Origin of the sequence: Clostridium sp. (genome assembly GCF_036569345.1) — a bacterium.
Classification (GTDB): domain Bacteria; phylum Bacillota; class Clostridia; order Clostridiales; family Clostridiaceae; genus Clostridium_AD.
In genome coordinates this window covers 1-57671 of the sequence record NZ_DATCQT010000134.1, presented here as the reverse complement: position 1 = coordinate 57671, position 57671 = coordinate 1, and the positions used below count along the sequence as shown (strand labels likewise).

41 protein-coding genes, 1 tRNA gene and 1 pseudogene (1 of these 43 running past the window's edge) are annotated in these 57671 nt (G+C 30.7%); 8 read left to right on the top strand and 35 right to left on the bottom strand.

What is annotated here, in order from left to right:
* The 5 genes and pseudogenes from rhaB to VIM70_RS12965 all read right to left on the bottom strand — a co-directional run.
* Positions 1–742 carry the 5' portion of a rhamnulokinase gene (rhaB, locus tag VIM70_RS12990; protein WP_331946189.1) on the bottom strand. 668 nt of this gene lie to the left of the window's left edge, so only the first 742 of its 1410 coding nucleotides appear in the window; its start codon is at positions 740–742; its stop codon lies beyond the left edge, outside the window.
* A 150-nt stretch (positions 743–892) separates the two neighbouring features.
* A complete protein-coding gene (locus tag VIM70_RS12985) occupies positions 893–1891 on the bottom strand; it encodes an AraC family transcriptional regulator (RefSeq protein WP_331946188.1) in 999 nt (332 codons plus the stop codon).
* 120 nt (positions 1892–2011) lie between these two features.
* Positions 2012–3162, bottom strand: a pseudogene (locus VIM70_RS12980) (MFS transporter).
* A 184-nt stretch (positions 3163–3346) separates the two neighbouring features.
* Positions 3347–3661 carry an L-rhamnose mutarotase gene (rhaM, locus tag VIM70_RS12970; RefSeq protein WP_331946185.1) on the bottom strand — a complete coding sequence of 105 codons (315 nt, stop codon included), beginning with the start codon at positions 3659–3661 and terminating at the stop codon, positions 3347–3349.
* 315 nt (positions 3662–3976) lie between these two features.
* Complete coding sequence (locus VIM70_RS12965; protein ID WP_331946184.1) at positions 3977–5368, bottom strand: amino acid permease; 1392 nt, start codon at positions 5366–5368, stop codon at positions 3977–3979.
* 393 nt (positions 5369–5761) lie between these two features.
* Between VIM70_RS12965 and VIM70_RS12960 the strand changes: the two genes are divergently transcribed.
* Positions 5762–5938, top strand: coding sequence for a hypothetical protein (locus VIM70_RS12960; RefSeq protein WP_331946183.1), 177 nt, complete (start codon positions 5762–5764; stop codon positions 5936–5938).
* Positions 5939–6010: 72 nt separating this feature from the next.
* Here the strand turns inward: VIM70_RS12960 and VIM70_RS12955 are convergent, their stop codons facing one another.
* The 10 genes from VIM70_RS12955 to VIM70_RS12910 all read right to left on the bottom strand — a co-directional run bounded on the left by VIM70_RS12955 (position 6011) and on the right by VIM70_RS12910 (position 19662).
* The gene (locus VIM70_RS12955) at positions 6011–6556 is read right to left on the bottom strand and encodes a GNAT family protein (protein ID WP_331946182.1); all 546 of its coding nucleotides are present in this window, start codon (positions 6554–6556) and stop codon (positions 6011–6013) included.
* A gap of 80 nt (positions 6557–6636) precedes the next feature.
* Positions 6637–7551 (bottom strand): DUF2156 domain-containing protein, encoded by a 915-nt coding sequence (locus tag VIM70_RS12950; RefSeq protein ID WP_331946181.1) that lies wholly within the window; start codon positions 7549–7551, stop codon positions 6637–6639.
* 783 nt (positions 7552–8334) lie between these two features.
* A complete protein-coding gene (locus tag VIM70_RS12945) occupies positions 8335–8709 on the bottom strand; it encodes a DUF956 family protein (RefSeq protein ID WP_331946180.1) in 375 nt (124 codons plus the stop codon).
* A 491-nt stretch (positions 8710–9200) separates the two neighbouring features.
* On the bottom strand, positions 9201–10112 hold the full coding sequence (locus VIM70_RS12940) for a PTS system mannose/fructose/sorbose family transporter subunit IID (protein WP_331946179.1): 912 nt from the start codon (positions 10110–10112) through the stop codon (positions 9201–9203).
* 20 nt (positions 10113–10132) lie between these two features.
* A complete protein-coding gene (locus tag VIM70_RS12935) occupies positions 10133–10939 on the bottom strand; it encodes a PTS mannose/fructose/sorbose transporter subunit IIC (RefSeq protein ID WP_331946178.1) in 807 nt (268 codons plus the stop codon).
* Between the two features lie 36 nt (positions 10940–10975).
* Positions 10976–11953, bottom strand: a complete 978-nt coding sequence (locus tag VIM70_RS12930) for a mannose/fructose/sorbose PTS transporter subunit IIA (RefSeq protein ID WP_331946177.1) — start codon at positions 11951–11953, stop codon at positions 10976–10978.
* A 247-nt stretch (positions 11954–12200) separates the two neighbouring features.
* A complete protein-coding gene (locus tag VIM70_RS12925) occupies positions 12201–12674 on the bottom strand; it encodes a mannose/fructose/sorbose PTS transporter subunit IIB (RefSeq protein ID WP_331946176.1) in 474 nt (157 codons plus the stop codon).
* 245 nt (positions 12675–12919) lie between these two features.
* Positions 12920–14263: a PRD domain-containing protein gene (locus VIM70_RS12920; protein WP_331946175.1), complete on the bottom strand. Its 1344-nt coding sequence runs from the start codon at positions 14261–14263 to the stop codon at positions 12920–12922.
* A gap of 12 nt (positions 14264–14275) precedes the next feature.
* Positions 14276–15715, bottom strand: a complete 1440-nt coding sequence (locus VIM70_RS12915; RefSeq protein ID WP_331946174.1) for a sigma-54-dependent transcriptional regulator — start codon at positions 15713–15715, stop codon at positions 14276–14278.
* A gap of 542 nt (positions 15716–16257) precedes the next feature.
* Positions 16258–19662 (bottom strand): ATP-binding protein, encoded by a 3405-nt coding sequence (locus VIM70_RS12910; RefSeq protein WP_331946173.1) that lies wholly within the window; start codon positions 19660–19662, stop codon positions 16258–16260.
* A gap of 225 nt (positions 19663–19887) precedes the next feature.
* Here VIM70_RS12910 and VIM70_RS12905 point away from each other — a divergent pair, with 225 nt between their 5' ends.
* On the top strand, positions 19888–21132 hold the full coding sequence (locus VIM70_RS12905; protein WP_331946172.1) for a hemolysin family protein: 1245 nt from the start codon (positions 19888–19890) through the stop codon (positions 21130–21132).
* A 53-nt stretch (positions 21133–21185) separates the two neighbouring features.
* Here VIM70_RS12905 and VIM70_RS12900 read toward each other — a convergent pair whose 3' ends face one another.
* Both VIM70_RS12900 and VIM70_RS12895 read right to left on the bottom strand, forming a co-directional pair.
* Positions 21186–22295: a DEAD/DEAH box helicase gene (locus tag VIM70_RS12900; RefSeq protein ID WP_331946171.1), complete on the bottom strand. Its 1110-nt coding sequence runs from the start codon at positions 22293–22295 to the stop codon at positions 21186–21188.
* Between the two features lie 222 nt (positions 22296–22517).
* Positions 22518–23117: a hypothetical protein gene (locus VIM70_RS12895; protein ID WP_331946170.1), complete on the bottom strand. Its 600-nt coding sequence runs from the start codon at positions 23115–23117 to the stop codon at positions 22518–22520.
* A 358-nt stretch (positions 23118–23475) separates the two neighbouring features.
* On the opposite strand from VIM70_RS12895, the gene namA reads away from it, so the two are divergent.
* Positions 23476–24519, top strand: coding sequence for an NADPH dehydrogenase NamA (gene namA / locus VIM70_RS12890; RefSeq protein WP_331946213.1), 1044 nt, complete (start codon positions 23476–23478; stop codon positions 24517–24519).
* A gap of 129 nt (positions 24520–24648) precedes the next feature.
* Positions 24649–25356 carry a tetratricopeptide repeat protein gene (locus tag VIM70_RS12885; RefSeq protein WP_331946169.1) on the top strand — a complete coding sequence of 236 codons (708 nt, stop codon included), beginning with the start codon at positions 24649–24651 and terminating at the stop codon, positions 25354–25356.
* Between the two features lie 33 nt (positions 25357–25389).
* On the opposite strand, the gene VIM70_RS12880 is transcribed toward VIM70_RS12885, so the two are convergent.
* The 6 genes from VIM70_RS12880 to VIM70_RS12855 form a co-directional block, all read right to left on the bottom strand.
* Positions 25390–25836, bottom strand: a complete 447-nt coding sequence (locus tag VIM70_RS12880; protein ID WP_331946168.1) for a DUF2383 domain-containing protein — start codon at positions 25834–25836, stop codon at positions 25390–25392.
* 105 nt (positions 25837–25941) lie between these two features.
* Complete coding sequence (locus tag VIM70_RS12875; RefSeq protein WP_331946167.1) at positions 25942–29193, bottom strand: DEAD/DEAH box helicase; 3252 nt, start codon at positions 29191–29193, stop codon at positions 25942–25944.
* Positions 29194–29288: 95 nt separating this feature from the next.
* The gene (locus tag VIM70_RS12870; RefSeq protein ID WP_331946166.1) at positions 29289–34727 is read right to left on the bottom strand and encodes a diguanylate cyclase; all 5439 of its coding nucleotides are present in this window, start codon (positions 34725–34727) and stop codon (positions 29289–29291) included.
* Between the two features lie 183 nt (positions 34728–34910).
* Positions 34911–37991, bottom strand: a complete 3081-nt coding sequence (locus VIM70_RS12865) for an insulinase family protein (protein ID WP_331946165.1) — start codon at positions 37989–37991, stop codon at positions 34911–34913.
* A 247-nt stretch (positions 37992–38238) separates the two neighbouring features.
* Positions 38239–39171 (bottom strand): vgrg protein, encoded by a 933-nt coding sequence (locus VIM70_RS12860; RefSeq protein WP_331946164.1) that lies wholly within the window; start codon positions 39169–39171, stop codon positions 38239–38241.
* Between the two features lie 120 nt (positions 39172–39291).
* On the bottom strand, positions 39292–39648 hold the full coding sequence (locus tag VIM70_RS12855; protein ID WP_331946163.1) for a hypothetical protein: 357 nt from the start codon (positions 39646–39648) through the stop codon (positions 39292–39294).
* A gap of 397 nt (positions 39649–40045) precedes the next feature.
* On the opposite strand from VIM70_RS12855, the gene VIM70_RS12850 reads away from it, so the two are divergent.
* A complete protein-coding gene (locus VIM70_RS12850) occupies positions 40046–40624 on the top strand; it encodes an NUDIX hydrolase (RefSeq protein ID WP_331946162.1) in 579 nt (192 codons plus the stop codon).
* A gap of 88 nt (positions 40625–40712) precedes the next feature.
* On the opposite strand, the gene VIM70_RS12845 is transcribed toward VIM70_RS12850, so the two are convergent.
* Positions 40713–42944 (bottom strand): SPFH domain-containing protein, encoded by a 2232-nt coding sequence (locus tag VIM70_RS12845; RefSeq protein WP_331946161.1) that lies wholly within the window; start codon positions 42942–42944, stop codon positions 40713–40715.
* A 284-nt stretch (positions 42945–43228) separates the two neighbouring features.
* Between VIM70_RS12845 and VIM70_RS12840 the strand changes: the two genes are divergently transcribed.
* Both VIM70_RS12840 and VIM70_RS12835 read left to right on the top strand, forming a co-directional pair.
* Complete coding sequence (locus VIM70_RS12840) at positions 43229–44188, top strand: NAD(P)-dependent oxidoreductase (protein WP_331946160.1); 960 nt, start codon at positions 43229–43231, stop codon at positions 44186–44188.
* A 269-nt stretch (positions 44189–44457) separates the two neighbouring features.
* Entirely contained in the window at positions 44458–46122 is a 1665-nt protein-coding gene (locus tag VIM70_RS12835; RefSeq protein ID WP_331946159.1) for a S8 family serine peptidase, read from the top strand.
* A 96-nt stretch (positions 46123–46218) separates the two neighbouring features.
* Here VIM70_RS12835 and VIM70_RS12830 read toward each other — a convergent pair.
* Together VIM70_RS12830 and VIM70_RS12825 are read right to left on the bottom strand one after the other, a co-directional pair.
* A tRNA-Lys gene (locus tag VIM70_RS12830) sits at positions 46219–46295 on the bottom strand.
* Between the two features lie 120 nt (positions 46296–46415).
* Complete coding sequence (locus tag VIM70_RS12825; RefSeq protein ID WP_331946158.1) at positions 46416–46976, bottom strand: nitroreductase family protein; 561 nt, start codon at positions 46974–46976, stop codon at positions 46416–46418.
* Positions 46977–47211: 235 nt separating this feature from the next.
* On the opposite strand from VIM70_RS12825, the gene VIM70_RS12820 reads away from it, so the two are divergent.
* Positions 47212–48855 (top strand): HEAT repeat domain-containing protein, encoded by a 1644-nt coding sequence (locus VIM70_RS12820; RefSeq protein ID WP_331946157.1) that lies wholly within the window; start codon positions 47212–47214, stop codon positions 48853–48855.
* Between the two features lie 91 nt (positions 48856–48946).
* Here the strand turns inward: VIM70_RS12820 and rnfB are convergent, their stop codons facing one another.
* The 9 genes from rnfB to amrA form a co-directional block, all read right to left on the bottom strand.
* On the bottom strand, positions 48947–49774 hold the full coding sequence (rnfB, locus tag VIM70_RS12815) for an RnfABCDGE type electron transport complex subunit B (protein ID WP_331946212.1): 828 nt from the start codon (positions 49772–49774) through the stop codon (positions 48947–48949).
* A 29-nt stretch (positions 49775–49803) separates the two neighbouring features.
* On the bottom strand, positions 49804–50385 hold the full coding sequence (locus VIM70_RS12810; RefSeq protein WP_331946156.1) for an electron transport complex protein RnfA: 582 nt from the start codon (positions 50383–50385) through the stop codon (positions 49804–49806).
* Positions 50385–51023, bottom strand: coding sequence for an electron transport complex subunit E (locus VIM70_RS12805; RefSeq protein ID WP_331946155.1), 639 nt, complete (start codon positions 51021–51023; stop codon positions 50385–50387). Before VIM70_RS12805 ends, VIM70_RS12810 begins: the two co-directional genes overlap by 1 nt.
* Before the next feature lies 1 nt (position 51024).
* A complete protein-coding gene (locus tag VIM70_RS12800; protein WP_331946154.1) occupies positions 51025–51609 on the bottom strand; it encodes an FMN-binding protein in 585 nt (194 codons plus the stop codon).
* Positions 51610–51615: 6 nt separating this feature from the next.
* Positions 51616–52605, bottom strand: coding sequence for an RnfABCDGE type electron transport complex subunit D (locus tag VIM70_RS12795; protein ID WP_331946153.1), 990 nt, complete (start codon positions 52603–52605; stop codon positions 51616–51618).
* Positions 52602–53939 (bottom strand): electron transport complex subunit RsxC, encoded by a 1338-nt coding sequence (gene rsxC, locus VIM70_RS12790; protein WP_331946152.1) that lies wholly within the window; start codon positions 53937–53939, stop codon positions 52602–52604. Before rsxC ends, VIM70_RS12795 begins: the two co-directional genes overlap by 4 nt.
* Positions 53940–54012: 73 nt before the next feature.
* A complete protein-coding gene (locus VIM70_RS12785; RefSeq protein ID WP_331946151.1) occupies positions 54013–54432 on the bottom strand; it encodes a SoxR reducing system RseC family protein in 420 nt (139 codons plus the stop codon).
* 603 nt (positions 54433–55035) lie between these two features.
* Positions 55036–56022 (bottom strand): AmmeMemoRadiSam system radical SAM enzyme, encoded by a 987-nt coding sequence (gene amrS / locus VIM70_RS12780; RefSeq protein ID WP_331946150.1) that lies wholly within the window; start codon positions 56020–56022, stop codon positions 55036–55038.
* Positions 56015–57430, bottom strand: coding sequence for an AmmeMemoRadiSam system protein A (gene amrA / locus VIM70_RS12775; protein ID WP_331946149.1), 1416 nt, complete (start codon positions 57428–57430; stop codon positions 56015–56017). Before amrA ends, amrS begins: the two co-directional genes overlap by 8 nt.
* Positions 57431–57671 lie beyond the last annotated feature (241 nt).

The following is a 57671-nucleotide window of genomic DNA, read 5'->3' as shown; positions in this document are numbered from 1 at the left end:
TACATACTGATGATATAAATGCGGAACCAGTATCATGAGTCGCAGGAAGTATAACTTCTATGTCAAATCCAAACTCTTTAACTAATTCGTATCGAAGACAGCCAAGATTAGTTTTAGGCAATTTTATTTCCTGGAAAATGTCCTTTTTAATTCCTAAATCATCTAAAATTTTTGGGTCCCATGTTCTATCAAAAGAATTTACTAATTGGGTTGTTGTTGCATTAGTATACTCATTAACTTTTTCTCCTGTAAGCAAGAAATTTAGATAATCAGGAATCATTAAGAAAGTCTTTGCTTTATCTAAAATCTCTGGATTTTTTTTCTTAATGGCTAGTAATTGATATATAGTATTGAATCTTTGGAACTGAATTCCTGTATAAAAATACATCATATCTTTTGGAATAATCTTAAATACTTCTTCCATCATTCCTTCTGTTCTATCATCTCTATAAGATACAGCATTACCCAAAATATCATCATTTTCATCAAGTAGCACAAAATCTACTGCCCAAGTATCTATTCCTATACTTCTCGGAATTTTTCCTAACTGGGCGCATTTTTTTATTCCTATTTTTATATTTTCAAATAACAAATCAATATTCCAACAATATTCATCTGCTACTTTACTAATTCCATTTTCAAATCTATATATCTCTTCTAATTTTAATTTCCCATTTTCCACAGAGCCTAATATATGCCTTCCACTAGAAGCACCAATATCAATGGCTAAATAGTATTCCATAGCTTACCTCCCATTCTTTTGCAAACGTCTACTATTCTTTTCATAAGAATGTCTATAACCCATATTGTAATTTAATAGCCTGATAACTTCTAGGTCCTATAACGACAATCACACTGTCCTAATATGCAAATGTATCCTTTAAGATATTTATTATTTTCTTCTGTACTCATCAGGCGTGATCCCCACCTGCTCTTTAAATTGCCTATAAAAATAACTCACATTGGAATAGCCTATTTCAGTAATCACATCGATTACTGTCATCTTTGTATTTTGTAATAAATATTCTGCTTGCTTTATTTTCTTTTCTTTTACAAGTTCCGTTAATGTTTTTCCTATAATCTTCTTAACTAATTTACCTATATAATCAGGATTATAACTAAAATGATCTGCCATACCCTTGAGTGTTATATCCTTATAATTACTATTAATATAATTTAGAATTTCCGTAGATATTGTAGACTCAATTTTAGAAACCATCTCACTAGATAAATATTTTTTATAATCCCGTAACAATTCATTAAATAGGAGCATTATATAAGCCCGAATAGCCGTTTCCATACCATTTTTTTTATCATAATATTCCATAAGTATTTGTATCATAAAATTACAAACTTTATCATTTTCAGATGTTTTAAAATGAATATATTGCTTAAACTCATTTTTCCCATATATTGCTTCAACAATAAAATTAGATATTAGATCATTATCAGCAATTTGACTCATAAAAACCCAATCAAAGAATTCTTTCTTTATTAATACATTAATGGCGATATCATTAACACTTGCCATCTCTATACTATGTTCCACATTCATATCTAATAATAAAATTTCTCCTTTATTTATTACTAATTTTTCACCTTCTATTTCTTGTTTTATACTTCCTGAATAAACAAACATCATTTCTAAATAATCATGTTTGTGTTTGTCAAATCTTATAAATCTATCATGTTTGTGAATAGATATAACTTCTGATGTATTCATCAATTTCTTATTGTTAATTACCCACAATTTATCTATTGCTTTACTAGAAAAATGTTCCTTAAGTTTAATATTGTTATCTTTGCTTTTTTCAGTGTTATATAAAATATATGTTTCCTTTTCTATATCATTTAATTGTTTTAATTTTTCATCAAGTTCTTTAATATTCATATTATCACCATCACTTTTTATTTTATAATCCTTTATTTATTATAGCCATAGAAATTTATTATAGCCTTATAACTTTAGTCTTACAATTTATATGTGATGGTGTTTAAAGTTTTACATCAGTTATGCAGATAAATCACCATAACGTTCTTTCTCAATTGCATCAAGTGTCCTCCCTGAAGTATTGGGAGCAAATACAACACCAATTACTGCACTAATTATTAGGAACCCTACCATGAATGCCGCCGCCAATTGGAAACCAAACTTGCTCATAATGCTTGGGATAATAAAACTCCATATACCAAGTGCGATACGTACTACAAAGAACATTACACCTTGAGCAGTAGCTCTATATTTTGTTGGAAAAAGTTCGCTAGCCCATAGTTGATAAAATGGTTGTGCACCAAATCCAAAAGAAAGTCCATTTACAATAACAAATATTACAAGCATGCTTGGTTTCATACTTGAAGCTGGTAATAAGAATATTGACCATGCACCAATTGCCATTATAGCTGCTGCTGCATATAATCCTTTACGGCTTACTTTATCTCCAAGTTTCATGAAAATGAAATAAGTACCGATAGCTGTAAAGCCGAATAATACTGCTTGAAGTAAATTGGCTGTTTGTGCTGAAACCCCACCAACTGTTTGATAAATTAATGGCATGAAAAATCCCATTGTACCTGCTGCCAAGTTCCAAAATAAATATACACCAAGCAAAAACAATATTGATTTGAAATTTACTGGTTTTAATATATCTTTTATAGTTACTTTCTGAAATTGTCCTTTTGATGCAAGTTGTTTTTCTTTTTCTTTTTGTACGAGCCATGACTCAGATTCTGGCAATGTTCTTCTTATTAACCAAGTGATTAGAGCCACTATAAATAAATGTGCAAAAACTATACGACTACCAAGTAATCCTAGATTTCCGAGTGCTACTGATAAAATCAAAACAATAATTGGACAGCTGACCATGCAAGTTGCGCTGTACCACAATGCTTCGCCCTTTCTTTTGCAGGAGCCCCTTCAGCAATAGTAGTCCAAGAAGCTGGAATGTCAGCACCAACTGATAATCCTACGATTATATATCCAGTTAACATCATTCCAAAATTCTGTGAAAAGATAATAAATAACATACCGAACATATAAAATAACATAGAGCAATTATAAACCAATTTACGACCATATTTATCGCAGATATAACCACCAATTAACGCACCAATGGCTGCGGAAACAGCATTCGAACTTAAAGCACTTAATAATCCAAGTTTCATATCAGTCATATGAAGATATTTCGTCCAAAGTGATAAACCTGCAGCTCCAGCAACTATAGAACCTGCATCAATGTAATTTGCCATAGATGCTGAAATAGTTGTTTTCCAAGTTAATTTGTTTTTATCCTTAACACTCATTTGCTTTTCATCTTTATTACACATTTGTTTTATTCCTCCTTTTCTTTTACTCTAAATGGAATAGTTCTTTTAACTCAATTGAAACTGGACTATTATCTTCATTTGTTTCCATAACATCCTTCATATATTCCCACCATTTTTTACATATCTCTGTTTCGGAACTTTCACTCCATAATTTCTCATCTTCAATTTCTAAATATACAATTAGACTATTTGTTTCTGCTTCCAAGTAAATAGAATAGTTTTTTGCACCATATTGATTTAACATCTCCACCATTTCAGGCCAAATTTCATCATGACGTTTTTTGTACTCATCATGTACACCGCTAAATACTTTCATAACAATACATTTACGAATCATTTCGTATTCCTCCTTTGTATATCTTGTATGTACTTTATATATATTTTTTTATACGTTTACATAAATAGTATATTTTTTTGTATACGGTTGCTGTATACGTTTGTAATTGATTATATTCATATTATACCTGCTTATATAGAAACATTCATTAACCTTAAAAGTGTTGTTAACTATCAAAATCAGTTTTTAGGGATGAACAAATGCTAGCTAATTCTGTCTTTAATCCTTATATATAATATAAAAACGCCTTTGTAATTTCATCAATTACAAAGACGTTTTTGTTTAATTATTATTTATCATAATACTTTAACTCATCTATTCCAGCATTCTTTTTCTCAAATCATCAACCTTTTTGTCTTCCCTATTATTTTGAAGCATCATGTATAAATAAATTGGGATACCTACGAGCATTAGTATAAAACCATACATTACAACATTTGCACCAGTTCCGTATATTGCATAAATAGTATATCCAAAAGCAAGCAATGCAACAAATGAATTCTTAAGGAAATTCCAAATATTAAAATTTTCAGAATGTTGTTTTAAGAGCACTATGTCTGCTGCCGCTGAAAAAGCATAAGCAGGTAAGAATGCCAATGTAGCAAGTAATAGCATAAAATTAAATGCTGCATTTAATGAACCTACGTAATTTAATATAAGAAGTAAATTAGCTGCAACACCACTTATTACAAGTGACGCTACAGGAGTTTTGTATTTGGGATGTATTTTTCCAAATACTTTTGGAAATAATTTATCTTGAGCAGCACCATATGAACTTCTAGCAGTTGTTAATATCCAGCCAGCTGTTGCTCCTAGTGTTGATATTATAGCACCAATAGCTATAAAGTTTCCACCCCAAGTTCCACCAGTTGCTGCATTGATTATATCTGCAAGTGGAGCCTTTGAGTTAGCTAATGTTGCTTGATCTAAAACACCCATAGCAACTATTGAAACAATTAAATATATAGCTGCTGAAATTAAAGTACCATATATAGTACTCTTTCTAATGTTTTTTTCTGGATCTTTAATTTCTCCTGCAGGTACTGTTGCACTTTCGATTCCTACGAAAGCCCACAGCGCAATTGCAATTGCTGCCGGTAGAGTACTAAATCCCGAAACCTTAGCACTTGAAACAGTACTAAGCATTAAGGGGTTAAAATGAATACCTGCAATTACTACAAATACTACTAATGCACCTACTTTTAGTACCGTTGTTACAATTGTAATCATACCTGCTCCTTTTACGCCAAGAATATTTATAATGGTAAAAAACCACAATACGCCTGAAGTAATTAAGAACGCAGACATTGGATCCGCTGCACCAGGGAAAAAATAAGTGAAATAAAGCATAAATGCAGTAATAATAGCAGCGTTTCCAACCCAAGCGCCTACCCAATAGGTCCATGCAATTAGAAATCCTGCAAAATCACCAAAGGCTGCTCTAGTATACACAATAGGACCACCCGTTAGTGGCATAGCAGTTCCTAAACTTGCAAAACTTAATGCAATAAGAAGTGATCCAATAGCTGTAATTACCCAAGCAATTATAGCAGTTTTAGGATTTGATGCAGAAGCTAGCGACGCAGCCGAGGTGAAAATACCTGAACCTATACAGTTACCTACGACTATTGCAGTTGCTGCGGCAAGGCCAAGTTCCCTTTTAAGCTCAATTTTACCAGGCTCCTTAATGTTATTGACTTGATTCATAAAACAATACCTCCTCAATTGTTGATCTTAAAACATTTTATTATTGCGGTGAAAACAAAACGTCAATTAAAAAATTGTCAACCTAGAATAATTTTTTAATTGTTTTTAATTTTACATTATATCTTAACTATTCTATTACAACGATGTATTTATAATTATAAATATATCATAAAATTTCTGTAAAAACGATGTTTTTATTTAACACTAACCAATATAATGAATAATTGTTCTTTCCAATCTAGTAAGAATCTGCAAATGTATTTAATCATGTTATTAAGTATATATAAATAAATCTAAAATAAATAATAATTAATACCTTTATATTTTTCAATGAAATGGGCAAACTATTTTCAATATATATAAAAAAATCTCTTTATTCGGAAGGAGGTTATTATGAATAACCACAATGTTGAAAATGAAAAGGATTTTTTAAATTATCCTATAAACAGCGATTTAGTGAACATACCTATCACGACCCAAATGGATAATGTCCGCAGTACTCCTGATATAGCTGATAATGATAAATTTAATAAAAGAAATGAGAAAAAGAGATCCCACAATAAAAAATAATTACCAGCTAATAATTAAAATATTAAAACACAGTAAATTTTTATTTTATCTACTGTGTTTTTTTATGTATTTTTATAGCGAATCTTCCCACTCAGGTCTTAACAAACCATACAAATACATATCATAACGTTTGCCATCCCGATGTATGAATTCCCTGTAAATCCCTTCTCTTTTAAACCCTATTTTCTCGTATAACTTTATAGCAGGTTCGTTGTATTCAAGTACAGTAAGATATATTCTATGAAAGTTCAGTTCCTCAAATCCAAACTCCATTGTTAATTTAAAAGCTTCCGTGCCGTACCCTTGTCCCCTACTTTTTTCTTCTCCAATTCCTATATATATTAAAGCAGTTCCATTATTCCAAGATATATTTTCAAATCCTGTAACTCCAATTAATTTCTGCTCTTTAAGTTCTTTCACACCAAAAATATACGCTGTATTGCTTTTTCTTATATCACTAATTACATCTTTTATATCTTCCATATTTTTAGGAATTGCGCTTACTACATCATAATTACGCATGAAAGATACATCATTGTGCCACTTTTCGATTTCCGAAATATCTTCTTCATTTATAGAAGTAAGATTTATTTTTTCTCCACGCAAAAGATTTTTCATTCTATCACCTTTCCCATTTTTATTTTAAAACAAAGAATAAGACCCTTTCGGATAAATAGACTAGCAAAATGCTAGTCTATTTATTTGATATCATTAATATTATTAAAACCAAAGATATATTTTTTTTCTAATTTAAATGGATGATAAGATAATTTTGATTTCCTTAGACCTGCTATTCCAAGATCCTGCTCTCTATTGATTATCTTAACATCACTAAAATTTCTATCGACGAAAGTTTTATTGATAAAACTATATACTCCACTGTACTTCACATCTGCTTTTTCTATATGGATTACTGCCAAATTATCATTTAGTTTTTCACCTAAACTAAATGCTACTATTTTTCCATCTACGTAAACAGCTATTCCTTTTGTATTTACAATTTCCATATTTTTCAGAACATCTTTTATTCCCTGCAATTCGCAATTAAGTATATAATCAGCTTTATTGCTTTCATACCATTTTTCTGCTGCTACTATAACATCTCTTATTACTTCAACTTCCTTAATGTCTTTAATCTCATAATTGTAATTTTTCACAAAAGAGTTATAATGGTTTTTTTTACCATGAAGTTTCTTTCCGGAAAGTTTTATAAGTTTTTCGGTTTCATATAAATAATCAAAATTATCTCTATCTTCCTTTATACAGATACCATGAGTTTCACCATAAATTTTCTTTATTTTTTCCATAAAATCCTCATCTAGGTCCTTAAACAAGAAGTCCATATTATCTTTTGTTTTATATTCCATTAGTGCATCTATTATTTCTTTAAGATTTTCATTGCTGTAACCCAAAGGTTGCATAAAATAATATCTTCCCTCAAAATCTTTTTTCTTTATTATTAGAGCACCTTTATGAATAGTAAAACAAATATCACAAGCTTCTCTCCATATATATAAAGTTGTAAAAGAATATTCACAACTTAGAAATTTATATGGATATATAAATTCTTCAAGTAAATTTTTATCTTCAATCATAAGTCTTTTAAAAATCATAATCTCAACCTTTCCCTTTAAGATATACCATAAATATCATCTTTTCTTTCTCTCATGTATCATTTTAGACCGTTAACATATTTTTTGCAAGTAGATACCTTTTTGAACTTTAGTTACCAACTAGATACTTTATATTAGTAATATAATAATACGATACATTATTATACATCAAAGTCGTAAAATAGTTAACTTAAATTAGTTTTATTTATATTGTTCTATGATCGAATTGTGATAATGTCTTATTATACCGAATTTGATTATGTCCCAAAAAGAATATAGTATAATAAAACCTCATGACTAACGTTAAATAGCTATTACCATGTACTTGAGCAAATATTGAAAACCTACGGTATTCCTTATATGTTTTACATTTATAATTTATATTATCCCTATTGGACTTATTTTTAATTAAATTCATAATTTTCATTACACTCAAAATAAAGTAGTAGTAATTTTAAATTTTATTTACTAAGAAATTCCCCGAATTCCTCCTTATTTTGAAATTTTCCAATAAAAAAAGTACTATATAAATAATATCATATATAGTACTTTTCCCACAATATAAATCCTTATAACGATATATTTATAAAAATATCTTCAATTTCTCTTTCAATTTCTGACCCTTCAAGCAAAAGCTCGCAAACTGTTATAACCTATTATAAATTCTCTAATTGGATACAATCCTTTTGTACATAGGTTGTAAGAAAATCTATATATACTATTTTCTCAGGTGTGTTTTTATCATTTATCATTATTTATACACATGATAAGTTCTTTAGTTAATCAACTCTTCTTAAATCTCGATTGCACCGCTCGCTTTACAACATCAAAAAAACTTAACGAATGAAGCATATGCTTTGGCTCAACATATTTTCGAATAGCACGAAGTACTTTTTTGGGTTCTTTAGAAGAAAAAATATAGTTACCATTTTTCTTCGTTTGGATCGCATATCGTGGAATCCACTTTCCTTTTAGCAATACGGACGCAATAACATTGTCAACGTCTTCCCATGGAATTTGAATATATTTGCGAGAATCACGAGAATTATAAAACTCAAAACCTTTGTCGCCGATCATAATTTTTCCATAATCTGTAAGACCTGTAAGCGCTGTTGCATCAATTACTAGATCCACCTTTGTATTGAGTGATTGAACCATATGATCTACCTCTTTTCTATTATACACACATTTGTTTCTATTATATGCTTTTTATTTGTTTCTATTAATTAATAGCTATCTTTAAATCATCTCCTGCGGAGCTGCAATATTAACGACTTCAGAAGGAGATTTATACTCCCACTGAAGTTTTCTATTTGCTAGGGTGTGTAACTCCCACTAATAGAAGTGGGAGCCTTTCCTTCTGAAATGTCGTTAATACTTCGCGGGAATTTTTGAATACCTTCAAAATATTTACCACGCTCTCAATGCATAAACTACCTTGCTTCTGCTAAATTAATAAATCATTGTACTTCTTGACTATAGTATATAATATACCTTCTTAAAATGAAATAATCAAGTGCAGCAAGGCACAACCGTCAAAAACAGTTATACTAGACATAAAATTAAATCATCTCCTGGGTCGATGCAATATTAACATAGAAGGTAATAAAAAAAACCCAGGCCAAAAAGCCCAGGTTGAGTAAAAAATATTACATTAAACCGATTAAGTGGAAAACAATTCCGACTGCGAACAGCCCAAAAATAATTGTAATTGGAGATACTTTCTTCTTAAGCAACCACATACAAAGTAATGTCAATGCTAATCCTGCAAGTCCAGGAATCAAAGAATCCAAGTTATTTTGCAATGTTGTAACCTTAACATTAGTTAGTGACAAACCACTTGATTGTTGTAACAGAGCTTCTTTAATACCGTTCGCTCCAGCAGGAATGTTGTTCCAATCAATGTAGGCACCGTTAGCTAACTTAACGTTTGATACTACTGGTGCAAATTTAACGGATACCCATCGGTTAACTAATGATCCCAAAATGAACATACCAAGGATAGATGCTCCTTTTGTAACATCTTGTAGTAAACCACCTGATACATCATCGGTAATATGAGAACCTGCTTTGTAACCAAACTCTTGTGTATACCACATAAATGCCATACGGATGATATTCCAAGCGAAGAAAAAGATAATTGGTCCAAGGATGTTACCAGCCATAGCAAGAGAAGCAGCTAAAGCCCCTAAAATTGGTCTAACAGTAAACCAGAAAACTGGATCACCAATACCAGCTAAAGGTCCCATCATACCAACTTTAACACCTTGAATAGTTATGTCGTCGATTGGTAAACCATTTGCACGGTCTTCTTCTAAGGCTAATGTTACACCAATGACTGGTGAAGCTACATATGGGTGAGTGTTAAAGAACTCCAAGTGACGTTTCAATGCAGCTGCACGATCTTCTTTAGTCTTGTATAATTTTTTGATTGCGGGTATCAATGCAAATGCCCAACCACCGTTTTGCATTCTTTCGTAGTTCCAAGAACCTTGAAGGAAAAATGAACGGAACCAAACAGAAATACGATCTTTTCTCGTTAATTTTATTTTATTTGCCATTTTCGTGTTCTCCCCCTTTCTTAGTAAGTATCAATAATATCGCCTAATGGATCACCAATATTTGAGTTTCCACCATTACCTGAGCCGCCTTGTTTAGTAAGCTTTAAATAAACAAGAGCCACACATACACCGATTGCACCTAGTCCGATAAGTGTAATTTCTGAAATGGTTGCTAACACAAAACCAATTGCAAAGAATGGCCATACTTCTTTTGTAGCCATCATATTGATTACCATTGCATAACCGACAGCTACGACCATTCCACCACCGATTGCTAAACCACCTGTTAACCAAGTAGGCATAGCTTCAAGTAATGAACGAATCGGAGCAGCACCAATTGCTAAAATCAAGCCTGCTGGAATTGCAATACGTACACCCTGCAAACAAATAGCAATGATCTGCCACATTTCAACTTTTCTGATATTTCCTTCTTTAGCAGCAGCATCCATGAAATGTACAAACGCTGTAGCAATGGTACGACAAATAATTGTTAATAATAACCCTGCAACTGCTAGCGGAACAGCAATAGCGATAGCTGAAGGAACTCCTGCTGTACCTTGGCCACCAAGAACTAAAATAATTGCAGATGCAACAGATGCAAGCGCTGCATCTGGTGCTACAGCAGCACCGATATTTGCCCACCCTAAAGCAATCATTTGAAGAGTACCACCTAAGATTAGGCATGGTATTAAGTTACCTGTAACTAAGCCGATTAACGTACAAGCAATTACTGGTTGGTGGAATTGAAATTGATCCAAGATACCTTCCATACCAGCTAGAAATGCCACGATAACGACTAATATCACTTGGACAATATTTATATCCATGATTATTAATCCTCCTTTTTCATTTAAATTTTTAGATTATTTTAGTTTATTTAATTCACCTTGTGCTTTTTTAAGGATTTCGGCCATATTTCCTTTTGAATCATTTGGGACTTTACGAACATCAAAAGTAAGTCCAGCTTGTTTAAGCTTATTGAAGGTATCAATATCGTCTTGATTGAAAGCAAGTACTTTGTTTGGTTGAACTTTACCGGTCGAGTGAGCCATAGAGCCAATATTGATTGTCTTCAAAGGTACTCCACCTTCTACCGCTCTAAGTACATCTTGTGGATTTTCAAAAAGAAGCAATGCACGTTGTCCGCCGAAAGACTGATCATTTTTTGCAAGTTTAATCATTTGATTAACTGGAACAACATGAGCTTTAACACCCGGAGGAGCAGCCTGTGTGATCAATTTCGTACGAAGCTCATCTTTGGCTACTGCATCTGACACGACAATAATTCGTGTAGGTAGCACATCTTTTGTCCAAGCAGTCGCTATTTGTCCATGAAGTAAACGAGAGTCAATACGAGCTAAAACATATTCGAATGATCCAGGTGCACCTGCATTAGATGGCCCAGCGGTCGTTGCAGAAGCTTTACCATTATCTGCTGGTTCTAATTCTTCAGGCTTAACTTTAATTCCTTCTTTAGCTGTTTTTAAAATATAAGCCGCAATTTCCTGTGCGGATTCCATTGAAGAACGTGAAGCATAAGCTTCAATCACCATTGGTAGATTCATACCAGCTACGATTGCCCATTTATCTTTGTGTTCTTCAAATAGACTATTTGCTTGGTTGAATGGTGTACCACCCCAAAGATCAACTAAGATTAAAACCTCATCTTGGTTGTCAAAGGATGCGATTGCGTCTTTCATTTTTGCTTTAAGATCATCAGGGCCTTCACTAGGCATCAACGTAACAGCTTGTGCGTTTTCTTGTTCTCCGAAAATCATCGCACCAGATTGCAAGATGCCTTTAGCAAATTCTCCGTGACTAGCAAGAATAATTCCTACCATCTTTATACCTCCTATTTTTTATTTGTTACAGTAAAATTTATATAAAAGTTTAAAAAAACCTGTAACCAAAATTAGTAATTATGATATTTTTCAATTAATTTAAGAATTGTAATGACATTTGATTTCACTCCAGGTGGAGATGCTTGTTTTAACAATTTTTTTTGGAACTCATCACAAGCAAACATAACGATTACAAGTAAAACCCATTCAATCTTAGTTGCTTTGACAGAATTTAATATGGTGAATCTTATAGTTTTGACATTAAATCTACTTTTGAATCTGAAGAAATTTTTCTTATTTCTAGTTCAATGCCTTTTTCATTTAATTTTTTGAAAGCTTCAATATCTGTATCATCTACCGATACTACACTAGTTATTTGTTTCTTTCCTTCTTTAAATGACATACCACCAATATTTACACTCTTTATGGCTACTCCACCTTCAACCATTCTTACAACATCGGTTGGATTAGTGAAAAGAAATAGCACTCTATCATCTTGGTATTTTGGATTCTTATAAACTCTTATTGCCTCATCAATTCCTACAACACTTGATTTAATTCCTGGAGGTGCAACTTGCTCCAAAAGTGTCTTTCTAATTAAGTCCTTTTTTACATCATCATTACATACAATTATTCTTTGACATTTTGTGTCTTTTGACCAAATTGTTGCTACTTGACCATGTATTAATCTGTCATCAATTCTTGCTAACACTATATTCATTATAAATCATTCTCCTCATCAGCACTTTCACCTAAGTTGTCACACTATTATATATAGCAATTGTCGTGCCAAAATAGTGTATTGTTTTTTATATTTGTGTTAAATCTTTTAAAATAGCCATTTTTTATTTTAAATTTTTTTTATTTTTTTTATATTGATACACTTATTCTATAGTTTCAATACTAATTTTAATTTTTCGCTGATAAAAAGTGTTTCAAAAAAGAAGTGTATCAGTATATTATCTTCTATTCTATCATTTCTGCTAAAAACAATATTTCATCTTCAGTTAAACTTATGTTTATTGCGTTTTTAAATACTTTATTTGCCTCTGTAATAATCTCTACCAAGTGTGAATTTAGCTTAGCTTTTTCCCTCTTGTACTTTAACCCATCCTTTATTATCATTCTCTCTAGTGCACAACCTACATGCACCATTATTCTTATTTTGGTTGCATTGTTAAAGCTTATTTTTGTGTTTTCTTCTAAAATATTTACAAATTGATACAATAAACTTATTATTTTAGAAGGATTTAAATAAGTTAAAAATTGATTTAAACTGTCTTTGCATAAATCCTTAACTACTGTATTTTCATGGCCTTTTTCAATTTTAAAGTTTTTTCTCTGTATTATACTCATTAAAATATTTTCACCATTACCACTAATTAACTCTTCAAGGGAGATAAAGGTCGCTTCAATTTTAGGATTTAAAATACCAACAGAAGCTATAATACTATAGTTATTTTTTATTTTTATTATTTCCCTTTTTATGTCTTTTATACTTATTGGTAAAATTTCAATTTCTTTTTCATCTGTACTTCTAACAATGTTCTCCACAAGTTCTTTTAGCTTTACTGCAGTCCCCTCACCTGTGGAGCATATTGTTATTATTGCCTTTTTCTTATTTGCATCGTCTTCATTAATAACTTTCTCTTCTTCCTCAATCTTTGAATATCCTCTAAATTGCTTTAGAGAATTATATAAGGCATCTAAATTCATATTTAAAATAGTTGCTTTCCTTATGGCTTCTAATACTAATGAGGTGGTAACCATATCTAGTGTCTTAACCTTTATATCTGTTTTTTCCATTATTATAGACTCAAAGTTAACAAGTGAACCCATATCCACAAGCAATAGAACCCCCTTACCCATGTCTATTCCCCTAACCTTTTCAATAATTTCATCTAAAGTTTGATTGGGACTAACTTCTAATGGCATATCTATTGCTTCGATTACACCCTCCCCTAGAAGCTGCTTTGCCACATTAACCATACTACTTGCTGTGCTGCTTCCATGTGCCGCTACAATTATTGCCACATGCTGATTTGTTTGTTCCTCCGTAATAGAACTGATTAACAATGTAAGATATATAACTTCAATCTTTGGAACAACCACATTATATTTTTTTTCAACCATTCCCTTTACGTCTACTGCAATATTTAATTCTGTGCGTTTATCATCTATTATACCTTCTATATTTTTATACTTAAGATTTTGATGATTACTTAATCTGTTTAAAAATGAACTTAAATGTAGACTTAATGCATATAAAAATCTATCAGTTAGTGTTTTATCAAGCTTTTTTTCAATCATGTCCATTATTTCTTATGAAAATTTAAGAATATCTTCATCTACTATTTTTAATATTTTACTTCTACCATCCTCATCATTTTTAACCTTGTTATAAAAGGATTTAATATGCACATTGATATCAGTTGTAATAAAATTGTTTATATACTCCTCATCTGCACCTCCTTTTTTCAAAATTGCTGCCTTATCTTCTATTATTTTGTATAAATTAAAAGGTGGATCATAAGGATCTTTTTCAATTAATACACTGTGACCTTCTGAAGTAACTATTAGTTGCGAATCTAAATAGCCAGATATTTCTTCCATTTCTTTACGTTTGCCACTTAGATAAAATAATCCGCTTTTAATTTCTGAAGGCAACGAATTAAAATCTATTTCTATAAAATCCTTATTATTGATACTATTTAAAAAACCCTTAGCGCAAATAAGTTGAATATTTGATTTCATCTGACCAATATTTCCATAAGATGTGCTTCCAATAATTGCCTTTACTGCTTCATCTTCAATTTTTATTACTTTGTTTACTCTATGTGCCTCATTGGCTAATAAAAATTTGATAAAATCAACTTTATCACTGGCTGTCCTTTTATCAAAGTTAGGAATAGTTATAATTATTGGTATTCTTCTTACAAATGTCTTTAGTAGTGATGAATTGGGCTCCTCCGTAGTGGCTCCAATTATTAAAACGCAAGATTTTCTGTTTCTCTCTGTCTCTCCTAATCTATTAAACATACCTGTATCCATAAAATAAAACAACATTTCCTGTCCTTCTGGTGGTAATCTGTGTATTTCATCTAGAAATAATATACCGGTATCTGCTTTTTCAACAATTCCAGCCTTTTCGCTATCAGCACCGGTGTATGCTCCTTTAATATGTCCAAACAGTTGTGAGGTTAAAAGTTGAGGATTATTATAATAATCAGCACAATTAAATACTATAAATGGTGAGTTTTCATCTAATTTTTTCCAATACTTTGCTTGCTTGTACATCATATTTGCAAACAAGGTTTTACCAACTCCTGTTTGACCAACAATTAATGTGTGCAAACCATTTGGAGGATAAAGTATTGCAGCTTTTGCCTGTTCAATTTGATTTTTAAGACTAGTTTGTGCTCCAATAAGTTTATCAAAAGGACATTCTTCCTGGCTAGTTTCATTTTTTTCCAAGAAAAACTCATTTAAATTTTTTACTTCTATTGGCCCAACTGGCAACTTTTTATTCAAAATTCTTTCTAAACAAGCATTATCAACGTATAACACAGGTCTAGATTTTATTTTTATTATTCTATCCTGTCTAAGCAATTCATTTAATTCCATACTTACGTTATTTCTTAAAATATCTAAACTCTGAGATATTTCAGCTGCGCTAAAACCGATTTTTTCCACTAAGTTTTCACGATTAAATTTATCTGTTTTTTCAGCAATATACTCATAGATTTTTTCGCTTCTCTTCAAATTATCACTCCCAAAGATTAATACACTTAATACACTTAATACACTTAATACACTTCCTTTATTATAAACTGTATTGAAATAAATATTCAAGTTTTAAGTGTAAAAAAAAAGCTTCTTAGCATCAATATTTTAATTCATCATAGATTTAAGAAATAGATATTTTGTAATAACATATATATGTCTACTGGAGCTAATTATACTGTTATGAGTATTTAAATTTAACTTTAATTTATCTTTATTGCAAACCTCTATAATTTTCAATACCTAATTCATTTTTATAAATAACTTTGTCTGTTAACTTTTCTTTTATAATAGCCCCATTTGATGCTATTACTGGTGACTTTACACCTATTAAATTTGAATAAAAAGCTGCATTGCTTTAAACTCTTCCAGTAGCAACAACAAAGCACCAGCTATTGCTGGTGCTAATAATTAAAACTTTTTGGGACATTTTCAAATTCAGTTGACACTTAAATTAGTTTTATTTATATTGTTCCCACATAGTTACCTTATAAAACTATATTTCTATAGAAACATAAAATCTATTTATATATATCGGAAAATTCTATTGATAGATTTTGTTCATAATTTTTTTCAAAGACCTCTTTATTATTAAGATTATTTTCCTCCTCTTCTCTATCAACTGTTTTAACTGGTAGAGTTATTATGAATTCGCTTCCTTCTCCCTCGACACTATACGCACTAATTTTACCTCCATGCATTTCTACAAGGGATTTTACTAATGCGAGTCCTATGCCACTCCCCTCATTTTGTCTTGATGTAGATTTATCAATTTGTGCAAAACGTTCAAAAATAAAATCTAACTTACCTTTTGGAATTCCTATACCTGTGTCTTTTATAGATATTTCAATAAACCCTACATCATCAGAAATATTAACTAGAATGCTTCCATTTCTCTTAGTAAATTTAACTGCATTGGATAATAAATTCAACATAATTCTTTCAATTTTTTCTTCATCAAATGCAATTATTTTTTCCTCTACATCAGTATCAAATATAAGGGTTATACCATGACTTTTTATATACTCAGCTACAGATTGCGATATTTCTTCAACAACATATACTATATCGCCATTTTTAAGATTAAGGCTTATATAATCTGCATCAATTTTAGTTGTATCTATTATGTTATTAATAAGTCTAAGTAACCTTAGAGAATTTTGATTCATTATATTAATATAATATTTAATTTTTTCTTCACCTAATTTTTTTGATCCGTCCAAGGATTTTAACAACTGTACTGTACTACAAATTACATTTAGAGGAGTTCTAAGTTCATGTGACATATTAGTTAAAAAATCCGTTTTCACCTTGTCATATGCTATAAGCTCTTCTACCCGCCTAGTGGCTTCTGCATTTTGCACGCTAAGAGTTTCAACTTGATTTTTAGCTATTCCAAGCTCATGTACTAATGATAGGGCTTTTTTTACTGAGTGCTTTAATGTTATCAAAGTATTTATTCTACAGAGCAGTTCATGCATATTAAAAGGTTTATTTAAATAATCATTTGCACCACACTCAAATGCCAAAACTAAATGTTCTACGCTACTATCTGCAGTCATAATTAACACTGGAAGTTCAAAAATGGATTGTTTTTCCCTAATAATCACACACACATCATTCCCTGAAATATCAGGCATCATCAAATCAAGAATTACCAAATCTAAATCTACATTTTCATCGATTACTCTCAATGCGTCAGTGCCTGATGATGCTTCTAAGATTTCAAAAGTTCCATTTGATAGATAATTCTTTAATACCTTAAGATTTACATACTCATCATCAACTATTAAAATCTTGTACTTATCTTTACTACTTGAATCTATATTTTCATTAATAATTTTTCTAACATTCTCCATAGATACACTTACTACGTTAGGTTTTATCTCTAGATGTTTTGAATATGTTGCTAGCATTTCTGCGGTCTCTTCATTATCTTTATTATAGAGATTTTCATGAAGATTACTCTTTAGCTCTTCCTCAGTGCATAATGGAAGAGTAAAAATAAATTTACTCCCACCCCCTATAACCGAAGAAACCTTAATGGTACCACCCTGTATTTGAATAAGCTCTTTAGTTACATAAAGCCCTACCCCAGTACCACCATATTTCTCTGAAATTCCATCCACCTGCTCATATCTATTAAAAATTTTATGAATTTCATGCTCTGGAATTCCTATTCCGGTGTCTGCAACACAAATTTCAACAAAAGGTTTTTTTACGACATAAGATAATATTATTTCCCCTTCATGTGTAAATTTTATAGAATTACTCAATAAATTATATAAAATTTGCTGAATTCTATCCTCATCTCCAAACACATAAGGTGTATCTTTGTTTATAAAATTTTTAAAAACAACATTTTTATTGTTTATTGATATTTCACTAAATTTTATTACCATATCTACCACATTGCTTATATTAATAGATTTGGTATGCAAAACAATTTGATTATTTTTAAGCTTAGAGAATATCATCATATCATTAACCAAGTTAGATAATCTTTTAGCACTAGAATTCACCAAAAACAGTTCCTCCCTGAGCTCTGTATCTATATTAGCATATTTATTATTTACTATTCCTTCAGTTAATCCAATAATCCCATTTAATGGAGTCTTTAACTCATGAGAAGTTACAGCAAGAAAATCATCTTTTAAGTCATTTAAAGATCTAAGTTTAGCACTATTATTCTCAACTCTTGAAAGTTCATTAGCTTGCCTTTTTGCTAAAACATAATAATTCACAATAATAAATAATAATATACCTTGTGATGCAAATGAATCCGTAAATATGATACTGTATTCATACAAGATATCGTTAATTCTTGTGATAAATAATGCAAACAGCCCTACCACAACTATAAAATCAGTTTGTTGCCTCTGTATATATTTTTCAGAAATTGTATACATCATATAAAATATCAATGTTAAAGCTAATGCTTCAAAAGGTGCTATATAGTATAAATAATACTGAACTGGAATGAAAATTACAATCAAGGTAAATACCAAAGCTAAATAATTAGATATTTTCACTAATTTACGTGACATAATTTTTTTGTAAGAATTATCTATAAACAACATAATGAATGGAATGTATGCATAAAATGTCCAAAGTTTTAATTTTGCAGCTAAAGTATAATTAAGGTCAGGTAATAGTGGGGTTAGAAATCCTTTACCAATAAATAATGTCCTAATGGCAATTATTACGCAAACAATTGCAAAATATAATTGACCCTTGTCTTTTCTTCTATTAACAAATACTCCAAAGCTGAATATAGCAGCCATAATGGTACATCCAAAAATAAATAAACTCAGTGCTAATTTATTCTCTCTTATAGTTGTAATCTTTTCTGAATTTCCAAGTACTAACGTATCTATATGTCCATATTTATTATAAAAATTACTAACTCTAAGGACTAAATAGATTTCACCATTTTTCACATAAAAAGAGTCTATAGTTGGGTCCTTTTGCGGAATCATTTCATTTTTAGTTTTGCCAACTTGTCCTACAGAGTTTATTAATTTATCGTCAGCCCAAAGTTCATACGCACTTTGGATAAAACCTATCTTTACTGAATAAAGCTCCTCCTTATTATTCATAAGCAGCTTCAATCTATATGTACAATATTCCTGTTGCTTTAAAACATCCGGTAGATGTCTATAACTACTAGTTCCCAAAGGAGTATTCGCAAAATTTTGAGGTAAAAGCAATTTATTATCATAAAACTCCCATCCACCATTAAGTTTAATCATACCATCCTTTTTAAAATCCCAATTTCTTAAATCTAATACCCCCTTTTCTGCTATGGGTATTTTCTTTTTTGTGTGGCTAATTTCACTACTTCCTTTAATTATTGTAACAAACACAATTAAAGTTATTGATAGTAAAATAAATAGTTTTATTCTATGAGTCTTAATTACTACCATAAATTAACTCCTTCTTCACTGTATTAGAGTACCATTTTAAAAAAATGCACACAATATATAATACCATATTAAATACTACTTTTCATTATAGTTTCATCTTCATATTAACTAAGTATATACAATGAAATACAGTTATTTAAAGCGTAAATGATAAATTTATTTAACTATCTTTCATTTTATGATATAATTTTCGTATGTTCTATTCTTAAGGAGTGTGAAAATATTATGGACCCCGATGGTACGTGGCAAATTATATCTTTAGTGATTTTATTACTATTTTCGGCCTTTTTCTCTGCCTCTGAAACTTCTCTAATGACTTTGAGCAAAATTAGATTAAGACATATGGTAGATTCAGAAATTAAAGGTGCTGACTTAATTAATAAATTACTTAAAACCCCAAGTAAACTCTTAACCGGTATTTTGGTAGGAAATAACGTTGCAAATATTGGTGCCTCTGCACTAGGAACCTCTCTTGCTATACATTATTGGGGTGATTCTGGAGTCGGTATTGCGACTGCTATAATGACAATTCTTGTATTGATTTTTGCGGAAATAACACCAAAATCATTAGCTGCACAAAATTCCGAAAAAGTTTCTTTAAGTCTTGTTCGGCCACTAAGTATAATTACCTTCATTTTAAGTCCAATTACTATGGTATTAATTTATATAACAAATACTATAATAAAAATATTTGGTGGAGAAGTCGGAAAGCAAAGGCCCTTTATTACTGAAGAAGAGTTAAAAACTATGGTTAATGTAAGCCATGAGGAAGGGGTTTTAGAAGGCGAAGAGAAGCAAATGATTTATAATGTATTTGAATTTGGAGATTCACAAGCAAAAGATGTTATGACTCCAAGGACTGATATGATTGTAGCAAATGCAAACTCAACTTATGAAGAACTAATAAAAATCTTCAGGGAAGAGCAATTCTCAAGACTTCCTATATATGAAGACACTGTTGATAATATTATCGGAGTTTTATATATTAAAGATTTAATTTTCTTCGAAGATGGAAAAGAAGAATTCAGTATAGAGAAACATATGCGTGTACCATACTTTAGCTACGAGTTTAAAAGTACTGTTGATTTATTTGCAGACATGCGTTTAAAACGAGTACCAATAGCAATTTTGCTGGATGAATATGGTGGTACTGCTGGACTTGTTACTATCGAAGATTTAGTAGAAGAAATAGTTGGAGATATAGACGATGAATATGACGATGATACTGATAAAATAGAAATTATTAAAGAAGATGAATTCATTGTTGATGGTGATACAAAAATAAGCATGGTTAATGAAATGATAGGCCTTAATATTGAGTCGGATGATTTTGATTCCATAGGTGGTTATGTTACAGGAATACATGGAAGACTTCCAGCCACAGGTGAGACAATAAATTTTAACGATACAAAATTCATTATACTAGACACTAGTAAAAATCGTATAGTAAAACTAAAAATTATAACTTAAATATATGTAAATAAAAAACTTAAACTTGATTTAATCAAGTTTAAGTTTTTTATTTACTCTAAAATTTTTCGAGGAATTTTACCTTTAATTTTCTTTTCTATAGCATCTAAAAGAAATTTATCTTTAGGTGCTGCAAATAAATATGTGTATCCATCCTCGCCAGCTCTTCCTGTTCTCCCAATGCGGTGTATATACGCTTCAGCAGTTTCAGGTATATCGTAGTTATAAACATGACTAACTCCATTTATATCTAGCCCTCTGGATGCTACATCTGTGGCAATTAAATACTGAATATCACAGTGTTTAAACTCTTTCATTATCTTTTCTCTTTTTGATTGTGTAATATCTGAGTGTAGCTTTTTACAATTGTATCCCTTTTTATAAAGAGCTACCTCAAGATCATCAACTCTTCTTTTAGTTCTACAAAATATAATGGCCATAAAGGGATTACCTTCGTCCATTACCTTACATAAATCTTCTTGTTTTTTTCTATCTGTAGTTTCTATTAAGAACTGTTTTATATTCTTAAGAGTTGTTTCTTGTTTTTTAATAATTACTTCTATAGGATCATTCATATATTTGTATGCCATTTTTTTTACTTCTGAACTCATGGTTGCTGAAAAACATAAAGTTTGCCTCTTCTTAGATGTTTTTTCTAAAATAGCCTCAATATCGTTTTTAAATCCCATAAGAAGCATTTGATCTGCCTCATCTAATACTAATGTCTTAAGGTTATCAAGTTTCACCGTACCACGGCTAAGATGATCTAATAGTCTTCCTGGAGTTGCAATAACAAGATGAATATTTCCTTTTAGTTTTTTTAGTTGCGCACCTATATCTTTACCACCGTAAGCTGCTAAAATATTCAAATTTTTAACTCCTGCAATCTTTTTAGCTTCCTGAGTTATCTGAAGTGCTAGCTCTCTTGTAGGTGTTACTATTAATCCTTGAATGGTGTTTATATCAGCTGACATATTATCAAACATTGGCAATAAAAACGCAAGTGTTTTCCCAGTTCCTGTTTGTGCCTCCGCTATAACATCTTTGCCATCCTTTATTAATTTAATACTTTGCTCTTGAATTTCCGTTGGCTCACTTATTCCTTGAATTTTAATCATACTTAGAATATCATCGCTTAGTCCTAGTTTTTTAAACTTTATCATTTTTATTTACCTTTCTATTTTAAAATATTTTTGTTGATTGTTTATACAAACTATCTAAGTATATCAGACATTGATTATAATAAAAAGAGTTTTGCGAAAGTGCATATGAAAAAAATTTATTTTCCCCGCAATTAAAAAATCAGCTAACCCATTAACTTCTAATGAATTAGCTGATTTTTTATGTTATAAGTAACCTACTTTAAAAGTAGATAACCTAAGTTATTATTTTACTACTGCAGTAGTCCCAGTTATAGATCCACCGGCCCCTAGTTTAAATGCAGATTTAAGTGCTTCTGTAGCAAAAGTAACATTACCTTCTACTTTACCATCTACTATTGTAAATCCTTTAGCGTCAACATATACATCACCTTTAAATGTTCCACCTTTGATTGTAGTATTTTCACTCTTAACTGTTAATTTTGGTGCTGTTACAGTATATGAAGCTGATTTTTTTCCTGCAGCGTCTTGAGCATAAAGAGCGATTGTACGTGCAGTAGCTTTAGCTTCGTTTTTAAATGCGCCTTCTAAAACAATTTCTTTACTAATAGTTAAATCTTGTACTGTTGCTATAATCCAAGATCCATCTTTACTTACTGCTTTTTGGAAAGCAGCTTCGGTGCCTACTATTGAAGCTGTTGTCACAACATCAGCTTTTACTGGTGGATTTGTTGCAGCTGGTGCTGGTGTGGTTGTTGCTGCTGGTGCTGGTGTAGTTGCCGCTGGTGCTGGTGTAGTTGTTGCTGGTGCAGCTGCTTTAGAACCACATCCTACTAATAAAGTAGCTCCTAGTGCTAGTGTTAACATTATTGCTTTAAATTTCATTTGAATACCCCCATTTATTTTTATTAATATTGTATTGCTTTACATCTTGATTAACAGGTTTAGTATAGCACACGTGATAAAAATATAACAAGATGTAATATTACAATTTTGTTGTTTTTTGTAATTACAAAATGAACAAAATAGATAAGTTTAAGTTTATCGGTAAATTTATATATAAAAACATATATTTTAACATTATTCTTAAAACTGGAACCAATATTAGAAACTCTAAGTGCATACTTTACTATCTTTTTAATAATGATATACTTAACTATTAATAATTAAAAGCTATGTTACCAAGATTTAATTTTTCTACAACTAATATATCCAGACTACTTAAGAAAAGAGGCGATTATAAATTTCAAAATTATTTAGCAATTTGAAAATAAAAGACATGTATTTAAGAAATAGAATAGTCATGGCTCCAATGTGCATGGATTCTTGTAATGATCAAGATGGTTTGGCAAATAATTGGCACTTTATACATTATTCAACTAGGGCTATTGGTGGAGTTGGTCTTATTATTATAGAATCAACGGGAATTCAGCCTGGTGGTCGTATAACCGATAACGATTTAGGCATATGGTCTGATGAACATATTAAAAATCTAGCAAATATAGTGGATGAATGTCATAAATATGGAGCAAAAATAGGCATTCAAATTAATCATGCGGGAAGAAAATCAGAGACCCTTTCCTATCCAATTATTGCCCCAAGCCCTATAGCTTTTAATGAACATTATAGGTTGCCAAATGAAATGACAAAAGAAGATATTACTAATACTATAGATTTATTTAAATCTGCAGCTAAAAGAGCATTAACTGCCGGTTTTGATTTATTAGAATTACATGGCGCCCACGGGTATTTAATAGGTCAATTTTTATCACCATTAACCAATAAAAGAAAAGATGAATACGGAGGTACAAAGGAGAACAGGGTAAGATTCTTAAGGGAAATTATACAGGCTGTAAAAACAGTTTGGCCTGAAACTAAACCATTACAATTAAGAGTATCTGCAGAAGACTACGCAGAGGGTGGAAACAGTGCAGAGGAAACTGCTTCACTTATAAATCTCATAAAAGATATTGGTATAGATCTAGTAAATGTTAGTTCTGGTGGAACTGTTCCTGCAAGGATATCTACCTATCCAGGATATCAAATTTGTTATTCTGAAATAATAAAAAAACAATGTAATATAAAAACTATAGCCGGCGGCCTTATCACTTCACCTTTGATGGCAGAAGAAATATTAAGCAATAATAGATCCGATTTGGTATATTTAGGAAGAGAACTTTTAAGAAATCCTTATTGGGTATTTGGCGCAGCTAGCCAATTAGAAGAAACTATAGAATGGCCTATACAATATAAGCGAAGCAATATTGTGAGCAAAAACGGATTTTAATGAAATAAAAAATCAGCTACCCATTAACTTCTAATGGATTAGCTGATTTTTTATTAGTTACCACATGTATACTGTTTTATTTTATGTCAATAATTCTAATGTATGATTGTATGTGGAAGGGGAACTTAAATGAAAAATATTAATAAATTAATAACAGATGAAACCCTAATAAAAGAATATATAGAAAAAGGCAAAGGACTTTTCAATGATGGAGAGATTGAAAAAGCATTTAAGAATTTTAATAAAGCAATTTTACTTAATAGTGAATGTGTCGAAGTTTATTTTATAAAAGCTCAAGCTTATATAGAACTATACGAAATGTATGAGGCAGAAAAATGTATAAGAAAATATCTAAGTTTAGTACCAGATGACCCAAAAGCTTACTGGATGTTAGTTAATATACATGATCTAACTGGTGACTTTGATAAATGCATTTACTACTGCGAAAAACTTCTTGAGAGTGACACAGGAAATGCAAACATATATTTTAAAAAAGCGGAATTTTTCGCTATTCTAAATGATTTTAAGAGAGCTTTAGAATGTTTTGATTTTTGCCTTAAACTAAGTCCTAATTTATACGATGCATTATGTGGTAAAGCAAGTGCACTATTGTCATTACACAAAAACAAAGAGTCTATTGAAATATATAATAAAGCCATTGAAGTGGATAACAAAAAAAGCAACGCCTATTTTGGAACCTCTGAAGTATATATGGCAAATGGAAATAACATAAACGCCTTAAAATTTGCAGAAATAGCATATAAAATAGACCCTAAAAATGAATGGTACAAATGTCACTATAGTACACTTAAAAGTATGTTTATAAGTATTAAATAATAAATGCTCCCACATGTTTTGTGGGAGCATTTATTATTTACATATTAGCATTGATTCTTGAATTTTTCTTAAATGATTGTCATAATCAGCTACAACACCTTCTACTTCACTCATAAGACTAGCATCCAAGCTCTTGTTCTCCTCAATAAACTTTTTGCCTTGCTTTATTCCCATCTCCATAGCAGCAATTGCATGCTCGCATACTTCTGCATCAGTATTTACAGGTGCAAGTTTAATCTTTTCAAGAAAATTCGCCATTGTACCCATTACCCCAAGGGTATCAGCGGCATTTCCGGAAAGTTCCTCAATTCTATTCGTAATTGCCTCTTCATGTGTTTTAAATGATTCTATAATTTGAACCAACACATCTTTAAGCTCTGGGTCTTTAGTTTTATGAAGATAATCTTTAAAGGTAGAACCTCCCATGTGTATTCCTTTTAAAAATTTGTTCATTTCTTTTATATCATTGTTTGTATCCATAATCTCACCTCAGTTTATTGTGAGCATTACTTAATTGCATTATACTTAATTGCATTATACTTAATTGCATTATACCTAATAACATTATGCAAGATTATATATGAATTATTCCTTCATTTCAAACAACCCAAATATCTCTGTCTCGCTCATTGCAGCAAAACCTTCACCACTAGATAATTCGTCTCCCATAAGCTCTGATATTAGCTTTTTTTTCTCTTCTTGAAGTAACAGAATTTTTTCCTCAATAGTCCCCTTTGCTATAATTTTTATTACACTCACCACATTTTTTTGGCCAATTCTATGAGCCCTATCAGTTGCTTGCTCTTCAACAGCCGGATTCCACCAAGGATCAAAGTGAATTACTACATCTGCAGCAGTTAAATTAAGTCCTGTTCCTCCAGCCTTTAAGCTTATTAAAAATACAGAATTTCCACCATCATTAAATGCTTTTACCAAACTCATTCTCTTCTCTGCAGGCACTGCACCATCCAAGTAACTAAAAGATATTGCCTCCTCTTTAAGTCTCTTTTGTATATTCTTAAGAACAGATGTGAATTGAGAAAAAACAAGTACTCTATGCTGCTCATCTATACTTTTATGAAGATATTCAACTAAAGCTTCTATTTTTGCACTTCCACCACTATAATCATTCATGAGTACTGTGGGGTCTAAGCATAGCTGTCTTAGCTTTGTTATATATGCTAGAATTTCTATCTTACTATTTTTAAACTCATCGTTTTGTACCTTGTTTTTAATAAGTTCCATTGCATGATTTGCATATATCTTATAGACTTTTTTTTGCTCATCATCTAAACTAACCATTAATGTTTTTTCTATTTTATCAGGTAATTCCTTTAAAACGTCTTTTTTTCTTCGCCTGAGAATAAAAGGTTTTATAAGTCTATTTAAATCTTCTAATATTTCCGGACTTGTCTTAAGTTTCTTATGATATCTTACACTAAATATCTTTTCATCATATAAGTATCCGGGCATTATAAAATCAAATATAGACCATAAATCCATAAGGGAATTTTCTACTGGAGTTCCTGTTAGTGCAAATTTTGTATCTGCCTTTATTTCCTTCACAGCTGTTGCATTTTGAGAGTTTGGATTTTTAATGTTTTGGGCTTCATCTAATATACAATGATTAAACTCTATTCCACTATAGCTTTCTAAATCCCTCTTTAATAGGTTATATGTAGTAATAAAGACATCATAATTTTCTATATTCTTTATTATTTCATTCCTAACTTCCTGTGGTCCACTAACTGCAGCTACTTTTAACCTAGGTGCAAACTTTTCAAACTCACTAATCCAATTATAAATCAGGGATGTAGGTGCTACAATTAAAGTCTTACTTCCCTTACTTGATAATATAAAAGTGATAGCTTGAATTGTTTTACCTAGGCCCATTTCATCTCCTAAAATCCCACCGAACCCTAAATAATCTAAGGTTTTGAACCAATTATATCCGATTTTTTGATACTCTCTTAATTTACCTAATAAACCATCTGGCTCTTTGAAGTTTAATCTCTCAATATTCTTAATTTTATCTTTTACTTCTTTTAGTTCTTTTTTCCCTTTTATATATCTAATCTTATTATCTTCTAAATAACTATCTAAGAAAACACCTTTATTTTTAGGTATTTTAATATGATTATTGTCACCACAAGTTATCGCCATCACATCTAAAAGTTTTAAGAATTTGTTAAGCTCTAATTCTTCCAAATCAAGATACTCACCATTTTTAAGCTTATAATATTTAAGACTATTTCTAAATGCCCTTAATATATTGTTAGTTTCTAGGGGCTGAATATCTCCTATTTTAAAGTCCATTTCGAAATAATTATATTTTCCACTTTTAATATCTCCGCTTATACCCTTCGTCCCCAAAGATTTTAAGCCTTTGAAGTTCTCAGAGTAATATACTTCTCCTATTTCTTGGAGCCTTTCTATATCACTTTTGAAAAATTTAAAAATATATTCTTCTCCTTTTAGAAAATAAAACTTATTCTTTATTTGCTCAAACCCTAAGTTTTTTACAATTGACACAACCTGGGTTTCTTTTTTTGAATTCCTATATATTATTTTTTCAAAGCAATCCTCAAAAATATTAAATTCAAAAGTTCCATACTTAACCTTGAGTGTTAAAGTAATTTCTTTTCCTTCCTGATTAAAGTAAAAATTAAAGTGGCTTTTTGCCATTAATATTTTATCTTTTATTGCCTTAGATAAAACAACACTGGGTGATAAAAAATTAAGGTCTGGAATCAGTCGTCTTAATATATTTTCTTCCTCAAGATTTGTCATAGTTACAACCTTTGCCTCATTAAAAACTTGAAGGTAAGGACTTATCTTATAACAAAACTCATAGTTCGGAAGATATATAGTGCTACCATATAAGAAAACATCATTCTTAGAACCTAAAGATACTGGCATTCCACTTGAAGATTTAAGCACATACTTATCCTTTATTATTTTCAAATCAAAATCTAGTGGCGGAGACTCATATAAAATTTCTGTATCACAAGGTCTATAAAAAAATCCTTCATTTAAATATACCCTATGCTTTGTTATAATATCAAAAAATTCTCTAGTTAAATATTTAGGAATTTTTATATTTTTCCCATCTACATACTTTCCTTCACTTTTGCTAATGTGCCTTAGGGATCCCTCCATAGTTTTTAACATTTCAATAAAATCAATAAGCCTTTTATCCCTTGTGGTTAATTTTTGAGTTTCAGCATTAAAAGTAAAATTTTTACTATAGTTTATAGGAATGTTATTATAATACCCTAATAAAAAGTGATTAATATCCTTTAAAACGTAAAGATTACTTGAGTTCATAGAACTTAACCCTATTTTAAACTCCGCAGTGAGGTCACTCGTCCACTGATTTTTATTTATATACACCTCTATTTTAGTTTCATCTTTATGTTTTTCATCACCTAAAAGCATAGATAATACATTTGTATTGTTTTTAAATACACTAATGTCTACCACATCTTCCTCTTTTAAGAGAGGGTGATTAGAAAGATCTTCCAATGCTTTATAAAAGGTGGCTACTAAATGTTTACAACAATAATTTTCTTTTTTAAACTCATTAGTCTCAAAGTCAGGGCAGGTACAAAAGGTTGAAAAAATACTTCTCCTCTCTGCATCCATTTCAATTTTTGTACGGTATTCATTAAAAAGCCTTTCTGAAATTACATTGCCCTCGATGCATATTAATTTATCTTCATTTGTAATACATACAGACGAAACCAAATCATTACTAAGAACCCTTTGACCTTTAGATTGATTTTTACCACTGGTTCCTTCATTAAATATTTGTAATATCATATCTTCTTTTAACATATTTTCTCCCTAGTTACATGAATTTTATAACCTTCTAAGTATACCATAAATATAGGAAGGACATAAAGCTTACGCTTTATGTCCTTCCTATGTTACTATAACATTCCTACTAATAGCTGCCCCAAAATATTCACAAAATTTAAATCTTCAAATTTAAATTCCTTAACTTTAATCGGAACAGTTAAATAAAGTATTCCACATATAACCCCTGATTTAATTATAGGAACAACGATAGCAGAATTCCAATTAGGCATACCAGTCACTAAATCATAGTCTATTATGGAATCCCAATCAATTAAACATGCCCCTTGCATATTTTTAATTACAGACTCTATTATACTTTCACTATAACCTATAACTTTAATCCAATTTTCCTTAAAAATCCTTCGCCCATATTTTTCAGTAATTTTATTATCATTAACTATAAACAACATACCATTCTTTGCCTCAGTGGTTTCAATTATTCTTCCTAGTGTTTTGTATATTTTAGTTTTAAAATCACACTCTACTTTAATAGTCTCGATTAACTCTACCATAGCTAGTACATTTCTTGAATCTTGAACTACATTTCCTGATATTATTCCTGAGAGCTTATTTGAACCCTGGGTTCTCCCTGAAAATTTTTCTTCCCAAATTTGGTATCTGTTTTTACCATTTGCTTTAGCCACATACAATGCCTGGTCAGCTTTTTCTACCAGATCTTCCCTAGACGTTCCATGTATTGGGAAAGTAGCAATACCCATACTCACCGTTAGTTCTCTTTTCGAACCTAATATTTTATTGTTTTCAATATTTTTTCTTATCCTCTGAGCGATGTCACTTGCAGAATCCGTATCAGTCTCTGGCAAAACAACAATAAACTCTTCTCCACCATATCGTCCGCATACATCTATTTTTCTAATTGAATCCAAAACAGTTTTACTAACATCTCGAAGTACCTGATCTCCAGTTTGATGACCAAACCGATCATTTACACCTTTAAAATTATCCAAATCAAACATTATTATTGAGAATACCCCCCCTAAAGCCTTTGTTTTCTCTATATTCTCAATTAGAGCTTCCTCTAAAAAACGCCTGGTAAGTAATCCTGTTAGTTTATCAATAGAAGAACTAATTTTCAGTAAATAATTTTCTATAATGAAACTTATAAATGAAGTTAATTCTAGACATTTATTCAAACTATCTTCATTAAAATTATTTAGCACCCTATCAGACTCCATATATAAATAACCCTTTATTTTTACTTGCTTTAATTGCTCGCATTCTCTTCTATTTTCTCCCTTAGGGCTTTCTATATAACAATGTTCCTTTTTTACAATTGGTATACACATTATAGATTTCATACCACTAGGAATAAATCTTAAGTCTACTTTTTGCGTGTTATTAAATGCTTCACTAACTAATATAGGGTTTTTAGTGACCTGCGCTCTTTGCAGTATTAGTTTTATATCACTTATATCATTATTCCCATCACTTGTTGCAACAACTGAGTATTCACTAGCATTTGCTTCAGAAATAATTAGGCTTCTAGTGGATAACGTTGTACTTGAAATAAGTTTTGCTATTACATCTAATATTTGCAATGGGTCCTCACACATATTAATAATTATGTCATTTATATTTTGAATCCCTTTTGGAAGAATCGAACTATATATTTTTTGAGCTAATTCAACAAAATTTTTATTGTTTAATATTTCAGAAAATGCATGATAACTGAAAAGGATTGTTAAATCCTCATTGTTAAGTATGGTTATTTTGCCTTGTCCCAAATTACTCATTTTGCTATAAGTATTTGGTGTGCTAAATCCTTTAATTACATTAAAAGGTTTCATCCTATTACACGAATTAATATAATTTATTCTTAAAATCTCTGGCAATTGCAACGTACAGTCTTTAATTATCTCACAAGCTTCCAAATAGTAGTTTACTGCATAAAAATAATCAAACTTCATGAAATAATAATCTCCGATTGCACTACATATTCTCCATTGAAAATATTTGTTTTTAGATCTTTTACATAAATCCAAAGCTACCATTAAGCTATCTATCTTCCTTTTGCCTTTGAAAATAAGTCCTTCTAAATATAACCTTTTAATATTTACTATCTCTACTAAATTATATTCCTCATTAAAAGAATAAATTTCTAATAAATTAATTGCTTCCCTCTCAAATCCTTTTTCAAATAAAACTATACATATTTCATATAATGAATTGATTTTATTTGTATTATTCTTATGACCATCTATCATTATCTTTACATTCTCAAGGTGATTTTCTATGTCCTTAGATCCTTCAGTTCGATATATTTCTAAAATAAGCAATAATAATTTACTATTGTTATCTTGAATAGTACCATTATTATTATATATCTTTAAAGCTTTTTTAATTAAATCAAAAGCAACATCAATATTCCCTATTCCATAATAAAATTCTGCTCCCATTTGATAATAAATAGAAATATCTTTACCTTGAATAGGATATAACTCAAGTTCTTTTTGTGCTAGTAAATTATATTCATATGCCTCATTTATGTTTCCCATTTTCAAAGAAACAAATGAGAGATAGTTATAGCTATAAAATATGTTACTTTCAAATTCTATGGTTTTTGATTTTTCAAGTACATCTTTAAAATATTTTAATGCGACCTCATAATCAAATTTATCACAATAAGAAGTTGCTAAATTAACTAAAGCAAATAACTCTAAGTATATTATATTATTTTCCTTCGCGATTACTAAGTACTTATTATAATAGGTAATTGCTGTTTCACTGTCATTATAGTGATCTCCATAAATTACTCCAATATTGTTTAAACAACGACACATACCTTCTGAGTAATTTATTTCTTCAAAATACTTAAGTCCTTTTTTATAACACTCTAATGCCTCAACTACTCTTGAGGTTTCCATATACATAATTCCAAGATTATTATACATTAGTCCTTTGTACTTTATATAACCATTTCCACATTTTTTTAAACAATTCATACATATGTCAAAAACCTTATCGTATTCTTGTTTTGAAGTATATACATCTGCTAGATTTTTTTTATTTTCAAGGTAGCCCTCCATGTATTCAATATTCAGCAATATTGAATCACTTTTTTTTATATACTGGAGTGATTTTTGCACTTCATTTCTCCTCATAAATATATGTGCTATTTTATTTGCACAATCAACTTGAATTTTTTCTTCAACTAAATTCATTGAATATCCATATATCTTTTTATAAGTTTCAAGAGCACTTGACAAGTTTCCTGTATTTACGTAAATATCTCCTATTTCAAGAAGAATTTGTACTTTTTTATTTTGATCTTCTTCATCTGATAAAACAGAAAAAGCCTTTTCATATTTAGAAATTGCTTCATCCATTATTCTAAATGATTTCATTTTCTCTGCAATCTCTATACAATATTTTGCAATCCTATGTTTATCTTTAGCCTTCTCTAAATGATATATAAGCTCTTCTTTATTTTCGCTACCCTCGTTCTCAAAAATATTTTCAAGAATAGAAGCTGCAAATTCATGTTTCACTTTTCGCACTTCTTCACTTAGTCTATTATATATTAGGTTTTTAAGCACCTTATTATAAAAATCAAACACAAAACCCATATCTTCAATTTTTTTGCACAAAATTCCTTTTACGCATAACTCATTAATATCAGATTCTATTGTGTTTTCAGAGTAATCAAAAAACTTTTCAATAATTTGAATTGAAACAGCAGTATTAAATATAGCTATAGTACTTAAAATTTCATAGCTTCTTTGATTAACTTCCTTTATTTGATTTAATAACGCCTGCTCCATAGTCGACGCAATTGGCATTTCATCAAATGTTTCAAATGGAGTATTCCATTTACCATTATTAACATTTATATAAAGGATTTTTTTGGCCACAAAATCTTTTAAAGTTTCCTCAACAAATAATGGATTGCCATATGTTTTTGAGTAGATTCTTTCCCCAAAGACATTTGAAGCATTAGGCATACTAAGTATTTCCTTAATCATAATAACAGTCTCTTCATTTTTTAAATTATTTAAATAAATATTCATATTGGATTGATTTTTGTTTAATAACTGTTTAAGCCTATTATTTGAAGTAAATACACCTGTGGTACAAGCTAAAATAATTATTATATCTTGCTCCTTATAATTTTGAGCATTTATATATTCTAAAAATTCTAATGAAAATTCATTTAAACAATTTGCATTATCAATAATAAAAACGGTAGGTTTATTCTTAATAACCTCTTCAACAAAGCTATATATTCTACTAATCAACCTATATTTTTCTTTATTACCTATTAAACTTTCTGAAGCCTTAATATTATTTTCATCGCCAAGTTCTGGAATAAATTTAATTAGTTCACTCTGATACCTTTTTATTGTTTCCTTATCAGAAATAGAAACAATTTTCTTTAAAATATCTATAAATGACCTACTATTGATTTCGTTGTTTCCTATAATAAAACTAGAATATATTACAGCTTTTTTAAAATAAAGTAAATGCTCAATTTCTTTTAAAAGTCTTGTTTTTCCAATTCCTTGCTCGCCATGAACAAGTATAATTTTATTTGATGATTTATGACTAATTAAATTCTCATAAGCATCCATTATTTTAGTAATTTCAGCATTTCTACCTACTATTTTAGTGTTAAAATTTAGTTTTTCAAGTTCATTAATTTTATAGGCTCTATATTTTTTATTGAAAAGTATATTAATATCATCAACTATTTCATTTATATTATTATAACGATCCATCAAATTTTTTTCAGTCATTTTCTTAATTATTAATATTAATTTTTCATAAAAATCTAATGTTGACCCATCCTCACTATACTTACTTTTAACATTATTCTCTAGAATTATAATACTTTGATGTATATTAAAATTTTGTTGTACATCAATTCTACATATGGCAAGCATCACCACCCCCATTGAATATATATCTGTTGTTACATCTTTTTTATTATCTAACATCTGCTCGGGAGCCTCAAATTCTAATTCACCTATATTATTATTCATATGGTCTTGCTTTTGAATTTCTATAGTTGGTAAATCCTTAAGAATAATATTATGTTTATTATTTTCACTAGTAACCATTATATTTTTAGTACTCAATTCTCCATAAACAAAACCTCTCATATGCAAATAATTCATCACCAAACATAATTGCATACACAAATCTAAGATCTCATCTTTATTTATATCTGTATTTAATTCATTTAAACTTTTAGTATTCTCAATGTAATCATTTGTATAGAAAAATTCACTATTATTTACTTTTTTATTATCTAGGGTGTGAATTAACCCAAAATCATAAACTCTACTTATATTTTGATGTTTTATAGTTGCTAGTGTTATAAATTCAGCTGAGTAAAAATCTATTAACCTTTCTGATGCAAATTCAGAATTAATTATATTTAACTGTATTTTCTCATGATTTTTTAACACATCAGAAACAAGATATGAAGACATAATCATATCTTGTCTTAAATTTGTAATTAACCTATATCTGTTGTTAATTAAATTCATTCCTATACACTTCCTTAGATATAAATATACTATTAATTGACATTATAACATAGCATTTGTAATTACTTCATAACCTTATGTAATTTTCTAAAAAAAATCCAGTGGAATTCCACTGGATTTTTATTAAACTTACAATATAAACTAAATAAACAACAAAAATCTCTTTGTATTTTATTAATATCATTATTTACCCTTGTTAATTGGGACTATAATTCTATCAAATAAATCTTTATTTTCATTTACTTTAGTTTCGCTACCGACAACACAATGTAAATTTTGTTTAATTACGCCTTCTAATAAATTTGCAAAATTCCTTATGTCTTCCTGGGTAGTAGATAATACTTCATCACGCAGACGTTGAACGTCATTGTGAGTTATTCCAGTGAAATACATATTGTCACCTAACATGCCTTTAGAATAAGGTCCTGCTAAATTATCCATACTTCCTATTGTTCCTATTATATAGTTTGTCATTTCTTTTTCATCCGCTTTAAAGTTTTTTAGGAATTTTACGACTTCATTAAAAGTATTTAGCGTCTCTTTTAAATTGGGATCACGGTAGGAATAAAGTAATACCTCGCCTTTTGTAAACCTTATAGCACCACCATAAGCACCACCTTTAACTCTAAGTTCTTTCCATAAATAATCACTGTTTAAAATATTTTCAAGGACCTTCATATGTCCATTATAATTATATCCTGATCCTTTAATGTTTCCAGCTTTGACCACATATTGCACTTGTGACGGAATTACAAACGCCTCATTTCTATTTGAAAAATCAAATTTATATTTTTGAATGGGAAATTTTTCATCCTTTATTCTTGCTCCGAAATCATTAAGAATGTACGTAAAGTAATCATAGTTTTTTTCATTACCTGTATAACTCACTACTAATCCCTCTTTATTAAATACAATATCACTAACATTTTTTAAATTTTTTACCGTATCATCAAATTTTACATCAAAATTATCATCTAAATCACAAATAAAATTATAATAAGGTAAATAATCTAGATCCCTATACTTACCACTATCTGATAAATATGATAATGTACGATTTATCGCAAATGTACTCCCAGAATTAACAAACATGGATTCATAGTTCCCTCTTAATGTTTTAATTAGCCTTTTCATATGCTTCCTATCATCTAGTTTACTGTGATTTATTATTTGATCTAAAAGTTCAAATGCATTTGGCAAAGAACTATCAATGGCATTTACGGAAATGCTCATTTTAGGGGTATATAGATTATTGCTAGTATTATTTTTAAATGCAGTTGAACTGAAACTAATTCCTCCAGTGTATTTCATCATATTATTCGATAGCTCTACAATATTATATTTTTCCGTGTTAATATTCCCCAAAATACTCGCAAGTAATTTTAAATATAATACTTTATTTTGAGGCACCTTTGAACTATCAAAATAAAAATTAGAATAAGTAATACCATTAGTGAATATAGGATGCCTTATCACCTTTATACCGCCTTCTGTTTTTTCAAGTGTTGGTATCTCTTCTGCTTTTAAATTTAAATCCTTACGTTGAAGTGTTGGTATTTTCGATAAATTTTCTTTTGAATCCAAAGTCCCCTGCCATTTTTTCAGATCCAAAGCATCTTTTTTAATTTTTATTAATTCAGGTTGTGATAATGATCTTTTATACTCCTCAAGTTTCTTTTTTAAGTCTGATTCTTTTTTCTCATTTAATCCATTAGAAGGTTTTACTACTACTAATGAATTATGTTTATTATCTAATAAATATTTCTGTACTAATTTTTCAAAATAACCATTAGATATTTCAGATTTTATTTTGTTAAGTGCAGGAGTAATCTCCAAATATTCTGTAGGATTCACATCATAATTCCAACAATTTAAAGCAGAAGACATGTAATTCATACCTCTATTAGCATCTGAATTTTGAGTACGTATATTTAGTTCTACAGCAGTTACTACAGATTTTACAAGTTCTTCATCAAACCCTTTTGAAACAACTTGTGCTAATGCTTCATCTACAAATTTTTTGAATTTATATTTTTGTGATTCATTTGCATTTGTAGCAATTATACTGAAAGTTGGTTGCTTGGTTGAGGGATTAAAATTTACATATACATCAGTTCCAATACCACTTTGTAATAAAGATTTTCTTAAAGGTGACTCTTTAGTATTTAAAATAATTTCTTGTAGAATTTGAAAACCTAACATATTTTCTACGTCTGCAACCTTATCTATCACATAACTTGATGATAGGTAAGTCATATTTTTAGTGGCTGATTTAATAGATACTGGATATAATGCTATTTTTTCAACATCTTTTTTATATCCCTTTTGAGTTTTAATTTTACTATTAACAGTTGTTTTTTTAAGTTTACTTAGATATTTATCATTAATAAATTTTAATGTATTTTCAATATCCAATTTACCATATAAATATATAGAACTATTTGATGGGACATAATATTTTTTATATGTTTCTATAAATTTATCGTAAGTTAAATCAGGAATATTATCTGGATTACCTCCAGAGTCAAAACTATATGAATTATCGTTAAATAGTGACTCATTTATAGTATTTGATAAAATTACCTCTGGTGAAGAATAGTTACCTTTCATCTCATTGTATACTATTCCATTATAATTTAACTCTCCTGTTTTGCTATTAATTTCATAATGCCAGCCTTCTTGTTTAAGTATTTTAGGGTCTTTTAATATATTTGGATAAAAAACAGCATCCAAATATACACTCATCAAATTTTCGAAATCTTTGTTATTTTTACTAGCCACTGGATACATTGTAAAATCTGTTCCTGTAAATGCATTTAAAAATGTACTGAGTGATTGTTTAGTCATAATTAAAAATGGATCTTTAACAGGATACCCTTTTGAACCACATAAAACTGAATGTTCGATTATATGGTTAACCCCAGTATTATCACTCACTGGTGTACGAAAGCTTATTGAAAACACTTTATTTTGATCTTCATTTCGTAAATAAATGAGTTTAGCTCCACTTTTAATATGCTTAAATATCATGGCTGTAGAGTGTATATCGGAAAGCCATTTTTCAGATTCTAATTCAAATCCTGATACCTTTTTTCCTACTTTCAAATCATTTTTTATACTTACCTCAGATACATAATGACTAGGCACAACCTGCCTACCTTTTCCATTTATGGCATCTTGTGCTCCTAGAGCTAACCCACTGAAGTTAATAAGTATTAATACGGTTGTAAGTAATATAGAAGTTATTTTTGTAAACTTCCTCATTTTACTCCCCCTTTAATATAATTTTTTTGTAATATTATTATTTTTTGTGTTATAAATAGTATGTTTTACTTTTTTTTTAATATTCAAGGCATTAATTAGCATATATCCTATTTTATTGATAATACATAAACTTATCCTGAATTATATTCTTGTAATAGTTATTAACATTTTGTAATTCATAATCATTTATAAAATATAAAAATCCAGTAGAATAAATTCTACTGGATTTTTTTCTAAATTAAATGGACTACCCGTTTAACATATTAAGCATATCTTGCTTTTCTCTAGTAAACCTGTTATAAACGCTTTGTTTTATAGAAGATGAACTATCTTTAAAATAAACGTTCACCTTTTGCCGTTCATTATACAAATCATTTATAATATTGCCATCTGTATTATTTAAATTAATTTTTGAGAATACAGATAAAGTTCCTCCTACACCATGTTGAACTACCGTAGATAACAAACTTTCTTTTAAAGCATCACTTTTTTTACTTATATCAAACCCATATTTAGATTTTAAAGCTTGTGCTGCTGTGTCATAATAACTGCCTTTTATATTATCTTGCTGCAACTTTAAAAATTCAACTTTGTCCGCTGAAGCAATACTAGTCCATGCATTATCAAAATTCTCACCAAATTTATTACCATCTTTAGCTTTTGCATATGTAAGTTTCAAATAAATTTCATTATCTTTTCCTTTAAGTGAGCTTATAAATGAATCTAAGGACCCCGTTTTAGAGGAAAATTGCCATGCTCCATAAGATTTCCCACCATAATCTCCTGGTGTATTACTTATTGCCCCTGGATTAGCATTCGATTCATATTGAGCCGATGCATATCCTAATTCGTTTAATTTATTAACAGCATTTTCTCCGTTATTATTAGATAATGACAAGGTCGCATCTCTCATAGTTGAATTGAAATTACTCATATAACTCAGTGGATCATCCAAATTATAAGAATTTTCATTTGATAAAGCATTAGATACAAGCTCTGCCATCATTGAATTACCTGAACTACTCATCATTTGAATAAGCATTGTTTTAAAAGTAGATTCCTGCACTCCTTTTTCATTGTAACCACTGTTTGTGCTGTCATCAGAAACTATATTAGTTTTTGTTTTAGATTCATATTGTTTTAAAAGCGCATTATAAATTATATTTGAAGATAATGCCATCACTATCACCCATTTTTAATAAATTTTTTTCTTATACGTTTATTATCTCACATTCCGTTATCGTATGCTAGAAAAAAAACTTTATAATTAGAATCAATTAGTGAAAGAATAAAAAAGGAATTACATCCATTCTTTTAAAATATATTTTATCTTAGCCTTAAATAAAATTCTAGAGCATGTCCCACTTAATTTTAATTTTAATTCATATTCATATTTATCAAATCCAGGTCCCATTCTTTGTTTAATTCTATTATGTAGAATATCATGAGTATAATCCATATCCTCAAAGGGAATATTTTCTAGAAGAAAAAATTCCAACTCTTTTCCTGCGACACCTTTAATCTGAAAGTTATTTGCCATTTTACTTATCATAAACAACTTTTTTAAATTTTCATATTCTTTTATCATCTTAACCATGGACATATTGTATATCGCCTCTTCTAAAAAAGGAACCTCATGTAAACAATTTATATTCATTACATTATCTTCTATGTCTTTTACAAAATAAAATATTTTTCACACCTCCACAAAATGTACATTTAATTTATAATGTTTACATCACAAAGCATTGTAAATCATGTACATTATAACAAAAACTCATTATTATTTCTATAATTGATTAAATCCAAGATATAATTATTATTACTATTAATACGAATATTTCCAAGTATTAATAATTTTTTTTATAAAAACTACAAGATAATACGCATAAGTGTTATTAATAATATCGCTTTGATTATAACATTCCTGTTATTTGTTTTTTTTCCTACAAAGTGATATCATCAAATTGTATAAATAATTTAAAACTTGAATATTTTGAGTAACTACATAAAATAATATAATCATAAAATACAACTTTATTGGAGATGAATAAATGAGCATAAAAAATATTACAACACTAGCAGATACAAAATATTTAAAGCTTTATAATGCGGAGTATACTAATAAAATTGGAGAAACCAAAAATTGGTCCATAGCTTCTAGAAAAGATTTAGATACATTAAAAAATACTTATTTTAATGGAGCAGAAGATAATATAGATGCTGTTATCATAGTAGCTACTCATGTTGATGAGAATAAGTTAGTGATTATAAAGCAATTTAGGATTCCTCTTAATGATTATGTTTATGAAGTTCCTGCGGGACTTGTAGATTATGGAGAAGACTTTAAAACTACTGTAAGACGTGAGTTAAAGGAAGAAACAGGACTTGATTTAATCCAAATTGATTATGAAAAGACTAAATCTAAGGCATATATTTCAACTGGTATGACAGATGAGTCAGTAGCCTTAGTGTATTGTACTTGCAATGGAAATTTATCAAAAGATTATTTAGAACCAGATGAGGATATTGAGGTTATGTTATTATCTAAGAGCGAAGCTAAAAGTTTAATAAATTCAAATGAGAAGATAGATATTAAGGCTTTTCTTACGATTCAAAACTTTATAGGTTAGATATACCAAAATGAATCACAATAAGATTATGTAAATAAAATAAATCCAGCAGAATAATTTATTCTGCTGGATTTATTTTATTTATATATTATTTACTTTGTGGTTTTATTACATCTTTAACATTTATATTTTCTATAGACTTTTGTACTACTGCACTTTTCTCACTTGCCATATTTGCCAGAACCATACTCATTATACCTTCCATTGCATTAGGTGTTTTTCCATCAGCTCCACCCATTATTATGGTTTGTGGCACAAGGGGCGATTTGCTTATTTTTAATGCCTCTGCAAATGCTATCATAACGCTTTGCCTAACTTGTAAATCTGGGCCACCATATGCCTCAACTAAAGCTCTTGCAGCTGTTCCCTTAGCAATACCTACCTTTGTTTCTTGCTCAGCAGTAGCATCTGCAACTGCCTTAATATTTAACGCTGTCGCTTTACCTACTGTTTCAAGTTTGAATGCCTCTGCACTTGCTTGAAGTTCCACTTGCTTCGCATTAGCGCTTGCTGTTAATTCAATAGTTTTTGCCTGCGCCGCTGCCTGAGCCTCTCTAGTATATCTTTCAGCATCCGCTTCTTGAGTTCTCTTATATTTGTCTGCTTCGGCTAGTTTCTGCATTTTTAATGCTAATTGCTCTGCTAGTCTTAATTCTGATTTACCCTTATTATCAGCTACCTCAATATCAATACTTGATTGAGTAAGCGCTGACTGCGCGGTTGCTTTTGCTTGAGCTTCATTTAATTCTCTTTGCTTTTCAGCAGACTTTTGTTTAGCTTCATTTGTCTTAATTTCTTCCATAGCTACTTGTCTATCCCTTAACTGTGCAAGAATTTTTTCAATTCTTGTATCACTAGCAGAAGCTGCAGGTGTTCCAATTAATACTTCTTGTAGCTCTAAATCATATAGTTTAAACTTACCCGTCATTTCATCTGCTGCCTGTTGTTGAATCTGACTTCTATCTTGAACTAATTCAATAAGTGTCTTTGTTTGTCCTATATTCTTAAAATAACCAGCTATCATTGGGTCTAGAGATTGTTCAATAAGCATTTTAATATCCCCAAACCTTTGTATAACTGATGATGCTTTTCTATAATCAATGTTAAATACTACGGTTAGCGGCAGGTTGGGTTCGAAAGCATCCTTAGTTATTAAACTAATTTCTTTTAAATTATCATCTAATTTGTGTACCCCAGTTTGACCACTAATCCACTTGAGAATTACATTGGTAGTAGGAACTGGCACAACTTTACCAGCATAAGTATTAAATGCATACTTTCCTGGCATCATTGAATCTCTCCATATACCTTTTTTACCTTGTTCTACAAGCTCTCCGTGAGAATAACCTGTTCCTGAAACATCTTCACCCTTATCACCAAAATAGCTTACCACAACCCCTACATAACCAATATCTATTATGCTTTTAGGTACTATATCTACACTTGCAAACATTCTATTGATGAAATAAACTCCATCAGTAAGTACTTGCATCTGCTTACCTTTTCTACCATCTGCTGCCAAAAATTTCTCTGGTTCCTGGAAGTTGTTGTGATAGAACTCATTATTTATACCTTCCCCAACAATAGGTGCTATAATTGCTCCATTGTCTGGTGTAGGACCTTCATTAATAGTTACAATACCAATAGTATCACGGCTACCTGCCTTGTTGCTTACTTTATTATATACAGCATCCATTAAACTACCATCATCTTGCTTTGAATATGGCTCAACAACTTTTGAACTTGATATTAGTACGGGATCAAAACCACTTTCCCTAGCTAAGTCACTTCGCATTGTTTCTATTTGTGCTGTTTCATCCTTTGAAGTGAATATTGAATGTACCCTATCTTTTGTTATTATAATAAATTGTGCTAAGTTAAATGCATAAGTACCCTCACGAAGAATTTGCCTTTGTGGTCCCTTTTGTCCACCATTATTTAAAAATGCTACAACATCTTGAAATGACTTACTTTGTGGTATAACCTTACCTAAAGTTTGACCATCCCCTAAACTTTCTCCAGATCTTGAAAACACATAAGCTATTTGACCTTGTGGTATGGTTACAAGCCTTACCTTCTTAACCTTATACTTAAAAGGTGTTTTGAAATGAACACCAGCCCTTAGCACTTCTGGTTGATAACCCGCTTCTCCTTTAAGTGCTATAAGACCATCAGCTGGCACTGAGCCACCTGAACTCCACCACTTTTCTACAATACCTACTTCATCAGTTCCAATACTTGTGGACCCTATACCATAAGTAATTAGAATTAATACTACTACCACTATCACGGCTATTATTATAAGCTTGTACGGAATCATAATTTCTCCCCCTTAAATTTATGTTTTGATATATATATTATATCAAATTAATTTGCATATCTTATCCCCTTATTCAAAAAATATATTTATATTCATAATTTTCTTTAATAAAAATACTATTAACCCATATTAAATATAAACATACAATTGTAATATGTGTTAATATTCAAAATATATTATACAAATTTTTGTGTACTTTACTTAAGTATATTCACTTCAATTGACCACCAGTTAGAATAGGAATATACTTAGATTTATATTAATCTAAATCTTAGGAGGTACATATGGAAAACGTAGTATTTCTCAATAGCGCAAAAATTAACTTTGACAACAAACTTGATTTTACGACCATATCGAAATTAGCTACCATCACAAAATACGATGAAAGTAGTTATAAAGAAATTTTAGAACGGGTTAAAAATCAGACTATTATCATTACGAAGGAATTAACACTGGGTAGAGATCTAATTTCTCAATTCCCCCCTTGCGTTAAACTAATTTGCGAAGCCGGAACTGGCTATAACAATATTGATATTGTAGCTGCAAAAGAAAAAAATATTGCCGTTTGCAACATTCCTAGCTACAGCACAGAAGCCGTGGCGCATCTAGTAATTACCTCCATCTTAAATTTCAGCTCCTCAATGATTCAGCAACAAATTATGATTAGAGCGAAGAATTTTAATAATTTCACTAAACACTTAGAATTACCCCATTTCGAGTTACAAGGTAAAACACTTGGAGTCATTGGTGGTTACGGTGCAATTGGGCGAGAGGTAATAAAAATTGCTCTAGCTCTTAAAATGAATATTCTTATATCTAGTCGGACCGAGAAACCGTTCGGCGACCCAAATGTGCACTTTGTTTCTCTTGAAGATTTGCTAAAACAAAGTGATTTTGTCACCCTCCACTGCCCACTAACAGCTGATACATTGCATCTAATCGATAAGGACAAATTAAGGCTTATGAAACATTCAGCTTTTATTATAAATACTTCAAGAGGATCAATAATAAAAGAAGCCGATTTAACTTATGCCCTTCAAAATGGAACAATTGCTGGTGCAGCACTAGATGTTCAAGACCCAGAACCTCCGAAAACTACAAATCCCTTGTTTGGCATGGAAAATGTCATCCTCACTCCACATATAGGTTGGAGACGTTTTGAATCCAGGCAAAGGCTTATTGAGCTCATAGCTGTTAATATCGAATCACTTATTCAAAACAAACTAATTAATGTTGTAAATTAATATTTAATTTTATGTTATTTAAATTAAAATTACAGATCATTTTTTCCAAATGATCTGTAATTTTAATTTTTTTATGAGTTTCCCCTTCTGTGAATGAATTTTCTGATTTTTCACCAAAACTTTGTTAAGTTTTATTTAAAATAAACGATATAATTTATATCATTTATTTTTGATAACTCTATAAAATATATTATTAAAAATTCAAAGTAATAAATGTGTTGTTAGAGTAATTAATTTTAATAATAATGTATATAGGAAGGTAGGGTAAAATGAAATCCAGAAAATTTATCGGTATTGTTTTTGCATCTCTAATCGTTACTTTAACATGCGGGGGGGCAACCTTTGCAAGTACTACTAAACAGTCAGCCACAAAACGGTATATAATTAAATTTAAAACAAACAGTGTTAATGGAAGTCAAGTTGTATCAAAGCATAATGGACATTTCAGGCATCAGTATATGCATATTAATGCAGCAGTAGCCGATATGACATCACAAAGTCTTGCTAGTTTACAAAAAGACCCTAATGTTGACTACATCGAACAAGACAATATAGTTAAGGCATCAGAAATAACACTAACAAATTGGGGTGTTGCTGATATAAAAGCTCCAACTTCATGGCACTCAGGGTTAACTGGAAAAGGAATAAATATTGCTATTATAGATACAGGTGCAGGCCCACACTCTGACTTGTTAATGGCTGGAGGAACCAATGTAATAAACGGTTCAACCACAACCTCATATGCCGATGATAATGGACATGGTACACATGTAGCAGGCATTATTGCAGCAAAAGGATTAAATGGCGGTGTAGAAGGCGTAGCACCAGGAGCTTCAATATATGCGGTAAAAGCACTTAATTCAACCGGTAATGGTTATACTTCTGATATAATATCGGGTATAGACTGGGCTATAAATAATAAGATGAATATAATATCAATGAGTCTTGGTTCTGCTGAGTCTGATACAGCATTACAATCTGCAGTTGATACAGCATATAATGATGGTTTATTAATTGTAGCAGCAGCAGGTAATGATGGAAATAATTCAGGTACAGGCACTAATACGGAATATCCTGCTAACTATTCTTCTGTTATAGCGGTTGGGGCAGTTGATTCCAATAACAATAGAGCTTATTTTTCTTCCACTGGTAGTAAAGTAGAAGTATCTGCACCAGGGGTTAATGTAGAAAGCACTTATCTGAATAATAGTTATAAAGCAATGAGCGGTACCTCTATGGCAACACCCTTTGTTGCTGGAGATTTAGCTTTGTTAAAACAAGAATATCCGAGTGACACTAATGCTCAATTAAGACAACTATTAGATACTAATGTAACAGATCTAGGGATAATTGGTAGAGATTCTTTATATGGGTTTGGTTTAATACAATCACCAACAACTGCCACAACACCAGTTGCAGTACCTCCCGTAGTTATACCAGCTATACCAACTTCAAGTTTAGTAGCCGGTGTGTACACGTCGAGTCAGATTGTAGTATTAGCCGATGCTACAACCGGGGCTGTAATACATTACACACTTGATGGAACTACTCCTAATGCAAGCAGTCCAATATATTCAGCACCTATAACAATAACCGCAACTAAAACCTTAAAGGCTATTGCAGTAGCAAATACCACTTCATCTAGAATATTAAGTTTATCTTACACAATATCACAAACTATAGTAATACCTACGCCAACTGCTAGTATTACATCAGGTTCATATAAAAGACATTTAGTTATACGACTATTTGATCAATATGCAAAACCACTAAGGGCCTATTACACTTTAGACGGAACTACACCAACAACTAAGAGTTTAATTTATAATGGCTATATAAATATAGCATCAACTTGTACACTTAAGGTTATCGCAGTTGATGCAAAAGGAAATATGTCTGGGGTATTAAGTATTAACTATACTATAGTAAAATAACTTAATGCACCTTTACTAATGGTACCCATTTAAGCATTTTTCAATAAAGTATAAAAAAACAGATACCTCAAACGCTTGAGATATCTGTTTTTATATTGGTGCTCCATCAGGGAATCGAACCCTGGACACCCTGATTAAGAGTCAGGTACTCTAACCAGCTGAGCTAATGAAGCATGTTCGACAACTTCTATATTATATATTATTTTTATGCATATGTAAATACTTTTCTTAATGAAAACTAATTTATTACTACTTATTTATTAGTTTTCATTAAGAAAATGCATAACCCTTTCTTATTTTATATAATTTACTGTATTTTCTTTTCTCGCTGGTGCATTTGTTATCTCAATTTTTTTATATCCAAGGCAAAATGCATGTATTTGTCTATATCCTTCTGGTATTTCAAGTTCCTTAACAAATTCTGCTCCTTCTTCACTATTTAATAAATAGGCAATAAGGCCAACCCAACAGGAACCTATTTCTAAGGATTCTGCAGCTATTAGCATATTTTCTACTGCTGTTGCGCAATCAACTGGGGCTGATTGGTTACTTTTATCTCCAGATACTAATACTACAGTTGGTGCATTGTAAAACACATGAAATTTTTCATTATCAGCAAATCTTCTAATATATTCATTATCAGATTTTGCGGCAATTTCTTTAAAAGCATCACTTAATCTGTCTATAATATCTTTTCTTTGCACTACTGTAAAATGCCATGGTTGCTTATTTGTAGCACTTGGTGCATAAATCCCTGCATCTATTATCTCTGTTAGGTGTGCACCATTAATTTGATCTGGTAGAAATGCCCTTATGCTTCTTCTATTTCTTATGTTTTTTAAAGTTTCATTCATTTTAAAATCCTCCATTTAATAATTTATTTTTTATAAATCCTTTTAATAATATTAGTATACTCTAAATTACACTACAACAAACTAAAGTTTAATGTAAGTAGACACTTTTTTAACAGATAGTTTCTAAAAGAATACCATTTTCATAATTTATATATTAAAAATAAGCATCACACTATAAAAATCGAATATATGATATAATTATAGTTAATAAATTTAAGCATAAGAGGTGAAACAAATGATAGAGATAAATGATACATCAGAAAAAAATAATACAATTATAGCTTTCATAGAAAATTTAAAAACTTCAGATGATAAACAAAGGTCTGCTATAATAAATAAACTATCCCTTGATTATAACAATGCAATTCCAATGTTATGGTCAAAAATAATAACTGAGGAAAACCCTAGGGTATTACTTTCTGTTATGCGTGATATTCTAAAAAAGGAAAAACCAAAGGGAATGTTCAAAAGAACTATTGGTAATTCAAAGGAAAAACTTAGCGCCCTTCTTTCGCATCCAGATCCAAAGGTACGAAAAAATGTATGTGGTGTTATTGGAGAACTTGGAGACCCTGAATATTTAGATGCTTTATATAACGCCTACACCGCCGAGGATAAACTTTTTGTAAGATATTCATATGTTCTTGCAATAGGTAACTGCGGCACTGCAAGTGATGCAGATAAATTAAAGAAAATGTTTGAAGATGTAGTAATGAATGAACAAGCATTAAAAGAAAATGATTCACTAGTAACAACTAATAAACATATTAATGAAGAGAAGCTTGCACTTACAAGAGCTATAGATAAATTATCACCCACTGTGCGTCATGAATTTAAGGGGTTTGAAACTCCCGTGCCAATGCTACTCACAGTTATGAATTATCAGTATCAGCTTACTTTAACTGAGCTAGACGATAAATGGATAGATGGTAAACTTGTAGATGACGGTATACTTATTTGCGAAAAGGATTTAGATAAGATTTATACCTGTAGAACCTTTTACGAACTTTTGTATCCTTTAGCTGACTGCGTGTATTTACAATTTGATTATAAGGTAATAGCTGATGCAATTATAAATGCAAATATTGTAGGTTTTTTAAATCAGTGTCATGTTAATGATTCTAATGCTCCTTTTGGATACAGAATTGAATTTAAAACTACGGATCTAAGCCGCGAACGTTCAGAATTCGTAAAAAACCTATCTAGAGAATTAGACGAACTTTCGTGTGGAAATTTAAGAAACAGCCCCTCTTCATATGAAGTTGAGGTACGGATACTTGAAAGAGATAATCTCTGCACTGTATATGTCAAACTGTATTCCACAAAGGATAGTAGATTTGACTATAGAAAAAATGATTTAGCTACATCCATAAATCCTGTAACTGCAGCCATAGTAATAAAATCTATAGAAAAATGGCTAGAACCTAGTGCCAAAGTTATAGATCCATTTTGTGGTGTTTCAACAATGCTTATTGAAAGGGCTAAATTAGAGCAATTTGAAACTTTAACAGGCGTAGATATATATAGGACAGCTATATCATCTGCAACAATAAATTCTAAGTTAGCTGATGTTGACATAGACCTTTTAGCTGAAGATATATTAGAATATATTCCATATGGTCAATTTGATGAACTTATAACAAATATGCCATTTGACAATAAGTCCACCACCCATAACAAGTACGCGGACTTATATCAGGAATTTGTAAATAAAATCCCTGAGCTTATTAGACCAGGGGGAATGGCATTTGTTTATACAATAGAAAAACAACTGTTTAAGGAAGTTCTAATAGATAATGATAAGCTTGAATTACTTCAAGAGATAAAAATTGAAAGTGGTAGACTTACACCTCATGTTTTTGTGTTAAAAGTAAAATAAGGACATGAAATACATAACAAGTCAAAATACTAAAAAAGATGCACCTAGCAATTAGGTGCATCTTTTTTTACAAATTTATTTGATTTTTCTTCTATGCTTGTTTCGGCACAGCTTTTATATAAGTTGTTATTGCTCCTGTTGGGCATTTAGCTAAACAAGTAGATTCATTACACTCTGAAATACAAATTGCACTGTCTACTACAGCTAAACTGTTTTCAATTTTAATTGCTCCGTGTGTGCAATTTTTAAGACAAAGTCCACATCCAATACATGATACGCTGCAAAGTTTACGTGCTACAGCACCTTTGTCTTTTGAATTACAATTTACAGCTACATGAATTCCAAGGGGAACTAATTCAATAACTTGTTTTGGACAAACTGACTTACATTTTCCACAGCCCGTACACTTATCGTCATCAATAATAGGTAATCCCGTATCACTCATTGTCATTGCATCAAAAGGGCAATTTTTCACACAAGTTCCGAAACCAAGACATCCATATTGGCACCCCTTTGGTCCTCCTTGTAATAATGATGCTGCGACACAGTCTTGTACCCCTTTATACTCAAAAGATCTAACAGCTTTACTTAAGTCACCAGCACATTTTACAAAAGCCACTTTAGGTTCCACTGCTGCTGCTGCTTTACCTGTTAATTCCGCAACCATTTTCGCTACTGGTGCTTTACCAGGAACGCAAAGATTTGGCGCTACATCTGGGTTTATAACTACAGCTTCAGCATATGCCATACACCCAGCAAATCCACAAGCTCCACACTGGCCTTTTGGTAATATATCTTCAACAATATGAATCAATGGATTTATTTCTATGGCGAATTTTTTATTAGCAAATGCCAAAACTAAACCAAACATTAGTCCAACTAATGTCATTACAACTACAACTGCAATTGCGATTTCAATGTTACTCATATTAATCACTCATCTCCCTTCTATACTGATATCATTCCAGAAAAACCTAGGAATGCTAAAGATAACATACCTGCTAAAATAAACGCAATGCCGAGTCCCTGTAATGCTTTAGGGACATCTGCAAGTCTTAATTTTTCTCTTAAACTTGCCATAAGTACGATTGCCAAAGCAAACCCTAAACCAGCGCCGACAGCGGCTACCGTACTTTCTAAAAATGAATAGTTATTCTCTACATTTATGAGTGGTACACCAAATACAATACAATTTGTAGCAATTAGTAATAAATAAATACCCCACATATTATATAGTGTAGATGCATGTTTTTTAATAATCATTTCTAAAAGCTGAACAAAACTAGCAATCAAAAGTACAAATACCGCTGTTGTTAAAAATTGTAAATTAAATGGTACCAATACAAAATGATATATTACCCATGCTAGCATGGAACTCAAAGTCATAACAGAAGTTACAGCCATTCCCATACCAATTGAGGCATTTAAACTCTTAGAAACTCCAAAGAAAATACAAAGTCCTAAAAATCTTGTTAGAACAAAGTTATTTACAACTATGTTACTGGCAAGCAGGGTTAGATAATGACCCATTATATTTCACCTCTCTCGAGTTTAACTTTTTCCATTTTAACTTTTTCCATATGTTCTGTTAACATTTTAAAACCAGCAACCATGTAACCAATCAGTATAAATGCACCTGGTGGTAAAATCATGATAAGTGCCGGATTATACCAAGAACCAAGTACTTTTATTCCAAATATAGCTCCAGTACCTAGAAGTTCTCGAATTATTCCGATAGATAAAAGTGCGAGTAAAAATCCACATCCCATTCCAAGTCCATCAAAAAAGGATGGAGTCACTTTATTCTTTGAAGCAAAAACTTCTGCTCTGGCTAAAATGATTGCGAAAACAACAATTAATGCTAGATATATACCTAAAGCCTTATATAGCACTGGTAAATATGCTTGTAATACCAACTGTACTACAGTTACAATTGTTGCGACTGAAGTAATATACACTGGTACACGAACCTTAGGATTTACTATTTTTCTAGTAATAGATACAACTGTATTATTTGCAGTAATAACAAACATTACTGCTAGTCCCATAGTTAGTGAATTTATTGCGCTACTAGTTACCGCTAAAGCAGGGCAAAGACTTAGTGCAAGAACAAAAATTGGGTTTTCTGCAATTATTCCTTTTCTAAATATATCCCATAACTCTCTCATATTATTTTCCCCCTACAAACTGTGTAACTTTCTGCACAGCTTCTTTAATTCCTTTAGTTACCGCTTTAGAAGAAATGGTAGCTCCAGTCATAGCTTGAATTTGGTCGATTTTTGTTGGGTCTTTTGTTACTTCTAACTGTTTTGCTTCCTTACCTTTAAATTGATTTTTAAAAGGATCCTTACTTGCATTATCTCCAAGTCCAGGTGTTTCTTTACTATCTAATATATCAAAGTTAATAATTTTACCTTGTGGTGTAACAGAAACAAGCATTTTTATTGCTCCGCCGTATCCTTTACTTTCTGCTGGAACAACATACGCAATTATTTTCCCATCTTTTTCTGCAGTAAACCATTCTGCTTTCCCTTTTATTGGATTGAATTTTTGTGCCTCAACCACCAATGACTTCATTGAATCAGTCTTGATTTTTGCTGCGGTTTTTAATGCAACTGGTGCTGTTATAAAATATGTTCCAGCAATTACCGCACCTGAAACCAAACAAGTAACTGTTAAATTCATAGCAATTTGAAATATACTATATTTTTTTTCGTGATTAACCTTATTTTTAATATTTTTCTCATCTGACATTTTTCACTACCCCCTTGCCCCAAATTTAATCGGCTTCATGAAGCGATCAATAAGTGGTGTAACTGCGTTCATTAACAAAATAGAGTAACAAACCCCTTCTGGGTAACCGCCCTTAAGCCTAATTAAGACAGTAATTGCTCCAGCACCAATAGCAAATATTATCTGCCCTTTCTTTGTCATTGGAATGGTAACCATATCTGTAGCCATAAAGAATGCTCCTATGATAAGGCCTCCAGCCATCATATGGAATATCGGATCTCCACTAAATAAACCTGTTGGTCCACATATCCAAGTCAAAATACCTACAGTTCCAATCATAAATACAGGCACTACCCAATTTGCATAACCTTTATAAATTAAAAATATACCTCCAAGCATTAGCAAAATCGTTGAGGTCTCGCCAATACTTCCGTTACGAACACCAAGTAACATCGATTTATACATTTGAGGTGCACTTCCAAAAGTATCAATAAGTTTTGAGTATCCTTCTTGTTTTAAAATATTTAGTGGAGTTGCAGAAGCTACGGCGTCTACCTTTCCACTCAAATTTGTCCAAGTTGTCATAGCAACAGGCCATGACACCATAAGAGCAGCACGACCAATATGAGCTGGGTTGAAAATGTTGTACCCAAGACCCCCCATGGCATGTTTTGCTACTACAATAGCAATAAACGATCCAATTATCGCCATATAAGGTGGAATTGATGGTGGTAAACACATTGCAAGCAATAATCCTGTTAAAAATGCACTTCCATCAGCTATAGTTATTGGCTTTTTTCTAAGTTTTTGTACTACATACTCAAATCCAACTGCGGACAAACTTCCCGCAAGTAATACAAGCAAAGCAGGAATTCCAAAATGATAAATTGCAAAAAGTGCAGCTGGTGCTAAAGCCAAATTTACAGTCCACATAATTTTAGAAATAGATGTATCTGCACGTATATGTGGAGATGTTGAAATTGTAAAGAGATTATCTTGTAATTTTATTTCACTCATTTAACTAGTGCCTCCTTCTTTTTTGCAGCATCAGCATTGTTTTTCATTTTACAATATCTAATGTATTGTACAATGTTTCGCTTAGCGGGACATACATAAACACAACTTCCACATTCTGCACAGTCAAAAAGATTTTGTTCAAGTTTTGCTTCCTCATACATATCTTTTTCTCCCAATATGCTTAACATACTTGGATTAAGTCCACATGGACAAACGCTTACACATTTCCCACAACGAATACAAGGTGATTGTGTTCCATTATTAATATCTTTTTCATTTAAAGCTAGTATTCCGGAAACTCCCTTAATAATAGAAATATCTAAATTAGATTGAGCAAATCCCATCATAGGACCACCCATAATAACTTTAGCTGGTTTTTCTACAAAACCGCCACAATTGTCTATTGCATCTTTAAATGATGTTCCGAGTCTTAACAAAAGATTTTTAGGTTGTTTAATTGCACTTCCTGTTATTGTAGTCACCCTTTGAATTAAAGGAATTCCGTTTACAACTGCATCAGATATTGCAACAATAGTACCTACGTTTTGCACAACCACACCTACATCCATTGGCAAACTTCCAGATGGAACCTCGCGATCCGCAAGCACTTTAATAAGCATTTTTTCAGCGCCTTGTGGATATTTAGTTGGAATTGCCACAACTTCTACTGTAGTTCCTTCAAATGCCTTTTTCATAACAATAACTGCATCAGGTTTATTATCTTCAATACCTATAAATGCCTTTTGAACTCCAAGAACCTTCATAACTATTTTTACGCCAAAAACAATTTTATCTGAATGCTCGAGCATCATTCTATGATCTGCAGTTAAATATGGTTCACACTCTGCTGCATTAATAATAAGAGTATCAATTTTCTTTTCCTTTGGTGGTGATAATTTTACATGAGTAGGAAATGTTGCTCCCCCCATTCCAACTATACCTGCTTCTTTAATGATATCTTTGATTTCATTGCCATTTAATTTTTCCCAATCTCTTTCAACAGGAATTCCTTCTATCCACTCATCTTTTCCATCACTTTCAATCACGATAGAAAGGCACTTTCCAAATACCGGATGAGGGTATTCGTTAACATCTGTAACAACTCCAGATAAAGATGCATGTACTGGACTAGATACAAAAGCTGGACTATTAGCTATAACTTGTCCCTTTTTCACCAAATCACCCTTTGCTACAATGGGTGAACATGGTGCACCTATATGCTGCCTCACAGGAATAATAACCTTACTTGGAAGTACGGCTATTTCTATAGGCATACTGGCTGTAAAACGTTTATTATCATTTGGATGTATTCCTCCACGAAAACTTTTTAGCATTTTTCCACACCTCTTTTAACATATTTAAACCCTAATAAATTATATATATATATTAAATCTTAAAAATTTTATCTTAAGATAAAATTCGAGTAATAACAGGTTGCATTTTGTCATTGTTATGAGCAAATTTATCAAAAAACTTTATATTTATTATGGACAATATAAATGCTAGTATCCCTCCGCCTATTTGAAAACCACGAACAGAAAGGCCAAATATTTTAGCTATTACTTGTCCAAGAATAACACCTAATACAACTGAAATAAGAGGGGCTATATATACAACAAACGCTGCCATTAACATATTTGTTTCTTTCATTTGAAAAGCAATTCGTTGTCCTTTTTTAGCTCCAAGTAAATTTTTAGCATCAATTATAACTGAACTATCACCTGGACATGCTCCACAATTTTTACATTCATTATGCCTACCTACTTTTACTTTAGCGATGTTGTTCTCAGAAATTTCTATTATGATTCCTTCTTCTTCTTTTACCATTTTTAAAATTTTCCCCCCTTTATAGTGAAAAATTAATTACATTATAAGTTTAAGATTTTTTTTGTCGAATTATATATAAATTTTAGTTTCCATTACTCAATGTAGAATTAAATAGGATAAAAGTCAATGATAGTTTTTTTTTTAACAATCTATTATTGAATATTCCACTCGTTTTATATATAAAAAACTCTTTTAAAAATTGATACAAAATATTTTGTACAACTTTGGTTTTTGTATTTTTTTCTTATCAATATTACTGATTTTATCAATATAAAATATTATAGAATTGTGAAATATTTATCTTACATTACTATAATATTTTACCACAATATTATACCATAATAAACTTTTTTATTTTAGTAATTTTAATATTATGCCTATGTTTTGTTAAAATATTAACAAAGTTCGAAGAATCCAGTGATCATGGCGTTAAAGAAGTGTTTTATTATGCAAAGGATAATAATAATCATATAATACGCAATTGTAAACCTTTTTATAAAGTAAAATATAAAATCAAAAAAAATTCAACAGAATAGTAATGGATTTCTTGATTTACATAATAATTAGATTATTTTCAAGTAAAAAGTTTATATTTTCATTTACCTAAAGTATAAGATTAATTTTATAGCCACACTTTGGGCATAACTCATCACTGATATTAACACTAATATGGTTTCCATCTCTTTCTATAACCTTATAACCGCACTTTGGACAATATGTTGAGTTATCAATATTAGCTACATTTCCGATATATACATAGTTAAGATATTTTTTTGCTATATCTCTATTTTCAAACATTACATCCACCTTTGTAGCTGGGTTTTTCATCTTATAGTTTGGAAAGTATCTCGATAAGTGTAGTGGTATATCTTTATTTAAGGATCCTAAAAAAGCTGAAATCTCATCAATTTCTTCACTAGAGTCATTTTCACCATTTACGAGTAGTGTAGTTACCTCAACATGACACTCTTTTGAAGCCAATTTAATAGTATTCATTACAGGTTTAACACGCCCCCCACACATGTCTTTATAATATTTGTTATTAAATGCTTTTAAATCAATATTCATAGCATCCACATAAGGAAGAATCATCTTTAGTGGTTCTTCTTTTATATAACCATTACTCACCAATACTATATTTATATGTTTAAGTGTTTCTTTTAATAACCTTGCTGAATTATATACATATTCATACCATATAGAAGGCTCATTATATGTAAATGCTACCCCAATATTATCTTCAAGATTTCTGCATACTTCCACTAATTTTTCCGGAGATATATATTCACTTCTTGCTCTTTCTTGGGATATGGAGTGATTTTGACAAAAGCCACAGCTAAAATTGCACCCAAAACTTCCTACAGAAAGTATTTTGCTACCCGGTTTAAAATGATATAAAGGTTTTTTTTCTATTGGATCCTTTGCAAAGGAAGTTATTTCCCCATAATTTATTGTATAAAGCTTTCCCTCTTTATTTATACGGACATTACATTTGCCATATTCGCCACCATTAATAAGGCAGTTATGAGGGCAAAGTTTGCATCTTATTTTATCTCCTTGTTTTTCATAAAATAAAGCTTCTTTATCCATTTTCATACCCCTTATGCCTAATAACCTCAAATTTTTCTATGGAGTAATTTTCAGTTGGAGAAATTGATGCCTTATTTAGTACAATGCTTATCTGCTGCTCTATGGTATTTACACCCTCAAGGTCCGGTAAAAGCAGTCCACTCTTTCTCCCACTTCGCACAACCACTCCATATTTTTTAGGATTTAGTTCTTCTTTCAAAGCCTCAATAGGCTCGGTTAACACATCTACTGAAAAAACAATATCCTCAAGCTCTCCCAATGATACATTACTAAACCTTGGGTCACTTTCTCCCGCTTCAACAGCATTTCGCATTATTTCTTTTGCAATACTGTCTGTTATAGGGAAAATGGTACCTATGCAGCCTCTAAGAGCCCCAAATTTTTTAAGAGAAACAAAAACTCCTCTTTTGTTATTTATCATTTCCTCTGTTACATAACTTGGTAAATCCATTAAATTGCCTTCTGCTAGATAATGAGTAAGACTTTCTCTGGCAAGCCGAACATAACAATCTTCATTATTTATTCTTTTCATATGCATTTTTCTTTTCTCTATAGTAATTTCTGATAACATATCACGGTCACTACTTTTAAGCTTAAATTTCATTACAGCATATCCAACCCCAAAGGTGCCTTCATAGGAAAGAAGTTCCCCCTTTATCTCGTTGCCTTCCATTGATCCAATCATTATATAATATGATCTTAGACCACATTCCCCAGCATTTTCTATCATTTCATAATTTATATTAAATACCCCTGCTACATCCCCACTTGTTAGTAGATTTATTATTTCCTTATCAAACTTTTCTCCATATGGATTATAATCATAAGGCCCTTCATCTTTAAGACGATGAGAAAGATCACCACTCCCAATAAACACAACATTTTTATTGCTTTCCTCTACAGTCTCCTTAATTAGTTTACCAAATTTATATAATTGTATTGGAGTAAGCCCACCATAAGTAATATGAACAAGCTTAAATGAATTATATTTATCTTTAATAAAATAAAGTGGAACTATACTGCCATGATCTAATTCATATTCTCTATCATACCTTTTAAGATTGCTTGTCGTTACCTTGACTGTTGGTATATTATTTTCATCAGACTTCTCCATAATTTTTTGTGTCAAATCCATATCTATTTCAAATTTCATAGAAACTTTTGGTGCTCCAAATTGCTTTAAACTACCCGAAATATTATTTTCAAAGGAAAGCGCTATAGCATCTGAAAACATAACCCCATGTGGAGTAACTATAATTATTACCTCTGGCTTTATTTCCGCTATTTCGCGCCCAATACTTTCACAAGCATCATATGTATTTTTTATCTTTTTTTCCTCTCCATGCCCCACCTCTGGAATTATTATAGGGGGATGTGGCATTGCAACATAAGCTATTATTTTACCCATTTTAATCACCTTTCCTATTTATTAGTATAAGTATTTTACCCACTACTTGAGATTCGTATCCATAAAGTTTAAATCATCTTTTTCGAAGCTGCAATATTAATGACTTTAAGTTAACCCTTTTAATAAAATTGTAAAAAGGGGCTGTCTCAAAATGATTAAAAAATCATTTTAAGAGATAGCCTTTTTTTTCTTATTTATTTTAGGGCGAACACTAAAAAATCACCTCTTTGAGGGATGATTT

What these genes read in the sequence shown, in the direction of transcription:
- VIM70_RS12935 (WP_331946178.1), bottom strand. Translation starts at nt 10,939, where the DNA reads ATGGATATAAATATTGTCCAAGTGATATTAGTCGTTATCGTGGCATTT.
- VIM70_RS12810 (WP_331946156.1), bottom strand. Translation starts at nt 50,385, where the DNA reads ATGGGTCATTATCTAACCCTGCTTGCCAGTAACATAGTTGTAAATAAC.
- VIM70_RS12960 (WP_331946183.1), top strand. Translation starts at nt 5,762, where the DNA reads ATGAATAACCACAATGTTGAAAATGAAAAGGATTTTTTAAATTATCCT.
- VIM70_RS12820 (WP_331946157.1), top strand. Translation starts at nt 47,212, where the DNA reads ATGATAGAGATAAATGATACATCAGAAAAAAATAATACAATTATAGCT.
- VIM70_RS12945 (WP_331946180.1), bottom strand. Translation starts at nt 8,709, where the DNA reads ATGGTTCAATCACTCAATACAAAGGTGGATCTAGTAATTGATGCAACA.
- VIM70_RS12845 (WP_331946161.1), bottom strand. Translation starts at nt 42,944, where the DNA reads ATGATTCCGTACAAGCTTATAATAATAGCCGTGATAGTGGTAGTAGTA.
- VIM70_RS12895 (WP_331946170.1), bottom strand. Translation starts at nt 23,117, where the DNA reads ATGAAATTTAAAGCAATAATGTTAACACTAGCACTAGGAGCTACTTTA.
- VIM70_RS12925 (WP_331946176.1), bottom strand. Translation starts at nt 12,674, where the DNA reads ATGAATATAGTGTTAGCAAGAATTGATGACAGATTAATACATGGTCAA.
- VIM70_RS12785 (WP_331946151.1), bottom strand. Translation starts at nt 54,432, where the DNA reads ATGGTAAAAGAAGAAGAAGGAATCATAATAGAAATTTCTGAGAACAAC.
- amrS (WP_331946150.1), bottom strand. Translation starts at nt 56,022, where the DNA reads ATGGATAAAGAAGCTTTATTTTATGAAAAACAAGGAGATAAAATAAGA.
- VIM70_RS12905 (WP_331946172.1), top strand. Translation starts at nt 19,888, where the DNA reads ATGGACCCCGATGGTACGTGGCAAATTATATCTTTAGTGATTTTATTA.
- VIM70_RS12795 (WP_331946153.1), bottom strand. Translation starts at nt 52,605, where the DNA reads ATGAGTGAAATAAAATTACAAGATAATCTCTTTACAATTTCAACATCT.
- VIM70_RS12985 (WP_331946188.1), bottom strand. Translation starts at nt 1,891, where the DNA reads ATGAATATTAAAGAACTTGATGAAAAATTAAAACAATTAAATGATATA.
- rsxC (WP_331946152.1), bottom strand. Translation starts at nt 53,939, where the DNA reads ATGCTAAAAAGTTTTCGTGGAGGAATACATCCAAATGATAATAAACGT.
- VIM70_RS12860 (WP_331946164.1), bottom strand. Translation starts at nt 39,171, where the DNA reads ATGGCATTATCTTCAAATATAATTTATAATGCGCTTTTAAAACAATAT.
- VIM70_RS12930 (WP_331946177.1), bottom strand. Translation starts at nt 11,953, where the DNA reads ATGGTAGGAATTATTCTTGCTAGTCACGGAGAATTTGCTAAAGGCATC.
- VIM70_RS12840 (WP_331946160.1), top strand. Translation starts at nt 43,229, where the DNA reads ATGGAAAACGTAGTATTTCTCAATAGCGCAAAAATTAACTTTGACAAC.
- VIM70_RS12950 (WP_331946181.1), bottom strand. Translation starts at nt 7,551, where the DNA reads ATGATTTTTAAAAGACTTATGATTGAAGATAAAAATTTACTTGAAGAA.
- VIM70_RS12825 (WP_331946158.1), bottom strand. Translation starts at nt 46,976, where the DNA reads ATGAATGAAACTTTAAAAAACATAAGAAATAGAAGAAGCATAAGGGCA.
- VIM70_RS12800 (WP_331946154.1), bottom strand. Translation starts at nt 51,609, where the DNA reads ATGTCAGATGAGAAAAATATTAAAAATAAGGTTAATCACGAAAAAAAA.
- VIM70_RS12870 (WP_331946166.1), bottom strand. Translation starts at nt 34,727, where the DNA reads ATGAATTTAATTAACAACAGATATAGGTTAATTACAAATTTAAGACAA.
- VIM70_RS12955 (WP_331946182.1), bottom strand. Translation starts at nt 6,556, where the DNA reads ATGAAAAATCTTTTGCGTGGAGAAAAAATAAATCTTACTTCTATAAAT.
- VIM70_RS12835 (WP_331946159.1), top strand. Translation starts at nt 44,458, where the DNA reads ATGAAATCCAGAAAATTTATCGGTATTGTTTTTGCATCTCTAATCGTT.
- VIM70_RS12865 (WP_331946165.1), bottom strand. Translation starts at nt 37,991, where the DNA reads ATGAGGAAGTTTACAAAAATAACTTCTATATTACTTACAACCGTATTA.
- VIM70_RS12920 (WP_331946175.1), bottom strand. Translation starts at nt 14,263, where the DNA reads ATGATTGAAAAAAAGCTTGATAAAACACTAACTGATAGATTTTTATAT.
- VIM70_RS12875 (WP_331946167.1), bottom strand. Translation starts at nt 29,193, where the DNA reads ATGTTAAAAGAAGATATGATATTACAAATATTTAATGAAGGAACCAGT.
- VIM70_RS12850 (WP_331946162.1), top strand. Translation starts at nt 40,046, where the DNA reads ATGAGCATAAAAAATATTACAACACTAGCAGATACAAAATATTTAAAG.
- amrA (WP_331946149.1), bottom strand. Translation starts at nt 57,430, where the DNA reads ATGGGTAAAATAATAGCTTATGTTGCAATGCCACATCCCCCTATAATA.
- VIM70_RS12885 (WP_331946169.1), top strand. Translation starts at nt 24,649, where the DNA reads ATGAAAAATATTAATAAATTAATAACAGATGAAACCCTAATAAAAGAA.
- VIM70_RS12900 (WP_331946171.1), bottom strand. Translation starts at nt 22,295, where the DNA reads ATGATAAAGTTTAAAAAACTAGGACTAAGCGATGATATTCTAAGTATG.
- VIM70_RS12855 (WP_331946163.1), bottom strand. Translation starts at nt 39,648, where the DNA reads ATGAATATAAATTGTTTACATGAGGTTCCTTTTTTAGAAGAGGCGATA.
- VIM70_RS12880 (WP_331946168.1), bottom strand. Translation starts at nt 25,836, where the DNA reads ATGGATACAAACAATGATATAAAAGAAATGAACAAATTTTTAAAAGGA.
- rhaM (WP_331946185.1), bottom strand. Translation starts at nt 3,661, where the DNA reads ATGATTCGTAAATGTATTGTTATGAAAGTATTTAGCGGTGTACATGAT.
- VIM70_RS12965 (WP_331946184.1), bottom strand. Translation starts at nt 5,368, where the DNA reads ATGAATCAAGTCAATAACATTAAGGAGCCTGGTAAAATTGAGCTTAAA.
- VIM70_RS12805 (WP_331946155.1), bottom strand. Translation starts at nt 51,023, where the DNA reads ATGAGAGAGTTATGGGATATATTTAGAAAAGGAATAATTGCAGAAAAC.
- VIM70_RS12910 (WP_331946173.1), bottom strand. Translation starts at nt 19,662, where the DNA reads ATGGTAGTAATTAAGACTCATAGAATAAAACTATTTATTTTACTATCA.
- VIM70_RS12940 (WP_331946179.1), bottom strand. Translation starts at nt 10,112, where the DNA reads ATGGCAAATAAAATAAAATTAACGAGAAAAGATCGTATTTCTGTTTGG.